The sequence below is a fragment of the Oceanobacter antarcticus genome, from assembly GCF_044962685.1.
In the GTDB taxonomy this organism is placed as follows: domain Bacteria; phylum Pseudomonadota; class Gammaproteobacteria; order Pseudomonadales; family Oceanobacteraceae; genus Oceanobacter; species Oceanobacter antarcticus.
In genome coordinates, this window is sequence record NZ_JBBKTX010000010.1 from 57672 (window position 1) to 115151 (window position 57480).

56 protein-coding genes (2 of these 56 running past the window's edge) are annotated in these 57480 nt (G+C 54.0%); 46 read left to right on the top strand and 10 right to left on the bottom strand.

The features are described 5' to 3' along the window. The 3 genes from WG929_RS09570 to WG929_RS09580 form a co-directional block, all read left to right on the top strand. On the top strand, positions 1 to 446 hold the end of the coding sequence (locus tag WG929_RS09570; protein ID WP_416205849.1) for a DUF1800 domain-containing protein. The gene continues 1426 nt to the left of window position 1, outside the view; the window shows 446 of its 1872 coding nt (coding positions 1427-1872); its start codon lies off the left edge, out of view; the stop codon is at positions 444 to 446. A gap of 24 nt (positions 447 to 470) precedes the next feature. Continuing rightward, a complete protein-coding gene (locus WG929_RS09575) occupies positions 471 to 2057 on the top strand; it encodes a DUF1501 domain-containing protein (protein WP_416205850.1) in 1587 nt (528 codons plus the stop codon). A 137-nt stretch (positions 2058 to 2194) separates the two neighbouring features. Continuing rightward, positions 2195 to 2719 (top strand): cytochrome b, encoded by a 525-nt coding sequence (locus tag WG929_RS09580; RefSeq protein ID WP_416205851.1) that lies wholly within the window; start codon positions 2195 to 2197, stop codon positions 2717 to 2719. A gap of 77 nt (positions 2720 to 2796) precedes the next feature. Here WG929_RS09580 and WG929_RS09585 read toward each other — a convergent pair whose 3' ends face one another. Continuing rightward, on the bottom strand, positions 2797 to 4272 hold the full coding sequence (locus WG929_RS09585) for a RimK family ATP-grasp domain-containing protein (protein WP_416205852.1): 1476 nt from the start codon (positions 4270 to 4272) through the stop codon (positions 2797 to 2799). Positions 4273 to 4570: 298 nt separating this feature from the next. On the opposite strand from WG929_RS09585, the gene WG929_RS09590 reads away from it, so the two are divergent. From WG929_RS09590 to WG929_RS09605, 4 genes are all read left to right on the top strand, one after another. Further along, a complete protein-coding gene (locus WG929_RS09590) occupies positions 4571 to 5677 on the top strand; it encodes a peptidase C39 family protein (RefSeq protein ID WP_416205853.1) in 1107 nt (368 codons plus the stop codon). A 133-nt stretch (positions 5678 to 5810) separates the two neighbouring features. After that, positions 5811 to 6476: a DsbA family oxidoreductase gene (locus WG929_RS09595; protein ID WP_416205854.1), complete on the top strand. Its 666-nt coding sequence runs from the start codon at positions 5811 to 5813 to the stop codon at positions 6474 to 6476. A 166-nt stretch (positions 6477 to 6642) separates the two neighbouring features. Continuing rightward, the gene (locus tag WG929_RS09600; RefSeq protein WP_416205855.1) at positions 6643 to 7977 is read left to right on the top strand and encodes a ferredoxin reductase family protein; all 1335 of its coding nucleotides are present in this window, start codon (positions 6643 to 6645) and stop codon (positions 7975 to 7977) included. A gap of 320 nt (positions 7978 to 8297) precedes the next feature. After that, complete coding sequence (locus WG929_RS09605; RefSeq protein ID WP_416205856.1) at positions 8298 to 8987, top strand: hypothetical protein; 690 nt, start codon at positions 8298 to 8300, stop codon at positions 8985 to 8987. Positions 8988 to 9156: 169 nt separating this feature from the next. On the opposite strand, the gene WG929_RS09610 is transcribed toward WG929_RS09605, so the two are convergent. Then, positions 9157 to 9966 (bottom strand): inositol monophosphatase family protein, encoded by an 810-nt coding sequence (locus WG929_RS09610; RefSeq protein ID WP_416205857.1) that lies wholly within the window; start codon positions 9964 to 9966, stop codon positions 9157 to 9159. A 70-nt stretch (positions 9967 to 10036) separates the two neighbouring features. After that, on the bottom strand, positions 10037 to 10693 hold the full coding sequence (locus WG929_RS09615) for an arylesterase (RefSeq protein ID WP_369855413.1): 657 nt from the start codon (positions 10691 to 10693) through the stop codon (positions 10037 to 10039). On the opposite strand from WG929_RS09615, the gene WG929_RS09620 reads away from it, so the two are divergent. From WG929_RS09620 to WG929_RS09650, 7 genes are all read left to right on the top strand, one after another. Beyond that, on the top strand, positions 10692 to 11453 hold the full coding sequence (locus WG929_RS09620; protein WP_416205858.1) for an ABC transporter ATP-binding protein: 762 nt from the start codon (positions 10692 to 10694) through the stop codon (positions 11451 to 11453). The two genes, WG929_RS09615 and WG929_RS09620, sit on opposite strands and share 2 nt — an antisense overlap. Continuing rightward, positions 11450 to 13960, top strand: a complete 2511-nt coding sequence (locus WG929_RS09625) for an ABC transporter permease (RefSeq protein WP_416205859.1) — start codon at positions 11450 to 11452, stop codon at positions 13958 to 13960. The genes WG929_RS09620 and WG929_RS09625 overlap by 4 nt, the downstream gene beginning before the upstream one ends. A gap of 154 nt (positions 13961 to 14114) precedes the next feature. Further along, complete coding sequence (locus WG929_RS09630; RefSeq protein WP_416205860.1) at positions 14115 to 15137, top strand: CobW family GTP-binding protein; 1023 nt, start codon at positions 14115 to 14117, stop codon at positions 15135 to 15137. 232 nt (positions 15138 to 15369) lie between these two features. After that, positions 15370 to 18225: an ExeM/NucH family extracellular endonuclease gene (locus WG929_RS09635; protein WP_416205861.1), complete on the top strand. Its 2856-nt coding sequence runs from the start codon at positions 15370 to 15372 to the stop codon at positions 18223 to 18225. Between the two features lie 462 nt (positions 18226 to 18687). Continuing rightward, complete coding sequence (locus WG929_RS09640; RefSeq protein WP_416205862.1) at positions 18688 to 20784, top strand: ATP-binding protein; 2097 nt, start codon at positions 18688 to 18690, stop codon at positions 20782 to 20784. Then, positions 20781 to 21143 (top strand): response regulator transcription factor, encoded by a 363-nt coding sequence (locus WG929_RS09645; RefSeq protein WP_416205863.1) that lies wholly within the window; start codon positions 20781 to 20783, stop codon positions 21141 to 21143. Before WG929_RS09640 ends, WG929_RS09645 begins: the two co-directional genes overlap by 4 nt. A 42-nt stretch (positions 21144 to 21185) precedes the next feature. Further along, positions 21186 to 21632: a chemotaxis protein CheX gene (locus WG929_RS09650; protein ID WP_416205864.1), complete on the top strand. Its 447-nt coding sequence runs from the start codon at positions 21186 to 21188 to the stop codon at positions 21630 to 21632. Here WG929_RS09650 and WG929_RS09655 read toward each other — a convergent pair. The 4 genes from WG929_RS09655 to WG929_RS09670 form a co-directional block, all read right to left on the bottom strand. Then, on the bottom strand, positions 21606 to 22184 hold the full coding sequence (locus tag WG929_RS09655; RefSeq protein ID WP_416205865.1) for a flavodoxin family protein: 579 nt from the start codon (positions 22182 to 22184) through the stop codon (positions 21606 to 21608). The two genes, WG929_RS09650 and WG929_RS09655, sit on opposite strands and share 27 nt — an antisense overlap. Positions 22185 to 22198: 14 nt before the next feature. Continuing rightward, entirely contained in the window at positions 22199 to 22639 is a 441-nt protein-coding gene (locus tag WG929_RS09660) for a hypothetical protein (RefSeq protein WP_369855404.1), read from the bottom strand. Positions 22640 to 22710: 71 nt separating this feature from the next. Continuing rightward, positions 22711 to 23079 carry a hypothetical protein gene (locus tag WG929_RS09665; RefSeq protein ID WP_416205866.1) on the bottom strand — a complete coding sequence of 123 codons (369 nt, stop codon included), beginning with the start codon at positions 23077 to 23079 and terminating at the stop codon, positions 22711 to 22713. After that, positions 23060 to 23356, bottom strand: a complete 297-nt coding sequence (locus WG929_RS09670; RefSeq protein WP_416205867.1) for a hypothetical protein — start codon at positions 23354 to 23356, stop codon at positions 23060 to 23062. Before WG929_RS09670 ends, WG929_RS09665 begins: the two co-directional genes overlap by 20 nt. A gap of 646 nt (positions 23357 to 24002) precedes the next feature. Between WG929_RS09670 and rpsF the strand changes: the two genes are divergently transcribed. The 13 genes from rpsF (at position 24003) to WG929_RS09735 (ending at position 33686) form a co-directional block, all read left to right on the top strand. Continuing rightward, on the top strand, positions 24003 to 24434 hold the full coding sequence (gene rpsF / locus WG929_RS09675; protein WP_416205868.1) for a 30S ribosomal protein S6: 432 nt from the start codon (positions 24003 to 24005) through the stop codon (positions 24432 to 24434). Positions 24435 to 24449: 15 nt separating this feature from the next. Continuing rightward, entirely contained in the window at positions 24450 to 24680 is a 231-nt protein-coding gene (rpsR, locus tag WG929_RS09680; RefSeq protein WP_369855400.1) for a 30S ribosomal protein S18, read from the top strand. A 66-nt stretch (positions 24681 to 24746) separates the two neighbouring features. Further along, entirely contained in the window at positions 24747 to 25610 is an 864-nt protein-coding gene (locus WG929_RS09685; protein ID WP_416205869.1) for a hypothetical protein, read from the top strand. A gap of 29 nt (positions 25611 to 25639) precedes the next feature. Beyond that, the gene (gene rplI / locus WG929_RS09690; protein WP_416205870.1) at positions 25640 to 26086 is read left to right on the top strand and encodes a 50S ribosomal protein L9; all 447 of its coding nucleotides are present in this window, start codon (positions 25640 to 25642) and stop codon (positions 26084 to 26086) included. 197 nt (positions 26087 to 26283) lie between these two features. Beyond that, the gene (gene dnaB, locus WG929_RS09695) at positions 26284 to 27669 is read left to right on the top strand and encodes a replicative DNA helicase (protein ID WP_369855397.1); all 1386 of its coding nucleotides are present in this window, start codon (positions 26284 to 26286) and stop codon (positions 27667 to 27669) included. A 72-nt stretch (positions 27670 to 27741) separates the two neighbouring features. Next, positions 27742 to 28314 (top strand): GNAT family N-acetyltransferase, encoded by a 573-nt coding sequence (locus tag WG929_RS09700; RefSeq protein ID WP_416205871.1) that lies wholly within the window; start codon positions 27742 to 27744, stop codon positions 28312 to 28314. Beyond that, positions 28311 to 28877, top strand: a complete 567-nt coding sequence (locus tag WG929_RS09705; RefSeq protein WP_416205872.1) for a GNAT family N-acetyltransferase — start codon at positions 28311 to 28313, stop codon at positions 28875 to 28877. The genes WG929_RS09700 and WG929_RS09705 overlap by 4 nt, the downstream gene beginning before the upstream one ends. Positions 28878 to 28986: 109 nt before the next feature. Beyond that, entirely contained in the window at positions 28987 to 29595 is a 609-nt protein-coding gene (locus WG929_RS09710) for an RNA polymerase factor sigma-70 (protein ID WP_416205873.1), read from the top strand. Then, positions 29592 to 29822, top strand: a complete 231-nt coding sequence (locus WG929_RS09715) for an anti-sigma factor family protein (protein WP_416205874.1) — start codon at positions 29592 to 29594, stop codon at positions 29820 to 29822. The genes WG929_RS09710 and WG929_RS09715 overlap by 4 nt, the downstream gene beginning before the upstream one ends. 99 nt (positions 29823 to 29921) lie before the next feature. Beyond that, complete coding sequence (locus WG929_RS09720) at positions 29922 to 30530, top strand: HvfX family Cu-binding RiPP maturation protein (RefSeq protein ID WP_416205875.1); 609 nt, start codon at positions 29922 to 29924, stop codon at positions 30528 to 30530. A 62-nt stretch (positions 30531 to 30592) separates the two neighbouring features. Further along, the gene (locus WG929_RS09725; protein WP_416205876.1) at positions 30593 to 31783 is read left to right on the top strand and encodes a DUF3095 domain-containing protein; all 1191 of its coding nucleotides are present in this window, start codon (positions 30593 to 30595) and stop codon (positions 31781 to 31783) included. 177 nt (positions 31784 to 31960) lie between these two features. Further along, positions 31961 to 32536, top strand: coding sequence for an RNA polymerase sigma factor (locus WG929_RS09730; RefSeq protein ID WP_416205877.1), 576 nt, complete (start codon positions 31961 to 31963; stop codon positions 32534 to 32536). Between the two features lie 91 nt (positions 32537 to 32627). Beyond that, positions 32628 to 33686 (top strand): FecR family protein, encoded by a 1059-nt coding sequence (locus WG929_RS09735; RefSeq protein WP_416205878.1) that lies wholly within the window; start codon positions 32628 to 32630, stop codon positions 33684 to 33686. A gap of 7 nt (positions 33687 to 33693) precedes the next feature. Here the strand turns inward: WG929_RS09735 and WG929_RS09740 are convergent, their stop codons facing one another. The 3 genes from WG929_RS09740 to WG929_RS09750 all read right to left on the bottom strand — a co-directional run bounded on the left by WG929_RS09740 (position 33694) and on the right by WG929_RS09750 (position 36935). Then, on the bottom strand, positions 33694 to 35427 hold the full coding sequence (locus tag WG929_RS09740) for a bifunctional protein-serine/threonine kinase/phosphatase (RefSeq protein ID WP_416205879.1): 1734 nt from the start codon (positions 35425 to 35427) through the stop codon (positions 33694 to 33696). A gap of 76 nt (positions 35428 to 35503) precedes the next feature. Then, positions 35504 to 36319 carry a formate/nitrite transporter family protein gene (locus tag WG929_RS09745; RefSeq protein WP_416205880.1) on the bottom strand — a complete coding sequence of 272 codons (816 nt, stop codon included), beginning with the start codon at positions 36317 to 36319 and terminating at the stop codon, positions 35504 to 35506. A 472-nt stretch (positions 36320 to 36791) separates the two neighbouring features. Next, a complete protein-coding gene (locus WG929_RS09750; RefSeq protein ID WP_416205881.1) occupies positions 36792 to 36935 on the bottom strand; it encodes a hypothetical protein in 144 nt (47 codons plus the stop codon). Positions 36936 to 37376: 441 nt separating this feature from the next. On the opposite strand from WG929_RS09750, the gene WG929_RS09755 reads away from it, so the two are divergent. From WG929_RS09755 to WG929_RS09845, 19 genes are all read left to right on the top strand, one after another. Beyond that, positions 37377 to 39086, top strand: a complete 1710-nt coding sequence (locus WG929_RS09755) for an AAA family ATPase (RefSeq protein ID WP_416205882.1) — start codon at positions 37377 to 37379, stop codon at positions 39084 to 39086. A 763-nt stretch (positions 39087 to 39849) separates the two neighbouring features. Then, positions 39850 to 40341 carry a flagellar hook-basal body complex protein FliE gene (fliE, locus tag WG929_RS09760; protein ID WP_416205883.1) on the top strand — a complete coding sequence of 164 codons (492 nt, stop codon included), beginning with the start codon at positions 39850 to 39852 and terminating at the stop codon, positions 40339 to 40341. A gap of 49 nt (positions 40342 to 40390) precedes the next feature. Next, entirely contained in the window at positions 40391 to 42082 is a 1692-nt protein-coding gene (gene fliF, locus WG929_RS09765) for a flagellar basal-body MS-ring/collar protein FliF (RefSeq protein ID WP_369857286.1), read from the top strand. Next, positions 42075 to 43091 carry a flagellar motor switch protein FliG gene (gene fliG, locus WG929_RS09770; RefSeq protein ID WP_369857288.1) on the top strand — a complete coding sequence of 339 codons (1017 nt, stop codon included), beginning with the start codon at positions 42075 to 42077 and terminating at the stop codon, positions 43089 to 43091. The genes fliF and fliG overlap by 8 nt, the downstream gene beginning before the upstream one ends. Position 43092: 1 nt before the next feature. Further along, positions 43093 to 44226: a FliH/SctL family protein gene (locus WG929_RS09775; RefSeq protein ID WP_416205884.1), complete on the top strand. Its 1134-nt coding sequence runs from the start codon at positions 43093 to 43095 to the stop codon at positions 44224 to 44226. Further along, positions 44213 to 45556: a flagellar protein export ATPase FliI gene (fliI, locus tag WG929_RS09780; protein WP_416205885.1), complete on the top strand. Its 1344-nt coding sequence runs from the start codon at positions 44213 to 44215 to the stop codon at positions 45554 to 45556. The genes WG929_RS09775 and fliI overlap by 14 nt, the downstream gene beginning before the upstream one ends. Positions 45557 to 45609: 53 nt before the next feature. Next, entirely contained in the window at positions 45610 to 46077 is a 468-nt protein-coding gene (locus WG929_RS09785) for a flagellar export protein FliJ (RefSeq protein ID WP_416205886.1), read from the top strand. Positions 46078 to 46251: 174 nt separating this feature from the next. After that, positions 46252 to 46548 carry an STAS domain-containing protein gene (locus WG929_RS09790; RefSeq protein ID WP_416205887.1) on the top strand — a complete coding sequence of 99 codons (297 nt, stop codon included), beginning with the start codon at positions 46252 to 46254 and terminating at the stop codon, positions 46546 to 46548. 85 nt (positions 46549 to 46633) lie between these two features. Continuing rightward, a complete protein-coding gene (locus WG929_RS09795; protein WP_416205888.1) occupies positions 46634 to 46996 on the top strand; it encodes a response regulator in 363 nt (120 codons plus the stop codon). 4 nt (positions 46997 to 47000) lie between these two features. Beyond that, complete coding sequence (locus WG929_RS09800) at positions 47001 to 49229, top strand: chemotaxis protein CheA (protein ID WP_416205889.1); 2229 nt, start codon at positions 47001 to 47003, stop codon at positions 49227 to 49229. Positions 49230 to 49238: 9 nt separating this feature from the next. After that, positions 49239 to 49733, top strand: coding sequence for a chemotaxis protein CheW (locus tag WG929_RS09805; RefSeq protein ID WP_416205890.1), 495 nt, complete (start codon positions 49239 to 49241; stop codon positions 49731 to 49733). 39 nt (positions 49734 to 49772) lie between these two features. Continuing rightward, positions 49773 to 51740, top strand: a complete 1968-nt coding sequence (locus WG929_RS09810; RefSeq protein WP_416205891.1) for a methyl-accepting chemotaxis protein — start codon at positions 49773 to 49775, stop codon at positions 51738 to 51740. A 3-nt stretch (positions 51741 to 51743) separates the two neighbouring features. Next, entirely contained in the window at positions 51744 to 52610 is an 867-nt protein-coding gene (locus tag WG929_RS09815) for a CheR family methyltransferase (protein ID WP_416205892.1), read from the top strand. Then, on the top strand, positions 52607 to 53260 hold the full coding sequence (gene cheD, locus WG929_RS09820; RefSeq protein WP_416205893.1) for a chemoreceptor glutamine deamidase CheD: 654 nt from the start codon (positions 52607 to 52609) through the stop codon (positions 53258 to 53260). The genes WG929_RS09815 and cheD overlap by 4 nt, the downstream gene beginning before the upstream one ends. 54 nt (positions 53261 to 53314) lie before the next feature. Then, positions 53315 to 54361: a protein-glutamate methylesterase/protein-glutamine glutaminase gene (locus WG929_RS09825; protein WP_416205894.1), complete on the top strand. Its 1047-nt coding sequence runs from the start codon at positions 53315 to 53317 to the stop codon at positions 54359 to 54361. A gap of 145 nt (positions 54362 to 54506) precedes the next feature. Further along, the gene (locus WG929_RS09830) at positions 54507 to 54812 is read left to right on the top strand and encodes an STAS domain-containing protein (protein ID WP_369857300.1); all 306 of its coding nucleotides are present in this window, start codon (positions 54507 to 54509) and stop codon (positions 54810 to 54812) included. 10 nt (positions 54813 to 54822) lie between these two features. Next, positions 54823 to 56547 carry an ATP-binding SpoIIE family protein phosphatase gene (locus tag WG929_RS09835; RefSeq protein WP_416205895.1) on the top strand — a complete coding sequence of 575 codons (1725 nt, stop codon included), beginning with the start codon at positions 54823 to 54825 and terminating at the stop codon, positions 56545 to 56547. Positions 56548 to 56550: 3 nt separating this feature from the next. Then, positions 56551 to 56910, top strand: a complete 360-nt coding sequence (locus tag WG929_RS09840) for an Hpt domain-containing protein (protein WP_369857302.1) — start codon at positions 56551 to 56553, stop codon at positions 56908 to 56910. A 280-nt stretch (positions 56911 to 57190) separates the two neighbouring features. Then, positions 57191 to 57480: the beginning of a flagellar hook-length control protein FliK gene (locus tag WG929_RS09845; RefSeq protein WP_416205896.1), read on the top strand. It continues 991 nt past the right edge of the window; only the first 290 of its 1281 coding nucleotides appear in the window; it begins with the start codon at positions 57191 to 57193; its stop codon lies beyond the right edge, outside the window.

The window sequence follows — 57480 nt, forward strand, 5'->3', positions numbered from 1 at the left end:
AAATTCTGGATGTCGAATCCTTGACCAGTTTCAGTAATATCGTGCGACAGGTATTGGTTCGTAATGATATTCAATCGCTGGATATTCGAGGTCAGGGCTTTACCAGAAAAATCAACAATGAACGCAGAAATCAGTCCATCAACCTGCTGGTGGATACTGGTCCCTGGTTACAACGGCTGGAGCTGGCGTTGGAGAACGACAGTAATGGAGATTTTTTGCGTCTGAATACCGATATGGTGGCCCGTCGTCGGGCTCTGGATGCGCTATTGGATGAACTAGAATTACAGATGCTGGGACAGCCAATGCCGGAACAAGCCCGAATTCGACTGACTGAGTATCTGATGGTGCCTCAATATGACAAGAAACCTCAGCAGGAAGCGCTGCAGATTCTCGAAGACAGTATTCGGTTGCTGGCGATGATGCCGGAATACTGGGTTCAGCATTAATCACCACAGGAAGGAGCCGCTGAAATGGCAGATAAACGACACCCCTGCTGGTCACGCCGTCATTTTCTGCAACGGGCGGGTGCTACCGGGTTATTGACAGCAGCAGGTGCTGGAGTCATGAGTCGCTCCTGGGGGAACTCCAGTCATGCCGATGTTGGACCACGCTTGCCGGCGGGTAAAGACTATAAGGCCTTGATATGCCTGTTTTTGTATGGTGGTAATGATTCCTGGAATTTGCTGATCCCATCAGCCAACGAAGGCAGCGAAGTTGAAGAGGGATTTGGCTATCAGACCTATGCATCCCGCCGTGCGGGGCTGGCGGTCAAACAGCAATCGCTTGAGATTTCTACGGGTCAGGTTGGCAGTGCCGCAGCCAATCCATATCATCAGAAAGATGCCGCCGCAAGTTATCTCAAGGGTCTTTACAAGGTAGACAAACAGTGGTCAGTGAATGGCTGTGCTCCTGAGTTGGCGCGATTGCAGCAACACAACAGACTGGCCTGGGTGGTCAATTCCGGGGTGCTGGTAGAGCCTGTGGATCGTCAACAATACGAATCAGGCATCTTGCCGTCCTTTCTGTTCGCCCACAATCATCAGCAGCGTTATCTGGCGACCGCCGATGGCACCGCTCATGAGTCGCTGGGTTGGGCTGGTCGATTAGCTGACCTGTGGCAGTCGGGGTCTGTCAATGGCATCGATCATGCTCATTTGTTCGGTATGAACATGGCGTTAGGAGGGCGAAAGCCGATGTTTGCCTCACAATCGGCTCCTGAACGCGTCTTGCCCGCTGGTAAGCCACTCAAAATGGACTCCATCAATCAGACCGGCCCAGCCAATGAGCAGCGTCGGGCTGACGTTCTGAATGCGTTAATTACCTTGCCGCGTCGAGATCTGTTTGAGCAACTGTTTGCCAGCCGCCAGCAAACGACCATGGAAATGCTGACGCGGTTGAATGCTGAATGGCAAAATACCCATGATTATTCCTCGTTGACCGGTAGTTATGGCGAACCCTTATTCAGTATGCCGGATCAGGGACTGATTGGCCTGGGTGACCGGTTGCCTGCTGGGTTGCTGCGTCAGTTGGAAACCGTTGCCCGCATGGTTGAAATTGGCAAACGGCAGGGTTTGCGGCGGCAGATTTTTTTTGTATCTATGGGTGGTTTTGATACCCATGCCCAGCAAGCGAACAAGCATCCCTTGTTGCTACGTAATCTGAGTTTGTCAGTCTGGCACTTTCAGCAGGCGATTCGGGCGTTGGGTATGGAAGACAAGGTCACATTGTACAGTCAGTCTGATTTTGCCAGAACCTTGCAGAACAATGGTGATGGTACGGATCACGCTTGGGGTGGGCAGCAGTTTGTTGTCGGCGGAGCCGTCAACGCCGGTATTTATGGTGCTATGCCGGATTTGCGGGTCGATAGCTTACAGTCTGTACCAGACAACCGCGGTCGGATGATTCCTGGCCTGGCGAATGAACAAACGCTGGCTGCACTGGCAAACTGGTTTGGTGTTGCGGCGTCAGACATGATCCATTTATTCCCCCATTTGACCAATTTTCAGGCTTCTGACTCTGTGGCATCGGCCTGGCTGCCTTTGATGAAAAATACATAGGAGCTGCTGGCAACGGAATCATATTGAAGCCCTGTTGCTACAAAACCTGCGCGGATACTGATCCTGTTCATCTTCGGTTAAGGTTGCGACCGTATAATGTCCTCTGATGATTGATGACATAACAATGGATAGCCTTTATGAATACTGAAATTCGCAGCTATAACCTGATTAGCAAGGTGATTCACTGGGGTTCGGCCCTGTTGATTTTGGGTCTGCTGGCGGTTGGGATGACGCTGGAGAATATGGAGAAGAGCCCGGAGAAGTTCGAGTTGCTGGGCTTGCACAAGTCGTTTGGTGTGCTGTTGTTGATTGTGCTGGTACTGCGCTTTATCTCTCGGTTTACCAACCCGGTGGATGCGTTGCCTGAGTTGAGCCGCAAGGATGTGATCAAGGCCAAGGCGCTGCAGGGGTTGCTGTATTTGTGCATGTTGATTATGCCGCTCAGCGGTATTTTGATGTCTCAGGCCGGTGGTCACGAGGTGGCGCTGTTTGGTCTGGGTTTACCAACGCTGATGGGAGAGAGTAAGGGCATACATGAAGTGCTGGGTGCGGTGCACGGTATCACTTCGAAGGTGTTGATTGTGCTGTTGCTGGCGCACATTGGCGCAGCGTTGTTCCATCACTTCAAACTCAAGGATGACACCTTGAAACGGATGTTGTGATACTTGGGTGACGGAGCGGGTGACGGGTGAATAACGGATCAGGCGATGTGATGTCGTCTGATCCGTTATCTTCGCGATTAGCCGCGATGCCGGTCTTCCATGCGGCGCAGAAACTCCGCCATAATCTCGTGGTAAAGCGCTGCTCCGAGTGACAGATCTTCCACTTCGCTGTCGATACTGGGGTTGTCGTTCACTTCAATAACCACCACCCGGCTGCCGCTTTGCTTGATGTCGACACCGTAGAGGCCATCACCAATCAGGCGAGTGGCGCGCAGGGCGATATCCAGTACATCACGCGGGACATCATAGGTCGGCATGGTTTCAAAACCGCCAGAATCCACTGAGCCAGTGTGGTGTTGGTAGATCTGCCAGTGATCCTTCACCATAAAGTAACGGCAGGCGAACAGTGGCTTGTTGTTCAGTACGCCAATACGCCAATCGTAGTCGGTGAACATGTACTCCTGAGCCAGTACCAGTGCGGATTTTTGCCGCAGCTGTTTCAGCCCGGTTTCCAGTTCCTTGCGATCACTGACCTTGATCACGCCACGTGAAAACGCCCCGTCGGGTGTTTTCAAAACCATCGGAAAGCCTAACGACTGTTCCAAATCCTGCAATACGGCTTCGGATTGCTGGCTGATGATTCGGGTCGCAGGGGTGCCAATACGATGTGTCTTGAGCAAGTCGGCGAGGTACACCTTGTTGGTACAACGTAATATCGATGTCGGGTCATCCATAACAACCAGGCCTTCAGCTTCGGCTTTTTTGGCGAAGCGGTAGGTATGGTGGTCGATGTTGGTGGTCTCGCGGATAAACAGGCCGTCGTATTCTGGCAGGCGCATGTAATCCTTTTTACCGATCAACGAGACGTTGATGCCCAGGCGCTTGCCAGCCCGTACAAAGCGGGCGATGGCGTTTCGATCGCTGGGCGGCATTGCTTCGTCCGGGTTCACCAGCATGGCCAGATCAAAGCGGTAACGCTTGCGAGTACGAGGCTTGCGCCACAGCAGGTTGGAGTACTGATCGACCGCATCGGCAAAATCGGTTTGATCCTGTTCGGTTTTAAGATCGCCCAACGCCAGTACTCGAATTCGGTCGACGGTCCAGCTGGTTTGCTTGCGTAAGCGCACTTCCAGAATTGGCGCGGCAAAACGCTCAAACAATTGTTTGCCTAACGATGCCAGGGCGCTGATCGGGGTTCTGCCAAAAAACAGCCGAAATACCAGCTCGGTGCCACTGTCGTCCAGTTGCCGGGCGAGTTTGTCGATGCTCTGCTCCAATCCTTCCAGCTGCAATGAGGTCAGGGCTTTACGGCGCACATCATTAAATACCGTAATGGACGGAATGATGTGATGGCCTCGGGCTTCTGCCAGCAAGGACGCATAGTAGCCACGGCCCAGTGCGTGGCTGTTGCGACAGCAGTTGATAACCCGCACCTTGTTGTCCGAGGTCTCGGTAGGCAACGCCAGGTATTGATCGAACGAAATAACGTCTTTACTCGGGAAGTAGGGTGCCCAGTCGTTCAGGTCATCAACAACGACGTAATACGCAGGCATGGCACATGGTCCTCAGGAATATGAATAATGGTGAAAAGTCGGTGGCGAACAGACGGAAATACCGTAACGGTGACGCATGGTGAGGCCTGCCGCCTGCGACGTATAACGAAATTTTCTTGTTTTGTAGAGCAAGAAATTCTGATGTTACCTGGAGGGCACCAGTGTCAGACTGTCGGGCAGATTTCAAACCTGAATTCAAAACCAGAGTGTTTGAATTAATGGCGCTACACCTCGGCGCTTAATGCTCACCTATCATCTGTACATGGCGCTTTGTTCTTGCTTCCTTCCGGATTTAATAATGACCGACTTTTTGATTCGTCCTGCCGTTGAGGCTGATCTGGCTCAGCTGGTATTGCTGGAAAACAGCGCCTTTACCACCGATCAATTATCGCGCCGCAGTTTTCGCCATTTTATTCGTCATGCCCATGCCAGTGTACTGGTTGCCGAGCAGGCCGGTGAAATGGCCGGGTATGTGCTGGTGTTATACCGTCGGGGAACCTGGCTGGCCCGTGTGTATTCGTTGGCGGTGGCGTTGCGGTTTCGGGGCCAGCGGCTGGGCCAACAGTTGATGGCGGTGGCCGAGCAGGCGGCCGAACAACACGATTGTGCGTTTGTACGCCTGGAAGTCAGCGTATGTAATACCGTCGCCTGCCAGCTTTACCAGGCAACTGGTTTTAAAACCATTGCCCGTTTACCGCAGTATTACGCCAATGGTGATGATGGTGTGCGGATGGAAAAAGCCTTGTATCGCAAGCGCAGCAATCCTGTGCGACCCACGACCTACTACGAGCAGACGACGGATTTTACCTGTGGCCCGGCCAGTTTGATGATGGGTTTACACAGTCTGAACCCGGAGTACCGCATGAGCCGCCGGGAGGAGCTGCAAATCTGGCGCGAGGCCACCACCATTTTTATGACTACGGGTCATGGAGGCTGCTCGCCCCATGGGCTGGCGCTCAGTGCCTACCAGCGCGGTGCCCAGGTACGTTTGTACGTCAGTCATAACGGTGTGCCTTTTATCGATGGTGTACGGGATGATCACAAAAAAGCGGTGATTGAACTGGTGCATCAGGATTTTGTTGAGCGGCTGGCCGATACCACCGTGACCCTGGTCGAACAGTCGCTGACACTGGAACAATTACGCCAGCATCTACAACAAGGTGAGGTACTGGTTTGCCTGATCAGTACTTGGCGCTTGAACCGCAATCGGGCGCCACACTGGGTGGTGGTGACCTTTGCCGATGAGGACTATGTGTACTTGACCGATCCGGATTTTGAGAAGGAAGAAGGCCAAAGCAGCACTGACTTTATCGATGTTCCAATCCGGCATGATGAATTTATTCATATGGCGTCGTTCGGGCGTCAGCGGCTGAAGTGCACACTGGTGCTGTCGCGTGCGCTGTAACACGATTCAGTTCCGGCAAGATTGGAATAATAGAGTGTTGCAGAGTGTTGCTGCTCGCAGGCTGGGCAAGTGATGTCACAACCGACATACTGAAGGTATGTGCAAGGTCGCCCGCCAGAATAAAGGAATCGTCATGTCCAAGCCGTTAACCATCGATTTTGTCTCTGATGTTGTCTGTCCCTGGTGCGCCATTGGCCTCGCCAGTCTGACTCGGGCGCTGCAACAGTTGGGCGATGAAGTCGATGCAACCATTCGTTTCCATCCCTTTGAACTGACACCCGACATGGGCAGTGACGGCGAATACGTAGTGCCGTATCTGTCGAGCAAATACGGCATCAGTCTGGAGCAGGTTGCCGCAAGCCAGGCGCAGATTACCGCACGGGGTCAGGATGTCGGGTTTGTTTTTGACTTTCGTGACGACAGTAAAAAATGGAATACCTTCAAGGCTCACCGGTTGTTGCACTGGGCCGGGTTGCAAGGTGAGGGTGACCAGCTGGCGTTAAAGCAAGCATTGCTGCTGGCCTACTTTACCCACAATCAAAACCCGGATGATATTGACCTGCTGTGTGACATTGCAACACAGGTCGGACTGGATAGTGCTGCCGCCCGAACTGTACTGGAAAGTAATCAGTACGCGGATGACGTACTGGATGCCGAGCAGCATTGGCAACAACAGGGCATCAGTTCTGTTCCGGCGATGATATTTAATGGCAGTTATCTGGTGTCCGGTGGGCAGCCGGAGGAAACGCTGAAAAAAGTGATTCGGGATGTGGTGAGGATGTCTGAAGCTATTAATTAACCGACATCGTTGTGTTCAGATCTGAGCTGACGCGTTAAATCCCGGTTTTTCTGGCGATATTAACCCATTGTTAACCTTCCCCCGTGCAGAATTCACAGATAGACGTTGAGTTGGCTGTAGCCCGGCCTCTCATTTCCTTGTGACTCATCTGAGCATGGAAAACAATATGAAATCCGCCACCCGCCTGTACCTCGGCTTGCTATTGGCTATCACCCTGTTGTGGTTGCTGGCCGACTCCCTGTTACCCGAACCCTTTAGCTATTTCTCATTCCGCGCTGTGTTTATTCAGTACAGCGGAGCGATTGCCATGGCAGTGATGAGCCTGGCCATGGTATTGGCGGTGCGATCTTCCTGGTTGGAAGCACGACTGAATGGCCTGGATAAAATGTACCAGTTACACAAATGGCTGGGTATTACGGCCCTGGTGACAGCGGTGCTGCACTGGTGGTTTGCCCAGGGCACCAAATGGATGGTGGGTTGGGGCTGGCTGGAACGACCACAACGAGGAACTCGGCCAGAGCAAACGCTAGGGCTGATTGAAGAGGCATTCAACAGTGTGCGCGAATTGGCCGAGCAAGTGGGTGAATGGGCTTTTTATGGTGCCGCCTTGTTGATGGTACTGGCGTTGATCAAGCGCTTTCCGTATCACTGGTTCAAAAAGACTCATACCCTGATCGCAGTGGCGTACCTCGCATTGGTGTTTCACGCGGTAGTGCTGATCAAATTTGAATATTGGTCACAGCCGATTGGCTGGTTGTTGGCACTGCTGATTCTGGCTGGGACGCTATCGGCTGTGTGGATTTTGGCAGGCCGGGTGGGCAAGCGTCGTACGGTTGCAGGTCATATTGACAGTGTGATTCGCTACCCGGATATGAAAACGATAGAAACCCGTATCTGCCCGGATCATGGGTGGCCGGGGCACCGCGCCGGGCAGTTTGCTTTTCTGAAAAGCCGTGCGGATGAAGCGCCTCACCCCTTTACCATTGCCTCGGCCTGGAATCCGGCTGATCCCTGTCTGGTGTTTATCAGTAAGGCGCTGGGTGATCACACCGTTCAGATGATGGATTACCTGGAACCCGGTTTGCCGGTCTCGGTAGAAGGCCCGTATGGGTGTTTCAACTTTGACGATGATCGTCCGCGTCAGATCTGGATTGGGGCAGGTATTGGTATTACGCCGTTTATTGCGCGGATGAAACAGCTGCAACAGCTGCCCGGCAGCCAATCGATCGACCTTTATCATACGACGGCTGACGTTGATGAGCAGGCACTCGACAAGTTGATAAGCGATGCCCGTGATGCCGGTGTGGAGCTGCATCTGGTGCTCTCCGGGCAAGACAAGCGCTTGACGGCACAACAGATTATGGCGGAAGTATCAGAATGGCAGCAAGCCAGTGTCTGGTTTTGTGGCCCGGCTGCCTTTGGTCAGCAGCTCAAACGCGAGCTGACCGTTGCGGGTATGCCGGCGGACCATTTCCATCAAGAAATGTTTGAGATGCGTTAGGGGTGTTCTCAATTATTCGACGCGGCCTGCCAGGAGATAAAATCCCGTCAGGCAAGGCGTTGAATGCAGAGAATGGCGAGTCCTTTTCAAGTTCAACACCACTACATGACGGTTAACCCTGACCCAAGGGGCTGAGGCCTGTTGCTTCCAGCCCGGCGTTATTCGTCACTTGTTTCGCTCGCTAAACCGCACTCCTCATACCGTGTTCTGAAACCAGCTGGCTTTCAGCAGGCTCGGTTTAATCATTGAGATGGCCCTGGCAGGCTGGTATTTTTTGGTAATTCGTTTTAGCGTAAATGTTCTGCATGGATGTGATGACAATGGCCAATACAGATTTTCCAACCCCTGACACCTCCGGTTCCAGCGATGGATTTGCTGCCCTCAAGCAGCGTCATCGTCATGAGCGTGATGGTTACCCTGAGTTTCTTGACTTGCGGGTTCACCGAGCTTTAAGCTGGTTGCACCGTGCTGAGCAGTGCCACGATGAGGATGGTGCCTTCATCTTCCTTTGGATTTCACTGAACGCCGCGTATGCCAACGACGCAGGTGAATACCGTGAAAGCGAAGCCAGTACTTTTCGTTATTTTGTTACCCGAATTGTTGCACTGGATCATCAACGAGTCATCGCTGACTTATTGTGGGATACCTATTCTGGCCCAATACGTTTGCTGCTCAGTAACGAGTATGTTTACCAGCGTTATTGGGATTATCACAACCAGAAGCCGGACATTGAAGAATGGCAAATCAGCTTTAACCGAGCACGAGATCAATCCAAGTCGGCATTGGCCAATCAAAAAACAGCGGACGTATTGAATATCGTGATGGAGAGACTTTATACACTCCGTAATCAACTGGTGCATGGTGGAGCAACCTGGAATGGCAAGGTGAACCGCAGTCAGGTTCGTGATGGGCGAAATATTCTTGCTTCTCTGGTTCCCGTTATTATCACCATCATGATGGATAATGCGACTGCGCATTGGGGCGAGCCTTTTTATCCGGTGCGTCGGTAAGTGGTGTGTTCTGGCTGAAGATCAGGACTCATTGATGATAGACAGCCACTTCCTTCATGCGCATACGGAGATGGCTCGGCAATGTGGCCCGGTAGTGCCTCCTAAAACCTGATGCAAATCAAGCCGGTACCTCGTTACATTTGGGCCAAATAGCCTGGGATTACGGCATTTAACCACGGCCGTATCGGACGTCAGATTGTTGCAGCAGCGCTTGTAACGGTTCAAACAGAGCCGGTGTGACGATCATGATATTGCGGCTGATCAGCTGTGGGTTGTCGTTGTCGGCCAGCGGGTGAATATGACCCAGACGAGCGCCTGCTTCTCGGGCAATCAGTTGTGCGGCGGCGCAGTCCCAGACTTTGACGTTTTCGTAGTAGCCATCCAGTCGGCCACAGGCAACCCAGCACATATCCAGTGCGGCAGCACCGACCCGGCGCAGGTCGGCACAGTGTTTGAGTACTTGTTCCAGACGGCCGAGCAGATAGTCGAGGTCGTCTTTCTGATAGGGAAAGCCGGTGGCTATCAGCGCACGATTCAGCTCGGTCTTGCTGGAGCAGTGGATCGGCTGGTCGTTCATATAGGCCCCATGGCCTTCCAGCGCATGAAAGGTCTCACCCTGGAAGGGGCTATGCACCACTGCTGCTTTGGCTTCGCCCTGGTGGTAGTAGGCGATGGATACGGCGACCTGATGCTGGCCATGGGCATAATTGACGGTGCCGTCGATCGGGTCAATGATCCACAGGTGTTCGCACTGGGTGCTGTTTTCTGGCCCCAGTTCTTCTGATAACAATTGATGATCTGGAAAGGCAGCCAGAATGCCGCTGCTGATCAGCTGGTCGGCGGCGACATCGGCCTGGGTGACCAGTTCGGCGCCGTCGTATTTGAAGTTGATCTGCAAGTCATTACGCATTTGTGTGATGGTGTCACCCGCCTGACGAGCCAGTGACAGTGCGAGGTCGAGCATGGGTTGGTAATTCATGTGTGTCTTTCCTGTCGGCAAAGGGAGGCTGATCCGGTCATTGTGCCCAGCGTTGGTTACATTTCGCTGGTTATATTTCATTGGTGACGAACTCAATCCAGATTGTCATGGCGTTGATGACCGCACTGGCCATGGCCGGTTGTGCCGCTGCGGTTGGGTGAATTCCATCGGCCTGCATTAGTTCTGGTTGGGTTGCTATGCCTTCCAGCAGAAAGGGGAGCAGCAGCGTTTCTTGCTGATTGGCCAGATCGCTGTAAATGCTGGCAAAACCGTCCGCATAGCGGGCACCGTAGTTGGGCGGTATTTGCATGCCCAGCAGCATCACCATAATGCCTTCGTGTTCTGCCATGGTGATCATGTGTTCGATATTGTTGCGGATAACCGTGAGCGGTGTACCGCGCAAGCCATCGTTACCGCCCAGTTCGATCAGCAGCAGGTCTGGTTGATGTGTCTTGAGCAGTGCCGGTAACCGGGCCACGCCACCCTGGGTGGTGTCGCCACTGATGCTGGCATTCACCACGGTTACCTGTGGAACACGTTGTTGCAGCTGTTGTTGGAACAGAGTGACCCATCCCTGTTGAATCGGTACACCGAATCCGGCACTAATACTGTCTCCCAGTACCAGGATAACCGGGGCGGTGCTGCGCCCGCTGTCCAGAGGTTCTGCCAGTGCCGGTAATCCGGTCAATATGACCAGTGCCAATAACAGGATTTTGATACTAGCCATGCGTAATAACAGCGACATCTCTTTTTGCTCCCTTGAAAAATCCACAACGTCCTCTGCGGCTGTCTGTGGCCACACGTCAGCCCTTGAGTTAACCCGTGTTGGCAAAACAGTGCAAGCCGGAGGGCAGCCGTTGACGTTACTGAATGCGGTTTCTCTGCGAGTGGAAGCTGGCACCAGTCTGGCCATTGTTGGCGCTTCGGGCAGCGGCAAATCGACGCTGCTGGGCATTATGGCGGGGCTGGATCTGCCTTCTTCCGGGGAATTGTCATTGCTGGGGTATCGGCTCGATCAGCTGGAGGAAGACCAACGTGCGGCTGTACGGGCAGAGGGCGTCAGTTTTGTGTTCCAGAATTTCCAGTTGTTACCGGGTCTGACGGCGTTGGAAAATGTAATGTTGCCACTGGAAATTCGTCAGCAACCCAAACCGCTGCCAGAGGCCCGGCGTCTGCTGGAAAGTGTCGGTCTGGGCCACCGCATGAGCCATTACCCCAGCCAGCTGTCGGGAGGAGAGCAGCAGCGCGTTGCTCTGGCGCGGGCCTTTGCTGGTCAACCGGGTATCTTGTTTGCCGATGAACCGACGGGCAACCTGGATCGGGCGACGGGCAAACAGGTTGAAGACCTGCTGTTTCAGCTGAATGCAGAGTATGGCACCACTCTGGTACTGGTGACCCATGACCCGCAACTGGCGCAACGTTGTCAGCGTCAGGTATGCATGAGCGATGGTCAGTTGCAGGAAGTGGCGACCGGGGCGTCGGTATGACGGAATTACACATAACACGCTTGCCGCTGCTGGCGCAGTGGCGACTGGCGCTCAGGCTGTTGTGGCGCGAAGCGCGTAGTGGGGAGTTGACGCTGATTTTATTGGCGCTACTGATTGCTGTCACCTCGACCACGGCGATTGCCTTGTTCAGCGCTCGTCTCGAACTGTCGTTGGATGACAAGTCCGGCGCCTGGCTGGGGGCCGATCTGCGTATTCGTTCGAGTGCGGCCTTTACTGCAGAGCAGTTGCAGCTGGCCACGCAGCTGGAGCTGGAGACCGCACAGGTGTTGTCCTTTCCCAGTGTGGTCTTGTATGGCGACAATATGACCCTGGCTGCGATCAAAGCGGTGGATAACGGTTATCCGATGCAGGCCCGGCTACAAGTTATAACGGCTGGGAATCAGCTGCCTGTGCTGCAGCAACATGGCCCGGCAGCTGGCGAAGCCTGGGTTGAACCCCGGTTACTGGCGCTGCTGGATGCGGCATTGGGGGATGAACTGGAGCTGGGTGACAAGCGTTACCGGGTGACCGGTGAGATTACCGAGGAGTCGGATCGGGGCGGTGGTTTTTACAGTTTGTCGCCACGGATGATGGTGCACTGGGATGATGTACAAGGCAGCGCCTTGCTGGGGCCAGGCAGCCGTTTGAACTATCGCCTGTTAATGCAGGGTGACTCGGCGGCATTAACGCAATTGCAAGTGGACTGGCCGCTCAGCGATAAGGAAAAATTCGAAACTCTGGCAGACGGCAATCAGCGGATGGCCAGTTCATTACAAAAAGCCCGGCAATATCTGGCGTTGGCGTCACTGCTGGCGGTGGTATTGGCCAGTATCGCAGTGGCAATTTCGGCTCAGCGTTACGCTCGTCGGCACTTCGATATCAGTGCCCTGATGCGGACGTTCGGTTTGCATCGTGGTGATGTGCTGCGGCTCTACCTCTGGCAGTTGGTGGCACTGGGTTTGGCCGCCGCGGCGATCGGTGCCGTACTGGCGGTGGGTCTGCAAGCGGGCATAATTCAATTATTGGCAGAAGTATTGCCGCCGCAGATGCCTGCTGCCCCGCCGCTGGCCTGGCTGCTCGGACTCAGCTCTGGACTGGTAACCTTGCTGGGATTCGGTCTGCCACATCTACTGCCGCTGGCAACCGTGTCGCCCTTGCGGGTATTGCGCCGGGATCTGACCCCCGTGCCACTGGCCGGTTGGCTTATGACCGGGCTGGCGTTGCTGTCGCTGACGCTGTTGCTGTGGGTCTTCACCCGTGACTTGCAGCTCACCCTGTTGGTGATGGGCGGTGGTTCGGTGCTGGTATTGATGTTACTCGGGGCACTGCAGTTGGTGATTGCCGGGTTGCGCCAGCGATTGGAGAATACCTCAATGGCATTACACTGGCGTTTTGCCTGGCAGCATCTGAGCCGCGACAGTCGCCAGACGGCCGGGCAGATTCTGGCGTTTGCCTTGACTCTGCAAGTGATGATTGTGATCGCCATGCTGCGTAACGACCTGCTGGCGGACTGGCAGGCCAACCTGCCTGATAACGCTCCAAACGTGTTCGCGATGAATATCCAGAACGCTGATAAGCAGGCGTTTCAACAGGCGTTGGCAGAACGTGGTTTTGCCTCCAAAGCCCTCTATCCCATGGTGCCGGGACGGTTGCTGACGATTAACGGCAACAGTATTCAACAATTGGGGTTGGCGGATATCGGCGCTATTGATCGTGATCTGGCGTTAACGTCCGATACTCAATTACCCGCTTCCAACCGCATCGTTGCCGGAGACTGGCAGGCAATGATCCACCCCGGACAGTTGTCGATAGAAGCCGGACTGGCTGAGCGGCTGGGGGTGAAACTGGATGACCTGCTGGCTTTTCGGGCGGCCGGCGTCGAGTTTGAAGCGACTGTCAGCAGCCTGCGCGAGGTGGACTGGACATCCCTCAGTCCCAACTTTTTTATGATGTTCTCGTCAGACATTATGGCGCAATTGCCACCCAGTTATATCACCAGTTTTAATGTGCCCGAACAATCACAGTCTCAGCTGACCAGCCTGATTCGGGAATTTCCGGCGGTCAATATCCTCGATATGCAGGCATTGCTGGGTCAGCTGCAAGGGCTGTTGTATCAGGTTAGCCTGGCGGTGGAACTGATTCTGGTGGTGGTGCTGATTGCGGCGACCCTGGTGATGGTCTCGGCGCTGGTGGCCAGCTTGCGGGAGCGGCTGCAAGAAGGTGCTCTGTTACGCACGCTGGGTGCCAGTAGTGCGATGATACGCAAGGCCCAGGTCAGCGAATACTCACTGTTGGGATTGATTGCCGCATTGCTGGCTTTGGTCGCGGCCGAAGCCTTGTGCTGGGCCTTGTACACCCTGGTGCTGGATATTCCCTATGCCGGCCTCGGCTGGATCTGGCTGTGGTTACCGCTGGTTGCGGCATGGCTATTGGCCGGGCTGGCCACGCTGTTGTTACGCAAAACGGTCAACGTGGCTCCCTTGCAAGTCCTGCGGGAGCTGGGTTGAGTATCAGTGCGCAGCAGGCAAAATGAATCACTTATGTTAGTGTATAACGTTTTGACCTGCTGCGGATTTTGATATGGCACTCTCTGACAGACCAGCTTCTAGCAAGCCACTTGCGCCTCTCTCAACACCTCTCCCGAAGCCGGTGTCAAAAACGGTGCGTGTTTACCTGATTACCGGTTTTCTCGGTACCGGTAAAACCACCACTATCTTGCATTTGCTCAAGCACCGGCCGGCTACCGAAAAGTGGGCGGTGCTGGTGAACGAGTTTGGCGAGGTAGGGGTGGACGGCACCCTGCTGAAGGCGCTGGGCGACGGGGTGGCGATACGGGAAGTGCCGGGTGGCTGCTTGTGTTGTGTATCCGGTCTGCCGTTCCAGATCGGGATGAACAGTCTGATTACCCGCGCAAAGCCCGATGTATTACTGATTGAACCCACCGGGCTGGGGCACCCGCGCCAGATTCTGGCGATTCTCAATCAGCCCGGTTACCAGGACGTACTGTCGGTTGGCAGTACGGTGACGCTGGTCGATCCGCGTCATCTGAGCCAATCAAAATATCGCCAGCATGAGATTTATGCCGACCAGCTTGCTGTCGCGGATGTGCTGGTGGCTAACAAGATGGATGTGTGTCAGCCAGAAGACCTGTTGCAGTTTGATGCACTGGTGGCCGAGCGCCAGATGGATAACCCCCATCTCAAGTCTGTCAGGGTGATTCAGGGGCAGCTGTCGGCCGATTTACTGGCAGCGGTTGAGAGCACCGCAACGACAGCATCGGCGGACATATCATCGGCGCGGACAGCAATGGATTCGCCGGGGTTACCGCTCATGCTGGATTTGGCCCAACCCCTGCAGCTGGCTCCTGGTGAATCCTTCCGGGCCTTGCCGCATCAAGGTGATGGCTATCAGGCGTTAGGCTGGTTGTTGGCGGATGATTGGGTGTTTTCGTTAGCGGCATTGCGGAGCTGGTTTTATCGCCTGGACGTTGAACGAGCCAAAGGCGTGCTGGCGACGGATGTCGGGGTTGTGGCGCTGAACTGGCGTGAAGGCACTTTGACCGAGCAGATACTGGGCGACGTTGAGGTGATTGCGTTTGAGAACCGGCTGGAGCTGATCGACCTGAAGCCGTTACCTCAAGCCTCAATGGAAGCGGGTTGGCAGGCATGTGTATTAAGCCGGTAAACCCCGATAACTAGATGTCCCCAGATAGTTCGTTACACTGGGGCCGTCAATACAGCACCGCGCTATTTTCAGATACATCTTGTCATTGGTTTGGTAAAACAAGAATTCTGTCACTAAAACAGCGCGGTGCTGCAATATTCCGCCGTCATACTGCCGGGCTTTTGGGATCTGGCGTGACAAACCGCTGTTTTCCGTCTTTTCTGAATCCTCTGATGATAAGCAGGTTGCGACCATGCGCACGTTTCTTTCAGCTCTGGGCATTTCCCTGCTGACTCACACCTGTCAGGCCGAGCTCCTGATCAATGAAGTGGATGCAGATACCAGCGGCACCGACAGCGCGGAATTTATCGAGTTGTACGATGGCGGCAGTGGCTTCAGCTCACTTAATGGTTATACGCTGGTGCTGTTTAATGGCAGTAGTGACACCTCCTATCTGACGCTGGATTTGTCTGGCTTCAGCACCGACGCCAAAGGCTATTTTGTGGTCTGTGGCTCCAGCGCCAATGTCACCCGGTGTGGTGTTGAGATCGGTGACAATATTCTGCAGAACGGTGCCGATGCCGTTGCCCTGTATGCGGCCCCGGCGGCAGACTTCCCGAACGGGACGGCGGTGACGGCCAATCAGCTACTGGATGCGCTGGTGTACGGCACCAGTGACGGAGACGATGCCGGTTTACTGGATGTCTTGTTGCTTGCCGACTCGGTTCAGGTCGATGAAGCCCAACATGGCGACAAGGATACCCAGTCGTCCCAGCGCTGTGACACGACGGTCCGCTCGGGTGATGCCTTCCAGATCGCAGTTGCCACGCCTGGGGCTGCCAATCGCTGTTCTGACGACAGTGAAACGCTGGTCTCTGGCCGCTGTGGCGATAGCGCCGGTGTGACAAGGATCAGCGCCGTACAAGGCGCAATTGACGACGCGAACAACGATGCCAGCCCGTTGAATAACACCCGTGTGGTGGTTGAGGCGGTCGTTACACTGGATGCCCGCAGCGGTTACGGTGGTTTCTGGATTCAGGAAGAAGACGCAGATGCCGACAGCGATGCCAGCAGTTCGGAAGGGGTGTTTGTCAAAAGCAGCGACTATGACCTAAGCGCAGGCGATACGGTACGGCTGGTGGCCAGTGTGACAGAGTCTGCGGGCGTTACCCAGCTGGACGAAGTCAGTGAGCTGATGGTCTGTAGCCAGGGTGCAACCTTGCCGTTGGCCATCAAGCTGGTATTACCAGTAGCGGATTTGTCCAGCCTGGAAGCGCTGGAGGGGATGCGTATCCAGAATCAACAGGGTCTGGTGGTTTCTGACCTGTACGGGGCGGGTTATGGCTTGGGTAACTACGGTCAGGTGGTGGTGTCGTCGGAGCTGCATTTTCAACCGACGGATGTTGCCTTACCCGGTTCGGCAGAAGCAGCCACTCTGGCACAGCGATATGCCCGGGATCGGCTGCTGGTCGATGACGGGGTGAAGGCCTATTACCCGACGTTTATTCCCTTCCCGGATGTGACCACTGGCTACAGTGCGGACAATCCGGTGCGTATCGGGGATACCTTCACCACCCTGAGTGGCGTGATACATCACTTTAATAACGACTTTATGCTGATTCCCGGCAAATACGCGATCGCCGCCAGTCATGCCCGCACCACCGCGCCAGCCGTGAGTGACGCAGCCAACCTGCGCATCGCGACGATGAATGTACTGAATTATTTTAACGGTGACGGTCAGGGCGGCGGCTTCCCGACCTCTCGTGGGGCCAGTACCTATAGCGCCTTCCAAATGCAGAGTAACAAGATCGTCGCGGCGCTTGACGCCATGGATGCGGATGTGGTCGGGCTGATGGAAATTGAAAACGATGGCTATGGCGAAAACAGTGCCATTCATCAGCTGGTGGATGCGGTAAATGCCTTGCAGGCCAGCGGTGATGAGTATGCCTTCGTTGATCCGGGGACGACCCTGACAGGCACCGACGCGATTGCCGTCGGCTTGTTGTATCGGCCGGAGCGTATCCGCCTGAGTGGTACAACCCGAGTTTTGTCGTCGGCCAACTCGCCGCGTGATGGGCAAGGAGTATTATTTGACGACAGTAAAAATCGCCCATCCATCATCCAGTCGTTTGAATTTAATGATTTTGTTTTTACGGTGTCGGTGAATCATCTCAAGTCCAAAGGCTCTTCGTGTGGAGAGATTAATGAAGGTGCAGAGGGTCAGGGTAACTGCAACCGTGTGCGTACCCGTGCGGCAACCGGCCTGTTGCAGTATTTACAGACCAGACCGACCGGGGTGGCATCCACTGCCGTTCTGGTGATGGGCGACCTGAATGCCTATAGCCAGGAAGACCCGCTGCAAGCCCTCCTGGCTGGCGGTTACAGCAACCTCCAACATTCAGATATTGCCACCGAGGAAGCACCGTATACCTATAGCTACAGTGGCTTGTTGGGCAGCCTGGATCATGCTTTGGCGACGGCGACGTTGGCCTCACATGTGGTCAGTGCCGGTGCCTGGCATATCAACTCGGTGGAAGATTCACTGATGGATTACGAAACCGAAGCTAATGGCCAAAGCTATTCTTCGGTAGATAACTACGCCAATGCGGATCCTTATCGCTCATCCGATCATGACCCCCTAGTGATTGGTTTGCGGCTAGACGCCAGTGTGCAACAGAACCAGCCGCCGGTGCTGGTGAGCGCGCTGGCGGATATCCGTATTGCCCGCGCAGGAGCTACTGTCAGCCTGGATCTGGCAACGCAATTCAGCGATCCCGAAGGGGATGTACTGGATTTTGTTGCCAGCGGTTTACCTGTTGGCTGGGCCTTGTCGGCCAGTGGCGTGCTGACCGGTTCGGCCACTGCCACCGTGCTGGCCGAACTGCCGGTAACCATCGTGGTTACGGCAAGAGATGGCGAAGGTTCGGTAGCGGCTCCATTGCGGGTTCTGAATGGAGTAGCAGGCTCGGTGGATGAACCGGACGAAGCCGATGCGGGTGACAGTGTGACTGCCGGTGATGGTACTTCTGGTAATGGTGCTTCTGGCGGCGCTATCAATGGCTTGCTACTGCTGGCGGGATTACTGCTGCTGTGGCGTCGGCGGATATAACTAATTGTCTCTCTGGACAGACATTTCCTATTCAAAATGACCGAGTGCCACGCAAGACAGCACCCGACAGCTCACTGTTCTGGTGGTCTCGCTGGTGCTTGTGCTCCGTTATTGGTCTCTGCTGCGATACATTGTGGCGCAACCTGCTGAGGGTGTTCAGACATGCCTTGCAGAATCTCCGGTAAATACCCTGAAGACGCCATGCGATGGAGCGGGCAGCTTATTTGTGCCTTGCTTTGGGGCGCTCGCTGCACAACATTGGATGTATCTTGCGGGCTTGACATCCAGCACATCCTGTAACTTTTTGTCAGACAATCTAAAATTTTGAATCACAGTGGCTGTTTCTGCGGACTTACCCCTTTTGAGGGATTGATGACCTGTTTTGATGTATGCATTGGCACAATAGTTGTACCTGCAAAGCGGCTGTTTGTTACTTTTCGCTACACGTCAGGGGATTAGCACATGTTTAATGGACTTTTGGGTAAATATCGAGCGGTGGTTTTATCTGTCGCCATGTTTATTTTTCTGGATGCGGGCGTACTGGTGCTGAACTTTTATATTTCATCCCAGTTGGCTGAAGATGCCAGTAACGTAAACCTGGCGGGACGACAACGGATGCTGTCGCAAAAGACAGCAAAAGCATTTTATGACTATGACAAGCGGCTGAGTGAGGGTGGGGAAAGCGAATCGGCCTACCAGGAATTACAGCAGGCGGTGGCGCTGTTCGACCGTACTCTGGTTGCGTTTGATCAGGGGGGGGCAACGCGGGGTGCCAGCCGTAATGAATTGGTGCTGGACGCGGTTTCATCCGACGCATCCCGTGTTGCGGTGGAAGCGGCCAAGACGATCTGGCGGCCGATTTCATCCGAATTCAAGGCGTTGTTTTCAACAGCGTCTGGCACTTTGGGGCATGAGCGCGCCTTGCGGCGGCTGGCGCCAATGGTTCGAGACAATAATAACCAGTTGCTGAAGCTGATGAATGATCTGACCAACGATCTGGAAACGATCGCACGCAACAAGTCAGAAACCCTGCGAATGATCCAGGCCGGTGCGATTACGCTGGCGATTCTTAACTTCCTGTTGATTCTTTTTCATTTTATTGGCCAGTTGCGGCGCAGTGATTCTGTCGCGGAAGAAGCCCGTAGCGAAACCACGGAAATTCTCAAAAATGTACGTGAAGGCCTATTGTTGCTGGATGGCAACTTGACCATTGGTACCCAATACTCCGGCTCCATTAGGGACATTTTTGGTCATCAGGAATATGCCGGTACCTCCTTTCGGGTGTTACTGAAGAGTCTTGTGACAGAAAGCGATATGCAAACGGTCGAGGAGTACATCAAGCTGTTGCTGAACAGCAGCGTCAAGGAAAACCTGATTGGCTCGCTTAATCCTCTTTCGGACATCGAAGTCAGCTTGCCGGATGACCGCGGTGGTTTTCAGGTGAAGAACCTGTCTTTCCGCTTTAACCGGGCGATTGAAAACGGCGAAATTCGCCATGTGCTGGTAACGGTGCTGGATATCTCCGAGCTGGTTGGACTGCGGCGTGAACTGGAGCAGGCGACGAAACATAATGGTCTGCAAATTAACGCCTTGAAAGAGCTGTTACACGTCGATAAGGATTCGATGATGCTGTTTATGACCGCTGCGGAGAGCAGCCTGGTGGCGGTCAATGATATTTTGCGGCAACGGGTTAATAGCAGTGCCGACTTCCGCGACAAGGTGGTCAGCAGCCAGCGGATTATGCATCGGGTAAAAGGCGATGCCAGTGCCCTGAATTTGCCCGAGGTTGTGCGGGCGGTGCACGAATTTGAGCAACAGCTGGAAGAAATGGCGGACATGGCGTCGTTGCAGGGGGGAGATTTCCTGCCGTTGACGTTGGCGCTAAATGATCTGTTCCGCTTGCTGGGGGACATGAAAGATGTGGTTGAGGTGCTTGGTGTCACACCGGTCAGACAGCAAGAGGCCGCGCCGGTGAGTGGTCTGGATGGTGACAGGTTGGGGCATCTGGTGACGCGTATTGCTGCGGAACAAGGCAAGCAGGTGGCTTTTGAGCTTGCGCAACCAGAGTGTATCAAGCTGCCTGCTGAGCAGCTTAAAGTGGTTCAGGACTGTGCTGTCCAGTTGCTGCGCAATGCTGTGGTTCATGGTGTGGAACCGGTTGCCATACGCCAGCAACGTGGTAAGGATGACGCTGGCAGGGTGGTGCTGAAAGTAACGCGGGAGGAGGACGGCTATCGAGTATCTGTGCGTGATGATGGCCGTGGTATCCAGTTGGAAACCATACGCCAGCGGGCCATCGAAAAAGGTCTGTACAGCGCCGAGCAGCTGGACTCCATGCAAGCCACCAGAATCATGAGCCTGGTCTTTGAACCTGGCTTTTCAACACTGGAAGAGGCTGACGAACACGGTGGTCGTGGTATCGGTATGGATGTGGTGAAGGCCAATATCCAACAGTTGCACGGTCGTATCCGGGTGGCGAACCGTCCTGGCCAGTACTGCGAAATATCCTTTTTGATTCCTGCTCAGGTTGAGCAATATGAAGTAGCGGTGGCGGTATGAAAAGACTGATGATTGTTGATGACTCGCTGATCATTCGTCGGCGTATCAAACGCGCGCATGGATTGGAGGATTTCAGTGTGGTCGGCACGGCAGCTGACGGCGAGCAGGCGGTCAGCCTGGCGCGTCAGACCAACCCGGATCTGATCACGATTGACCTGACCATGCCTAATATGGATGGTATCGAGGCGATTCCTATTTTGGCGTCAATCTGTCCGAACGCCCGTATCCTGGTGGTATCGGCATTGGCAGACAAGGCCACTGCCATCAAGGCACTGAGTCGCGGGGCGCACGGTTTTTTGTGCAAGCCATTTACAGATCAGGAATTACACAGCGCGCTGACGGAACTGGCGAGCGATTAGACGCCGTACAGGCGATCTCATTTATCCGGTTGGAGAACACGAATGGATAAAGAATCCATTGAGGTATTTATTAATAGTCTGACGCATTTCTATCGTCAGGTTGGTGTTGGAGAGGTCAGTGTTGGGGTGCCTTATCTGTTGGAGAGCAAGTCCCCGGTGGTGTTTGATTTTACCGGTATTATTGGTATTTCCGGCAAGCGCAGGGGCTGCGTTTACTACACTTGTCCCAAGGCGATGCTGACTCATATTCTGACCTCCATGGGGGAGCGTGATGTCAGTTCAGCCCATCTGTGTGATGTCGTGGGCGAAATTGCCAACACCATTGCCGGTAATGCCAGAAAAGCATTCGGCGCTGATTTTCTGATCTCGGTGCCGGTGGTTGTGCAGGGGGAACCCGAACGTATTCATATGCCCGATAATACCCGCAGTGTGGTGATTCCGACCCGCTGGAAGAACTACCAGTCAATCATTGTCGTAGCGCTGGAGTAGTGGCGCTAAAGTTGTGGTGCTGGATGTCTGCTGCAGCCGGATACGCTCACTCAGTGCTTCCAGTTCCCTATCGTACAGCGGTTGCTGGCGTGTGGACTGGCCATCCGAGTAGATCAGCCGGGTTTGCGTTTGCCAGCGGCATGGATGCTGTTGTGTCAGCCACTGGTTCAACAGCGTCATCGGCATGTCGGTCAGCCCTTCGAGCAACTCAGCCCCGAGCTGTTGTAACTGGGTGCTGAGCTGCGCCAATGCCTGTAAGCGGTCATCGTCGTAACAGAACTCGTTGCCGGTGCCGCATAACACCACTTGTTTACCGTGATAACTCAATTCTTCCAGAATGGGCCAGGCGTCCGCCCAGGGCGTTTCTGGCGTACCGAAGGCATGGATCGGCAATGCCAGCACCAGTGTCTGGTAGGGCTGGATATCTTCCGGTACGCAACTGAGCAAGTTGCAAAGCGCAACGGGGGCCCAGTGAATATGGTGTTCCAGTGCGCAGGCCGTCGCAGTAGAGCAACGGCAACTGCTGTCGTAGAGGATGGCTATGTCTGGCATGACACTCGCTCCGGTTAAATCAGGTAGCGGGTGGATGCCGACAGATCCTGACTCAGGCGGCGGATACAGAGGCGGCCCTGGGGCTGTTGCCGATACAGGTGACGCAAGGCAAAAAAAGGCTGGTACAGACTTTCAAGGCAAAGTTGGCGACAGTGCGGATTGCAGTCATCGGCGAAGGCTGTGTTACGCAAGTGGCTATAAAGACGACGTAGCCAACTTTCCTGCAGCGCCGGGAGATGGCGACTGCCTGCTTCTGCGGCCAGATCAAGTCCGATGTCCAGGTATTCATTAACCCAGAGGGTCAGCAGAACCGCGTTGTTTTGCAGCGGGATCAGCTGTTCCAGTTGTTCCAGGCGACGGCTATTACTGGAACCGGACGTCAGGAGTGGCCATGGGTTTGTGCCGGAATGGGTGCGGGCGGGTTGCATCGGAAAGGCAAGTAACGTGGCGGACATGAGTGTGGTCTCTTTCTGATCGAGTCAAGACCACTCTAATGATAATTATTCGTATTTGCAATAAGAAATAATTATTTCCAGTCGAAGGTTTTTTCTTGCCCGTGTGTCAGCTTGATCCAGCCCGGTTGATCACCGCTTTCTGACTCATTCCATTCTCGTGCCGCACAACGGATTTCAGTTTCCAGCACATGGTGGGCTGACCGGGCACATTCAAGGTCGTCAGCCCATGGGGACTGGTTTTGCTTGATCCATAAACTGTCGAAATTCCCTTCCGCCCGGACGGTAAATATCATTTTCATGGATTCACATTGCCAGAAGTGGCTGTTGCCCTTGATGGCGGTTTCGGTCACCGGGCCGATGCTGGATTCGAGCCAGGCACGCACCTGTTCCGGTTGTGCCTTTAACAGGTAAATTTCAATATCAGAAAGAGTTGGAGTCATCTTTGCGGCTGTGCCTCATGAGTCGGAATACGCTTAGCGCAATATACCCCAAGGTGGCACTGATTGCGCCGCCTGCTGCAATCAGCAATCCGAACAACGTGATCAGTTCCTGGCCAACAGAGTCGGCCAGACGCAGATTGGCCGCATAGATAATACTGCCACCGAGAAAAAAGAAGGTCGCACCGGCCACAAACAGACCCAGATTGGCGCGTTCCATCTTCGCCCGGCGTAACATCCAGTGGTAAGCACGTTGCCAGATGTTTGCCTGAAGCTGCATGGATGGCTCCCTTTTTAAAGCGATGACAGTTGCCGTTACTCTGTATCAAGAGTCTGTATCAAGAGCGGGCATGGGTAAGAGCGGCACGGTTATTTGTCTCATGGCGTGCGGGGTCTGCGACACGGAGAACACGTCAAGTATAGAAGAGATCGTGCCGGTTGTGGGTTGAAAAAGAAAATCGCCCTGCAGCTGCCAGTATTCATGAGTAAGTACTGACCGCGACGGGGCGTTGCTTAACGCAAATTGCTGGTGGTTGCTGATGGAATCCGGTCAGCACTCCAGCGGAAGGGAGATGAGCTACCCTCATAGCTCACCAGTAGAATAACTCTCTGGTTATGTAGCGGCTATGTGACCGGATGTCGCAGTGGCGGGTGGGGCTTGCAAGTATGCCGGTGCCGATGCGAGTGGGTATTGTTTTTGGGTGTTATCGGTGGAGGCAACGAAGGGAATGGAACGCCTACCGGCACCCCGGTACATTGGTTATGTGGTTGTCTTATCGCCGCTGTTCTGCTAAATTCCGCGCTCCTTTTTATCCGTACACTGTTTGATTGAGGACTGTTCGCAGCGCCGCCGATCATAAGAACAAAAACGGACTCCTTGTCTTACCGGATTGGCCGGAAGGCTTTTTACCCATAAGGAGCTGACAATGCGTCACTACGAAATCGTTTTTCTGGTTCACCCAGATCAAAGCGAACAGGTTCCAGCGATGGTTGAGCGTTACACCGCGACGATCGAAGGTTCTGCAGGTTCTATCCACCGTTTCGAAGACTGGGGCCGCCGTCACCTGGCATACCCGATCAACGAAGTTCATAAAGCACACTACATTCTGATGAATGTTGAGTGTACCCAGGAAGCCCTGGACGAACTGACCACCAACTTCCGTTACAACGATGCTATTCTGCGTAACCTGGTGATCCGTCGTGATGAAGCGGTCACTGAAATTTCTCCGATCAAGGCCGCAGAAAGCCGCGAAGATCGTCGTCGTTCCGAACCGCGTGAAGACAGCCGTGAAAAAGCGGTTGAAACCGATGAGTCTGATGCTGAAGACTCTGCCGATTCCGCTGAAGACGAAGAATAAGAGAGGAGTTAACTCATGGCACGTTTTTTCCGTCGTCGCAAGTTCTGCCGTTTCACTGCTGAAGGTGTAACCGAGATCGATTATAAAGATCTGGAAACCCTGAAAGGCTATGTTACTGAAACTGGCAAAATCGTACCAAGTCGTATCACTGGTACTCGCGCCAAGTATCAGCGTCAGTTGTCTACAGCCATTAAGCGCGCGCGCTATATTGCGCTGCTGCCGTATTCTGACGCACACGATAATTGATTGGTCTTGTTGGTTGGGTAGACTGAGCCGCAAGCCCGTTTACCTTAACCAATGTGAGATCCAGGCATGAAATATCTGGCTCAATGGGCCATGCAAAACCGACTGCAGGCAACATTGGCAGCGGCGATTGCTTTTGCCATTCCCATGCTGTTCTGGCTGGGGGCGGCGCTACAGGCGCTGGTGTTATTACGCCAGCCCTCCAGGGATAGTGTGCCGGTGATTTTGTGGTCTTCCTTGCCCGCACTGGCATGGTTGGCGGCAGGCGATCCGACCCCTGTCCTGGTGTCAGCAGGAGCGATCCTGACTGCGCAAGTATTGCGCTACTCGGTGCGTCTTGATTGGGCGATTCTGACAGCGGTAATACTGGGAGAATTGATTTATTGGTGTTTGCCCTTGTTGCTTGCCGATGTACTGCCTTTGGTAGTGTCTCGCAGCGAGGTTGCTGTCATGGAAGCGTTGCAGTCCAGCCCGGATTTGCAGGCGCGTCTACAACCCTTGGTTGGCCCCATGATCCATGGGGTACTGGCGGCATTGCATACACTGGTTATTATCTTGTGTCTGTTGTTGGGACGCTATTGGCAGAGCGCCTTGTATAACCCGGAAGGGTTTGGTGCTGAATTCCGACAGTTGCGATTGCCTTTGGCTTTCACACTGCCTGCCGTACTGGTCGTGTTTGCGGCGGGCCAGTTGTCGCCGGAGTTGTCTGGCATGGTGCCGGTGTTAACCGTTGCCATGATGTTGGCAGGCCTGGCAGTGTTCCATGGCGTGGTGCATGGCACCAATGCCAGCCCGAACTGGATATTGCCGATTTATATCGGTTTGATCGTGTTCGGGCCATACATGTACACATTACTAATTTTCGTAGCGATGCTGGATAGCGTATTCGATATCCGCATGCGACTAAAAGACACGGCGTCTGGTGACGAATAGCACCGACTCCCTGTAATGAGGAATTCAAGATGCAAATTATTCTGTTGGAAAAAGTGGCAAACCTGGGTGAACTGGGTGACTTGGTTAACGTCAAGCCTGGCTACGCACGTAACTTCCTGGTTCCTAAGAGCAAGGCTGTTCCTGCTACCAAGGCTAACGTTGAGCACTTCCAGGCACGTCGTGCCGAACTGGAAGCCACAGCGGCTGCCAAATTGGCTGAAGCACAGTCTCGTAAAGAGAAGATTGAAGAAATCGAATTGTCTGTCGCGGTCAAAGCCGGTGACGAGGGCAAGTTGTTCGGTTCTCTGGGTAATCGCGATATTGCGGATCTGGCTTCCCAGGCAGGTGTTGAACTGGCCAAGGCCGAAGTTCGTCTGCCAACCGGTCCAATCCGTGCTGTTGGTGAATTTGATGTGGCGATTCACTTGCACCCGGAAGTAGAAGCGGTACTGAAGCTGCATGTTGTTGCAGAATAAGTAACCGTCAGTTCGGTGGATGTTTGTTCACCGGCTGCAAAAAAGGCACTATTGGGCGTTGCTCTCTAGTGCTTTTTTTATGTCTGGCGATTACGCCTGTGGCAGGATGCTTTGCTCCAGGTTATTGGCTGGACGTTTCGCACAGCAGGTAGACAGGGCAGCTCTGACAAGACCGGGCGATATTCAGGAAAGGCACTATGACTGACGACTATCACAACGATGACACCGCTGAAACCAGCCAGCGTACACCGCCGCATTCGGTGGAGGCAGAACAGTCAGTGCTGGGTGCCTTGATGCTGGATGAACGGGCCTGGGAATCGGTCAGTGAAACACTGCGCGACAATGATTTTTATCGTCATGACCATCGGCTGATTTTTCGTGCCATCAGTCATTTGTCGTCGGTTGAACAAGCCATTGATGTGGTGACGGTGGCGGAAGAACTGGAAGAACGCGGCCAGCTTGAAAGTATCAATGGCGGTTCTTATCTGGCTCGCCTGGTGGATATGACGCCATCGATTGAAAACTGCGATGCCTACGCCGAAATTGTGCGCGAACGTTCACAGCAGCGACGCCTGATTGAAGCTGCCAGCGATATCATGCAGAAGGCGTATGAGCCGGGTGGGGATGAAACCCTGACGCTGATCTCGGATGCGGAAAAAGCCATTGCGGAAATTGCCGAGGGTAACCGTAAGGATGGTGGCCCCGAGAAAGTCGCCCCGATCCTGAAAAAGACACTGGATCAGCTCGACCAGATGTTTAACCAACCGGATGGTCTGACCGGATTAACCACCGGATTTAACCACATCGATCAGCGTACATCCGGCTTCCAAAAGGCTGACCTGGTGATTGTGGCAGCGCGTCCATCGATGGGGAAAACCACCTTTGCGATGAATCTGGTCGAGAACGCCTTGCTGGCCAGCAAGCGCCCCTGCCTGGTGTTCTCCATGGAAATGCCATCAGAATCCATCGTGATGCGGATGTTGTCGTCGATCGGCAAAATTGACCAGAGTCGGATTCGTAGTGGCAAGCTGATTGAAGAAGACTGGCCGAAACTGTCGGCAGCCGTCACCATGCTGAAAGATCTGCCACTTTATATCGACGATACCGCCGCGCTGACCCCGCAAGAGATGCGCGCCCGTGCCCGCAAGGTCTACCGTGAAAACGGCGATCTGGCACTGATCATGGTGGATTATCTGCAGTTGATGCAGGTGTCAGGCAAGTCCGAAGGCCGTACCCAGGAAATTTCCGAAATATCGCGCTCGCTGAAAGCCATCGCCAAGGAATTTGAATGCCCGATGATTGCGTTGTCGCAGCTCAACCGCTCGCTGGAGCAACGCCCCAATAAACGTCCGGTGATGTCCGATTTGAGGGAATCCGGCGCGATCGAGCAAGACGCGGATATTATCCAGTTTATTTATCGTGACGAAGTGTATAACGAAGACACCCCCGAGAAGGGCGTCGCCGAAATCATCACCGGCAAACACCGTAACGGCCCGATTGGTACCGATCGTCTGGCATTTATCGGCAAATACACCCGCTTTGAAAACCTCGCTCATGGCTACGATGACTACGACGACGAATAAAACTGGCTGGTATCAGGCGTGAAGCCTGTGACGTGTCAATCGTGGTGATGAAATGTTATTCAGGAATAATTAATGAAATTTACCCCAACACTGACATTTGAGGGTGGCCGTATCCGTCCGCTGGAAGCCACCGACCGTGATGCGCTGCTGGTTGTGTACCAGCAGCCAGAATTGCCGGGACAGCGACCGTTGGAACAGCCGGAACAGCTGGATCGCATGATTGAACTCAGCGTGCAGATGGCGGCCACCCAGCGCGGCATGATGTGGGCGATTGAGTTGGGTGACGACGCTTCAGGTTATCAGCTGTTGGGGATGGCCAGTGCCTACGACTGGCAACCATCGCTGCTGAAAGTGGCACTGAGAATTGATGGGCTATCAGCCCTTACGATGGCGAATCGTGCTGCCGTACTGTGCAGTTGTATCCACTTTATGGCGGCAAAATATCACCTGCGTAACTTTGCCTATGCCTGGGTTCAGGGGCAGAGCGATGCCATTCCGGCGATGCTGGAGAGTATCGGCTTTCGAGCTTCTGTCATCATGCGTGATGGCTGGCGTCTCGGGCAGCATGACTACTGTGAGCAGACGCTGTATCACCGCATTTTGGCAACGACCGATACGGACACTACGACTGAGGCAAACGTATGAACTGGAATCTGGAAGTCGGCCCCTTTGTTATTCGTTTGCCGGTAATGGATCAGGATGGTGATGCCTTGTATGGTTTACTCAAGGAGCCAGAGGTCAGCGCTCATATTCCCAAACCTCCGATGTACGCATCGGTACAGTCACTGGATGAACTGCGCCGTGCCTCGATGAAGTTTCAGGGCCGGGAGGGCGCTTGCTGGCTGGTGGAGTGCCACAGCGGTGATGTCGATGCCCTGGCCGAGTTGCTGGCTCGGGTCACGCTGTACAACATCAACTGGATGCTCAACAGCGCCCGCTTGCAGTGGGAAATCAGCCCAGCGGTAGACGTGGCGGAATTCGAGACCATCATTGGTGCGATCGAGGCCTTTTGCTTTAATGAACTGGGATTGCATCGTCTTGAAGTGACACTGGTGCCAGGCTCCGCTCGGCATGAACATTTTCTGGCCCAGCTTGGCTACCGGCATGAAGGGCGCTTGCCTGCACAACTGGAATTTGATGGGCAGTGGGTGGATCTGGATCTATATGCCCGTTTGGCAACCGATGCGACGGTTGCGGCCCACGTCTGACAAACTCTCATCAATGGCACTGCGGAACGCGGATGGTATTCCTGTATCTCATTGTTTTTATTATGTTCAGTGGTTCTATTGTCTGGTTATCAATGAATGGATCAATAATGTGACCCAAACACCTCTCAATACACTGGCTGATCGTCGGTTCCTGGAACAGTTACGCAGTCAGATGTTGTCGTTTGCCCGCCTGCAATTAAACGATGACCATCTGGCAGAGGATGCTGTGCAGGAGGCGCTTGCCGGAGCGTTGAAAAATGCCGAGGTGTTTAAACGTCAGGCGGCGTTAAAAACCTGGGTGTTTGCTATCCTCAAAAACAAGATCACCGATGCGCTAAGGCAAAAGTACCGTCTGCAAGAGCACGTGCTGCCTGAAGACGACATTTGTAAGAATGGCGAGGATCTGGACGACCAATTGTTTGACCGTCGTGGTCATTGGCATGCGGATGAGCGGCCGCAACATTGGGGATCGCCCCAGCGTTTGGTGCACGAGCGGCAATTCTGGTCGGTGTTTGATGCTTGTCTGAATCACTTGCCTGCGCAGCAAGCCCGCGTGTTTATGATGCGGGAATTTCTGGAACTGAGCAGCGACGAGATCTGTTCCGCCCAGTCGGTCACGGTCAGCAACTTGCACGTCTTGCTGTATCGGGCGCGATTGCAGTTGCGGGAATGCCTGGAAAATAACTGGTTCTCTGGAATCCGGGAGACATCGATATGATGAATTGTCGTGAAGCGACGCGACTGATGTCGGAAGCGCAGGAGCGTAAATTGACACTGGCCGAATCCGCTGAATTAAAAATTCATACGCTGATCTGTTCAGGCTGTAAAAACTTTGGCCTGCAAATGCAGACACTGCGAGGGCTAATGCATTCCTTCGCTCAGGATGACGAGCCGAAGAACAAAAAATCTGATAGCAAGGGATCTTCTGACGATACTTCCTTGTGACCGATGATTTTGTAAGAAACCGGATCGACTAGCGACTGATTGGAAAGTACAGCGGAGTTGTTCTCCGCTCCGTTATCTACTCACCAGACAGGAATATTCATGAGCCTTCTTGCCTCTCTCTACCGTCCGGCTGACCAAGTACTGCGATCTGTCCAGCCCCTGGATGGCCTGGCGCCCTTATTGATGCGCCTCTATCTCGCTCCGGTACTGATGCAGGCCGGATGGAACAAGCTGATGGCGTTTGACGATACCGTGGCCTGGTTTGGCAACCCCGCTTGGGGCCTCGGCTTGCCAATGCCAGAATTGATGGCGGCGCTGGCAGCAGGAACCGAGTTTTTCGGGGCCTGGTTGCTGATTTTCGGATTTGCGATACGTTGGGTGTCCATTCCCTTGATGTTTATCATGATGATTGCTGCCTTGTCGGTGCACTGGGAAAATGGCTGGTTGGCGATTGCCGATGTTTCCAGCTGGCTGGCGAACGATCGTGTTGCCGACTCGGCAGAACGGCTGGAAGCTGCCCGCAGTATTCTGCAAGAACATGGCCACTATGACTGGCTGACGGGGCGCGGTTCCTTTGTGATATTGAACAACGGTATTGAATTTGCCGCGACCTATTTCCTGATGCTGTTGAGCCTGTTTTTCACTGGTGGTGGTCGATATCTGAGTCTGGATTACTGGCTGGCTCGTCATCATGGGCTGCTGCGCTAGGCGCGGGTTCGAGCAGAAAACAAAAACCTCCGGACATTTTATGCAACGGAGCTGACAGCCTTATGTCGAAACACGGTTTGGGAACCGCTGCTTGCGGTAATCCACACTGGTATGAACGAATACTTCCATTTCGGGAGTTTTCGTCGTTTTCGTACACCGACAATTATTCATCGCTACCGCAAGACTGGTGGGTGGTGGTCGCCGATATTCGAGGTTCTACCAGAGCGATTGAGAATGGGCGTTACCGTGACGTCAACAGCGTCAGTGCCGCCTGTATTGTTGCCATGATCAATGCCGTAGCGCCGTTGCAGGTGCCGTTTGTCTTTGGCGGTGATGGCGCGACGTTGTGTATTCCACCGGATTGTCGCGATGCGGTTGCCAGGGCAATGGTGGCCAGCCAGCAGTTGGCTAGCCGTGAGTTTGATCTGCAATTGCGTATTGGTATGGTGACGTCCCTGGCGTTGATCGAGGCCGGTGCGCCGGTGCAGGTCGCTCGTTACCAGCCTCACCGTTATTTTCAGCAAGCCATGTTTACTGGCGGCGGTCTGGGGCTGGCAGAACAGTGGATCAAACAGGAAGACAGCCCCTGGCTGCTGGATAGCCAGACAATTCCGGCCGCCGCGAACTTTGGTGGTTTTGAGTGTCGTTGGCAGGAAGTGCCCAGCCCGGCGGAAGAAACGGTGGCCATTATGGTCGAGGCCAGTGCATCAGATACCGAAGGTTGCGCTGAGGCCCTGGCCCAGGCCGCTCGCTGTATTTTTTCTATCTATGGTAATGACAGCCTGCATCACCCTCTGCGTTCAGACTCACTGCGACTGCTGACCTCTCCGGCATCGCTGATGACTGAAACCCGTATTCGCTGTCACGAGGATGGCTTCTGGAAACGACTGTGTTATGTCGTCCGTACCTTTGGACGGGTATGTGCCGGTCGATATCTGATGCGGCTGTCTGGCTCCAGTCATTGGACTGGCTATCGCAAGCGCCTGCTGGCGAATACCGACTACCGCAAATGCGATGATGGTTTACGGCTGGTACTGGCAGGTACTACAGATCAGCGTGTGCAGCTGGAGCAGCAATTAGAGGCGCTCGAACAGCAACGGCTGTTGGTTTTTGGCATTCACGCGTCGCGAGCGGCGTTGCTGACTTGTCTGGTGTTCGACTATTCCCAGCACCATGTGCATTTTCTGGATGCTGCCGATGGCGGTTATGCCATGGCATCCAAAGATCTGAAACGACGGCGTAAAAAACAATAATAAAGAATGATTGTCCCCTTTTTGGATGACTCAACGTCTTCTTGATACGAGAGGCTGAATTCGGCCTGCTCAGTGCCAGCGTTCAGTTTGACAACGATGGTGCGACGTTCGGATTAATAAAAATGACATGAATGCGTGGTCTGATGGCGAAACCTTCGTCTTTTTTCGGGATAGGCCATGAAACTGACCAGCCAGGCATTTACAGCCCGCCTAGCTTGCGACAAAAATCCAGCTTCTTCGTTACCCGGCGATGACGACAAGGGTGCGCCGTACGAACAACAGTTGACCCAGGATATTCCCCGTTTGCGACGTTACATCGCCAGCCAGGTGAACAACCCTCAGGAAGTGGATGATTTACTGCAAGATACCTTGCTGCGTTCACTTCGGCCCACCAATCATGAGCGTATCAGCAGCCCTGTGGCTTACGCCCTGCGGGTCGCACGTTCGGTGGTGGTGGACTATTGGCGAGCTGGCAAGCGGCAGCCCGAGCTGCTTGAATCCTTGCCGGAAGCTGTCGGTATCTGTATGGAAGATGAACATATTGATCGGCAAAAGCTGGAGTTATTAAGCAAGGTTGTTGCTGCCATGCCAGAACTACGTCGCCAGGTGTTTATCCTGCGGCGGGTTGAGGGTTTGTCTCGTGACCAGATTGCTTGTCAGCTGGGTCTTGCCGATGAAGCCGTTAAAAAACACATCACCCGCGCAATGATGGATATTGCCAAAGCGATGGCGGGTGCAGGGTATACACATTGAACACTGTGTTGGATCGTATCGGAATCACGACAATCAGCGGGAGGTGGCCAATGGATATCTGGCATGACCTGACCGCATTCGCAGGCGATTTATGAATAAACTGATGTTTTCTGATGATGTGCTGGAGGCGGCTACCGATTGGTATGATCGCATGGAAGAGCTGACACCAGAGCAGCTGCAGAGCTATCAGAGCTGGCTTGAACAACGCCATGAACATAGAGCGGCGGCGGAATACATTGCCCGTTATTTTGGTGATAACGAGGCGCTTGCTATTGCGGTGCTACAACGCTCTGCTGCAGCGCATTTTGCAACATCTGCTGCCACAGAAGGGTCTCCTGCCAGTCATCCTTCAGTGCCCCCCGTTGCTGGTGAGACTGACCGGATTGAACCGTCGGCATCAACAAGCCTGCTGGATCAGATTCGGGCATGGTTCAGCCATGAGTCCTTGCAGCCGCTGCTGGCGCCCTTGATGCTGGTGATACTGCTGTTACCACCAGCTATCGGCTATGTTGTCTTGTCTCAACCAGCGACCAGCAACACGCTCAGTTACGCGACTGAACGGGCAGAGCGGCAGGACATGCTGCTGGAAGATGGCTCTCGAGTGGTGCTGAATGCAGATAGCCGCGTGCAGGTGACTCTGGGTGAGTCGCAGCGTTATGTTGCTCTGAATAAAGGGGAAGCCTACTTCTCGGTCAGCAAAGACAAACAGCGCCCTTTTATTGTGGATACAGACCTGGGGCAAATCCGAGTGGTGGGTACAGCCTTTAATGTTGATCGTAGCGGTGACCATCTGGTGGTGGTGGTCGAGCATGGCATTGTCGAAGTAACCGCCGCCGGTACAACCTTGCAGTTATTGGCCGGAGATGGGTTGCGACTGGCGGAAGGAACACTTTCCATGTTTCGTGCTGCGGACGCTGCGGAATGGCGTAGTGGCTGGCGCGAAGTCAGTGAAGAGCCATTGTCTGAGCTGATTGCCCATCTGCAGCAGTACACTGCGCGTGAGATTGTGCTCGATCAGGTGGATACCCGCCAGGTTTTTTCCGGGCGCTACAGTCAAGCCGATGTGCAGACAACGCTGGCGTTGATTGCCAATCTGTTTGATCTGAAACTGCAAGTGACGGATGACCGCCTGCTTCTGAGCGGTCGCTAGCGTCCTGTTAGCCAACAACCAGCTGATAGGCCAGCATCAACAGTACGACCAGCTCGATGATGGCGGCGCCTTGCCAGAAAGCCACCGGATTACGTTCCATCAGTGGCGGGCGGGCCTTGCGTAAAAAATCCTGATTCGGTGTGCGCAGGTCGTGCACAAACTCGAACATATCGTCGTAGCGCTTGTACGGATCAATGCGGGTTGCTTTCTGGATCGCGTCATCGACCCAGGCAGGCACTTCAGACTCCTCATTCACCAGAATGCTGCGGTATTGCAGTCGCCGCTGGGCAGACACTGATTTGCAGCGTGCCACTTCCACGCCATAAGGGAATTTTCCGCTTAGCAAATGGTAGGCCAGCACCCCCAGCGAAAACTGGTCAGACTGTGGCTGGCCTCCCTGACCAAGAAAATATTCCGGTGCCATATACAGAGCCGTACCGGGCAATTCGTTGCTATTGTCGAGTCCGATTTCTGCCAGTCCACGCACGCTGGTGGAACCAAAATCGATGATTTTTAATCGTCCTTCATCGTCAATCATCAAGTTATCTGGCTTGAGATCCTGATGCAGCATTTCCAGTCGATGAAAAGCACGCAGACCACGGGCAACCTGATCGATGATGACGCGTACCTGCTCCAGTGTCGGTTTGGGATTGTCCCTTAACCATTGCGCCAGGGTGCGGCCTTCAAAGTATTCGCTGACGGTATAAAGATATTGGCGAGGTCTGTCCGGTATCCATGGCTGGATAACGTGGGCATTCTGGATGCGCCGACCAATCCACTCTTCCATCATCAGACGTTCGAGATAGTCCTCATCGTGTTGCTGCTCGACAGACGGCAGCTTGAGTACGACTTTTTCGTTACTGGGCAGATCACGGGCCAGAAATACATGGCTGCGGCTGGTGGTATGCAGGTTACGAATGATCTCGTAGCCATCAAACGTCATGCCTGGCTCCAGCGCCGGAGGCAGTGGCAATTGGGTTATGTCGGGCTGTAGCGATGTCTGGCTGCTGGCGGGGACGGCAGTAATGCGGATCAGCTGGATACTCAGGTTGTCGTCACTGCCGTTATCCAGTGCATGCCGGGCGATCTGCTCGGCAGCGTTATCCAGATCATCAGGGTGCTGGCGAATGGTTTCCCGTAGATATTCCGGTGTTACGTATTCATAGATACCGTCGGTGGTGAGGATAAATACATCCTCGGCTTGCAGGCTGGTATGGCGATAATCAACCTCGACACAGTCAGCCATACCCATGGCGCGGGCCAGATAACTCTTTTGGGCAGATTCCCAGAGTCGGTGATCGCTGGTGAGCTGTTCCAGCGCCTGATCTCGCAGTCGGTATATACGGCTGTCACCAACATGAAAAATATGGGCGTTATGGCCGCGTAAAATCAGCGCACTGAGAGTACAAACGTAACCCCTGTTGATATCAAAGCGGAAGTCACTGCGCCGGGTTTGCGAATAGAGCCAGCTGTTAATCGCCCGCATGACCTGCTCACCGGAGTGTTGCACGGTCCAGGTTTCTGAAGTGCAGTAATAATCTTCCAGCAGGCTGTTAATGGCGGTTTCACTGGCAATATGGCTGACGTCGCTGCTACTGATACCATCCGCAATCGCCGCTGTGATGCCCTTGAGAATCAGCCGGGGCGGTGTGGGGCTGACCAGACCCAGGTAGTCCTGGTTTTTGGCTTTAATACCCTTGTCAGAATATTGGCCTGCGGCAATACAGAGGCAGTGGGTCATGCATGATTTCCTGACATCTGTTAGTCAAAAAAGAGGGCCAACGGCCCTCTCTTCTAGCTTGCATCATGGGAAGGGATCAAGAACCCAGTTGGCGCTTGGAACCGGTGCGTACGTGGGTGAAGTACAGTGGCAGACCGACCAGCAGGAAGCCACCAAACAAGTTACCCAGTGCCGTAGGCAGTTCGTTCCAGATCAAGTACTGCATAAAGGTGAAGTCACCCCCCATGATCATAGAGAATGGGAACAGAAACATGTTCACAATGGAGTGCTCAAAACCCATAAAGAAGAACAGCATAACCGGCATCCACATAGCCGCCATTTTGCCGGTAGCCGATGTTGAGATCATGGCGCCAACCACGCCCATGGATACCATCCAGTTACACAACATGCCGCGAATAAAAATGGTCAGCCAACCATCAAGACCGTGGGCAGCATAACCCATGGTGCGGGACTCACCGATGTGGCTCACTTTCTCGGCGATGGCACCACCATCGGTGTTGTAGCCATAAGTCAGGATGAAAGACACCATAAAGGCTGTCATCAGAGCACCTGCGAAGTTACCAATAAACACCAAACCCCAGTTGCGCAGCAGTTGCGGCATGTTACAGCCTGGCCGCTTGTCGATCAGTGCCAGCGGCACCAGTGTGAACACACCAGTCAACAGGTCAAATTTCATCAGGTACAACATGATAAAGCCAACCGGGAACAGACAGGCACCGAGAATTGGAGAGCCGCTCTTCACTGCAACGGTAATGGCAAATACGGCAGCCAGACCCAAGATTGCACCGGCCATAAAGGCACGGATCAGGGTGTCTTTGGTAGACATGAAGATTTTTTCTTCACCGGCATCGACCATCTTGGTCACAAACTCGGAAGGCGCGAGATAGGACATATCAAATTCCTCTGGTTCGGTAGGTATCGGGTCAAGGTCGATACCGAATAGTTGGTTCATGCAGCCAAAGGGCTAACACGAATGCTCAGGTCACTGAATTGAGTGATCGCTGGCGTTTTGAACCTGTCCGAACGAGGTGTTTCGACATGCTGCAGAGCACGACGTGGCACCATCCGTAGGCAAAAGCCAGGGAAGCACTCAACGTCGTTGTTTGCTAGACCGGGAATCACCATTGATTCACCGACTGAAAATTATAATGCATTTAATATGCCAATATTTTCAACTAATTGATTTTTAACTATTTGTTATGATTTTAATATAGCAAATGATCCATCAGGCTATTACTCATGGAATTATTGGTGAGTTATTTTAGGGCCATGATTTTTCAAGTGCTCTAAATAAGTGCGCGTTCTGGCAGGGATAAACATCTGGCAGAATCAGTGCGTACCGAGGAGGCTCCGAGCAGCCGCTGTTACTGTTTCATGCCACAGCGATCTAACAGGTGTTCGCGAATATTCTCGTAGCTGTTGCTGAACGCGAACAGCGGCAGCACCTTGCGCTCCATCTCATCGGTCAGACGAGTCTGAGACTTCTTCACGGTCTGGGGCGAGATCACGTGAGTATCCCGCTCAAATTGCCCTGACAAGGTTTTGATGGTTCCATGAGTGAAGCCAGTCTTGCGATTTCACCTGCCAGTGCAGCTGCCGTGACCTGTTTGATCAGAGGCCATCTTTGCCGTTAATGGGCTGGCCGGACTGCAGGGCCTTGGCAAAAGCCTGTACATCAATTTCAAATGTGTTATCGAACATGGTGTGTCATTTCCTGTTTTGGTCGGGTTAGCCAAATGACACAGAAAACTGAACACTCCCTCAAACCTACGTGTCGGTTCATTCCCACAGTTTATTTCCACGGCCTGTATGATTTACGACAGACGGCGTTTCTTGATTGCGACAATCGCGCGGTAAATTTTTCTATTTTTCAATAAAATCAACACGTTAGTGTGTGGTCTGGAGCTTGCAACAGCCGCTGTCAACTGACGTTCTTTTAAGTGTTGATTATGAAACTGAACATTCATCGTATTTATGTAGAAGCGCTGGTCGAGCGTTTTCCGACGTTGTCGTTTTTGGCCGAGCAGCTGCGTTTTGGCCATCGGGCAGAGGTGCCGTTTGTCCAGCTTACGGTCGATCAGCTCGGCTTTTTGAGTGAGTTGTATGCCGAGGCTGGCCCGGCAATGGCAGGCCAGGCGGCGCAGCTTGCGACGTTAAAGCAGGCGATGGCGACGGAAGGGGAACGGTTTGAATCGGGTAATCTGGAGCTGCTGGTCGCGGCTATCACAGAATATTTGTTGCAGAATGTGATTAATGGCTGGTTATTTCGGGTGGTGACTTCCGGCAAACCTATTGCCTATCTGGTTACCCGCATCGATTTTACGCCGCCCGGTGAGGAAGAAACGGGCCGGATCATGCTGGAGTTAAAAGCCAATGCCATGGCTAAAATCTCGACCGAGAATCTGATTATTCGTGAGCGTGATATCGAGGGTCATACACTGGCGGAAATTTTCGCCAGTAAGGGGTTTCTGAAAGAAACGCCCGAGTTAATTGCCGCTTACGATGCATCAGCCAGTCGATTTTTTGACTGGCGTTCCGACTACGGGATGCAGTTTTCCGGCGCGGGTACGGGCATTTTTGCTGAGGATCCGGGTTCCAGTCATCGTACAACCGACTGGTCGCGTAAAAATCTGGTGGTTTTGTCGTCGGGTGGTGGCAAGGCGCGGTTGGTGAACGATGAGGAAGTGCTCAAGGAACGTGAGTTGACGCTGGATGCGCCGGGTCAGATTCTGGGTAAATACCTGCGCAAGGCCGGGCGCAGTATGAATTTTGACGAGAAGGTGGAACGACGGGTTGAAGCCCTGATGGCGAATGTTCCAGAGGGTGTGTTTACCCAGTTGCCGGTTCACGGCTATATGCTGATGTTCCATCTGGAACTGCACCATCATGTCTGGGTGCATGTTGATGATATGGAACCCTATATTTATCAACCAGAGCTGAAAGACAAACTGATTTTGCCGCCGGAGCAAACCGATCTGATTGATATTCTGACGGCAGAAATGGACGTGCTGATGGACGATATTGTCGAAGGCAAATCCGGTGGTACGACGGTGTTGTGTGCCGGGCCGCCTGGGGTGGGTAAAACCCTGACGGCGGAGGTGTACTCGGAAATTATCAAACGGCCGTTATATCGGGTGCATTCCGGGCAGTTGGGTCTGAATGTTAAGGAAATGGAGTTGGCGCTGAAGGATACCCTGACCAGAGCGCAGCGCTGGGGTGCGGTGATGTTGATTGATGAGGCGGATGTGTATATCAAGCGCCGGGATGACAATATTGCCGCCAATGCCGTGGTCGGAGTGTTCCTGCGGGTGCTGGAATACTTTAATGGCTTGCTGTTTCTGACCACTAACCGGGTGGAAGATATTGATGAAGCTATCGTCTCCCGTTGTATCGCATTGATCAAATACCATCCACCGGAACGGGCCGATCGGCAAAAAATCTGGGATGTGATGACGCGTCAGTTCGGGTTGGAGATCAGTACCGAATTACTGGGAACCCTGACCGATGTCTTTCCGGCGGCGACCGGGCGAGACATTAAAGGGTTGTCACGACTGGTGTCCAAATATTGCCTGTACAAGTCGACGGAGCCGACACTGGAGGCGTTCGAGCGCTGCAGTGTTTTTCGGGGTATGGATATCGACCACAGCAAACGCAGATAGCATTGGCGTTGATACACACGATGGCTGGCGAGCATGGCAGCTCGCCCTCCCAGCGGTTGTGAATCGCTGGCTTGGGGGTTGTCTTGGGCGTTGAATCCTGGGAGCGCAGGCCGCCGTGCCTGCCAACCCTGCTAATCGTATTGACGTTGATACGCACGATGGCTGGCGAGCATGGCAGCTCGCCCTCCCAGCGGTTGTGAATCGCTGGCCTGGGGGTTGTCTTGAGTGTTGAATCCTGGGAGCGCAGGCCGCCGTGCCTGCTAACCCTGCTAATCGTATTGACGTTGATACACACGATGGCTGGCGAGCATGGCAGCTCGCCCTCCCAGCGGCTGTGAATCGCTGGCCAGGGGGTTGCCTGAGTGTTGAATCCTGGGAGCGCAGGCCGCCGTGCCTGCCAACCCTGCTAATCGTATTGACGTTGATACACACGATGGCTGGCGAGCATGGCAGCTCGTCCTCCCAGCGGCTGTGAATCTTCTGGGAGCGCAGGCCGCCGTGCCTGCTAACTCTGCTAATCGTATTGACGTTGATACACACGATGGCTGGCGAGCATGGCAGCTCGCCCTCCCAGCTTTCTCTTTCCAGCTTTTCTCTCCGTTCTTTCTTTTCACAACTTGGCAAGCTAGTTGCTCTATCCCCTGTAGTGCTCAATTTTGTGTATTTCCGTCAGAAAGACGTCACTTTTTTGCTGCGACGTCAGACGGTAAATCGTCAGTGTCAATGCACTGGCGAGCGGATAAACCAGTCATGGGGAAGGATTATGGTTAATCGTGTTGATGTGAATTCGGTTTTGATGCAGATGCGTCAGGTCAAAACCCAGCTTCGTAGCCAGCAAGAACAGATGTCTGCGCCGCAGCTGCAACAGCCAATCAACCCTAGCTTGTCGGCCAGAACCACGACGCAAGTGACCTCCGGCAGCTCGGTTGGCGGTATTAATCCTGCTTCGTTTCAGTCGCAGCTAAGCCAACAGCTGGATGCGGCAACTGGTACGGCGGCGTCGGGTCAGCCTCAACGGGGCGATAACAACGTCCCCGATTTCCAGGCCATGCTGGGAAATGCCGTTAATGGCGTTAACGCAACCCAACAACATTCAGCCAGCCTGGCCAGCCGTTTTGAACAGGGTGATCCGACCATAGATCTGCCGGAAGTGATGATCGCGATGCAGAAGTCTTCCGTCTCGTTTCAGGCCATGACCCAGGTACGTAACAAACTGGTCGAAGCCTATAAAGACGTCATGAACATGCCGCTGTAAGTGGCCGTCGTGATGACGTTATCTAATCCATCATTCAGGAAGTACGGTCATGGCTGATTTACCTGCCAAAGCAGAAGATGTCGCCGCTGCGGGAGTTGATCCCCACAAGGCAGATGAGTTGGCATCCGGTTCCGGCCATCCGGTACTGTTGGGTTTTAACAAGCTGCCGATGGCTCGCCAGATTGCCACGATTGGTGGGATTGCTCTGGTCATTGCGCTGTCGATTGCAATTTTGCTCTGGTCGCAGGAGCCAAGCTGGAAGCCGTTGATTCATCGTCTGCAAGACCATAACGCCCAAGATATTATTGAAGTACTGCAGCGCGAAGGCATTGCCTTTGAAATTGATCCTGGCAGCCAGATTCTGTTGGTCGAAGCGGCGGATCTGCACGAAGCTCGTATGAAGCTGGCCGCTGCCAGCCTGATCGATGACAAGACCGTCGGCCTGGAAGTGCTGGATAAAGACAGCTCGCTGGGCACCAGTCAGTTTATCGAAAATGCCCGCTACCGCCGGGGCCTGGAGGGAGAGCTGGCACGTACTATTGCCAGTGTCAAATCGGTGCGTAATGCCAGGGTGCATTTGGCGTTACCCAAACAATCGGTGTTTGTGCGGGATCAGCGCAAGCCAAGAGCCTCGGTCTTTCTGGAGCTGTTTCCGGGGCGGGATCTGTCCAAAGATCAGGTCGAAGCCATTATCAATCTGGTGGCGTCCAGCGTCAGCGAGATGGATCGCAGTGACGTCTCGGTGGTCGACCAGCATGGTAATTTGCTTTCCAAGGTGGAAGAGGCCAGTGAAGAAATGCTGGCGGCCAAACAGCTGGACTACAGCCAGAGAGTGGAAGACAACATCATTCAGGCGGTGAACAACATTCTGAAACCGGTACTGGGTGAGAACAACTACAAGGCGGAAGTCTCCGCCGACGTCGACTTTACCCGGCTGGAACAGGCCGAGGAACTCTACAACCCTGATCTGATCGCCCTGCGCAGTGAGCAGCTGGTCGATGAAGCCAACGGCGACAACGCGGCGGGCGGTATTCCCGGTGCCTTGTCCAACCAGCCGCCAGCGGCGGCTACCGCGCCAGAGCAGGCCATCGGGACTGGTGCTGCCGCTGGGACGGGCAAGCGTCGCTCGGAAGCTACCCGGAATTACGAAATCGATCGGACACTGAGCTTTAAACAGCATCAAGTGGGACGCCTGAAGCGATTGACCGTTGCCGTGGTGGTGAATGACCGCGAAACGACCAACGCGGAAGGTGAGGTGGTCTATATTCCATGGACAGATAACGATTTGCAGCGCCTGGAAATACTGGTCAGGGATACCGTTGGGTTTAACGCGTCTCGTGGGGACAGCGTCAACGTCATCAACTCGCCCTTTATGGGCAAGCGGGATCTGGCGCTGGGAGAACCCGAATTCTGGACCCAACCCTGGTTCTGGGAAATTCTCAAACAGGTGTTAGCGGGTCTGTTTATTCTGATTCTGATCTTTGGTGTGATCCGGCCGACATTCCGCAGCCTCTCCCACAAGGGCGAAGATGACGATGGCATCCTGCTGGATGAACTCGAAGATGCCGACTCCGGTATGGATGAAGACAAGGTCTCCATCGCCGGAATGGAACAACTGCTGTTGCCTGGTGCGTCCGAAAGTTATGAACGTCAGCTGGATGCAATCAAGGGATTGATTGCTGAAGACCCGGCTCGGGTAGCACAAGCTGTCATCAAATGGGTGAATGAAGAAAATGCCTGATACCGGAAATGATCCAAGCAAACTCAGTCGTGTTGAGCGAGCTGCTATTCTGCTGATGAGTCTGGGTGAAAAGGACGCAGCAGAAATTCTCAAACAAATGGGGCCAAAAGAAGTACAGAAAGTGGGTACTGCCATGGCAACACTGACCAATATTCATCAGACCCAGGTCGAAAACGTGGTGGCTGAATTTCTCGAAGCCGTGTCTGGCCAGACCGGTATGGGTCTCGGCTCGGATGACTATATCCGCAATATGCTGACGCAGGCGCTGGGCTCCGACAAGGCTGGTGCCTTGATCGATCGGATTCTGCTGGGGGGTAATACCTCGGGTCTGGATTCACTCAAATGGATGGAACCCCGCCAGGTCGCGGATCTGATCCGTCAGGAGCATCCGCAGATCCAGGCGATTGTGGTGTCGTATCTGGATTCCGACCAATCGGCAGAAATTCTTTCCAACTTTGATGAAAAGGTTCGTCTCGACATCATCATGCGTGTTGCCTCGCTGGAAGCGGTGCAACCAGCGGCGTTAAAAGAGCTGAATGATATTCTTGAGCGTCAATTCTCTGGCAAGGCCGGTGCACAAACGACCACCATGGGCGGCGTCAAGGTGGCCGCCAATATCGTCAACATGGTCGACAGCACCATGGCAGCCGAGCTGTTGGAGCGGATTATCGAGGTCGACGAGGATCTGGGTACCCAGATCCAGGATTTGATGTTTGTGTTCGACAACCTCGGCGACGTCGACGATCGGGGGATTCAGGCGCTGCTGCGCGAAGTTTCCACCGATCTGCTGGTTGTTTCCCTTAAAGGTGCCGATCCCATGGTGCAGGAAAAAATCTTCAAGAACATGTCCAAACGCGCTGCTGAATTGCTGCGTGACGATCTTGAGGCCAAAGGGCCGGTCAAGGTCAGCGAAGTGGAAGGTGCGCAAAAGGAAATCCTGACCATTGCCCGTCGTCTGGCGGATGCTGGCGAGATTGTGCTGGGCGGTGGCGGCGAGGCCATGATGTAACATGGCTAACAAAGATGCAGAACATCTGTTAGATAAGCAGGGAAAGCAGGCAAAACCGTGGAAGCTGCCCTTCTGGACGGAAGACGTCGACTTTCAGGTGAGGAAACCGGAGTCCTCTGTTCAATCCGGTGCGTTGGCGTTGGCGGCGAAAAAAAGTCCGCCACCTGCTGCGAAGCCCTCCAGAGACACCACCACGTCAACGCACGCAACCGACGCGGTTCAGACCACAATCGATGCAGCGGAATTGAGCTTTCCGACTGCCGAAGAACTTGAAAATATTCGTCGGCAGGCCTACAACGAGGGCCTCGAACAAGGTCTGGTTGAAGGCCGTCAGCAGGGTGAAAAAAAAGGCTACGACGACGGTTTGGCACGTGGTCAGCAAGAGGGTCTGCAACAAGGCCAAGCCGAGGGCAAACCCATCGGCTTTAACGAAGGCAAGGCCGAAGCGCTGGCGGCCGGGCAGCAGCAGATAACCGATCTGAACAAGCGCCTGACGACCCTGAACGAGCTGGCCTGTGCGCGTATTCTGGAGCGGGATAGCGAACTGCCGGAGGTGATTACCGGGCTGGTGGTGATGGCTTGCGAACAGGTATTGCGCTGCGAGCTGACTCATGGTGCCCGTGCCATTTACCAATATGTCCAGTCTGCCTTGGCGCAGTTACCCGACGGCGAAGAGACCAGTGCGCGGATTTATATCGCCGCCGAGGATGCCGCGCACCTGGAAGGTGAATTGGCCGAGTTTGGCGAGCAGCTGAATGTCAGTATCGATCGTCAGTTGTCAGCCGGAGAATGTGTGATTAAAACCACCGATAGTCGCGCAGACTATCGGGTGTACGACCATCTGCAGCAGTTACTGGAAGAACTGGCACCGTTGCTTTATCAGCAGATGCCGGATGACGAACAGCGTGCGGTTGATCTGGAGCAGACGCTTGATACCTGGCAGCCAGCGGTAAATCCTGTTGAACCAGAGCCAGAGCCAGAGCCAGAGCCAGAGCCAGAGCCAGAGCCAGAGCCAGAGCCAGAGCCAGAGCCAGAGCCAGAGCCAGAGCCAGAGCCAGAGCCAGAGCCAGAGCCAGAGCCAGAGCCAGAATCCATTTCTGCAATACCAGCGGAAGACGCCGATGAAACTCTCTGACGCCTGGGCGCAACTACCGGCGGTTAAAACCACCTATCACCCCAGAGTGACCGGAAGATTGGTACGCATGGTCGGGCTAACTCTGGAAGCCGTAGGCCTGAATGTACGTATTGGTGATCGCTGCGCGGTAGAACGCACCAGTCACGCGGATCGGACGGATCAAATAGAAGCCGAAGTGGTCGGTTTTGACGATCAGCGCGTCTTCCTGATGCCAATCGAACAGGTGGATGGGCTCAAGCCCGGTGCCAGGGTCTGGGCATTGAATGGCAGCGCGGATGTACCGGTTGGCTACGGCCTGCTGAGTCGGGTTCTGGATGGAACCGGACGACCATTAGATGGTAAAGGGCCGTTGCTGCAACCGCAGCAAGGGCATTTGCAGGGCCAGCCAATTAACCCGCTACAGCGTGATCCGATCCGAACCCCCATCGATGTGGGTATCCGGGCCATTAACAGCATGCTGACAGTAGGGCGTGGTCAACGTATCGGTTTGTTTGCTGGCAGTGGTGTGGGTAAAAGCATGCTATTGGGCATGATGACCCGCTTTACCACCGCCGATATTGTGGTGGTGGGGCTGATTGGCGAACGCGGCCGCGAAGTGAAGGAATTTATTGACGACATTCTGGGCGAAGAAGGTATGGAACGAGCGGTGGTGATTGCTTCCCCGGCTGACGATTCTCCGCTGATGCGACTGCGAGCAGCCCAGTATTGTACGGCGGTGGCGGAATTCTACCGCGACCAGGGTGAGCAGGTATTACTGCTGATGGACTCGCTCACCCGTTATGCCCAGGCCCAGCGTGAAATTGCACTGGCGGTGGGGGAGCCGCCAGCGACCAAGGGCTATCCACCGTCGGTGTTTAACAAGCTGCCGAAGCTGGTCGAACGTACCGGTAACGGCATTGCGGGTGGCGGCTCGATTACGGCGTTTTATACCGTGTTGAGTGAAGGCGACGATATGCAGGATCCGATTGCGGATGCCAGCCGGGCCATTCTCGATGGCCATATCGTCTTGTCCCGACGCTTGGCCGAAGAAGGTCATTACCCGGCTATCGATGTTGAGGCGTCCGTCAGCCGGGTGATGCCCCATATTGTCCCACCACACTGGCTACAGCGCGCTCAGCTGGTCAAGCAGCTGGTGTCTCACTACCGCCAGAATCAGGATCTTATCAGTGTGGGTGCTTATCAGAAGGGCAGCGACCCGATGCTGGATATGGCGATAGAGCGCTTGCCCGCGATCAAGAATATGTTGCGTCAGCGACTGGATGCAGGTGCCAGTCTGGCTGACAGCGAAGCGCAACTGACAGCTCTGATTCCGGCGTTAGCTGCCGGGTAGCACCCCGTATAGCCTCGACGTAACTATGACGGCCCTCAAACAGGAAGGTAACCATGCCCGATGCTCGCCGTTTTCATCCCCGTGCTCGCCGTTTGCTACCGATATGGCAACAGGCTCAGCGTGCAGAACAGCAGGCGCTGGCAGCCTGGGGACGGTTGCAGCAACAGCAGTTACAGGAGTTGCAGCAACAGCAACAGCTCGAAGGCTACGCGGGTGATTACCGGCAGCAGCTTGCGGCTCCCGGTGCAGCCGCACTCTCCGGTGCCAATGTGCAGAATCTGCTTGGCTTCCTGAGTCAGGTGGAGCAGGCGGCCAATCGGCAGGCCGAACAGCTGGCGCAGCTGGATGACAGAATCCGTCGCGCGCGCGATTTTTATCTGGGCTTAAAAGCGAAGTCAGATAGCTTGGCCCGGTTGATGGATAAGCTGGATCAGGAGTTCCACAGTCAGGCAGCCCAGGCAGAACAGCGTCAGGCCGATGAATGGAGTACGCGCCAGGCATGTCAGCCAGTACGCCGTTAGGGCTTGCTTGCAATAGCCGGGAGTACTGATCGTCATCTGTCACTTCCCGACCTCCGCCAGACTCTGGCAAAACAGCAGCCTACGCCGGGTCATCAAAAAAAAACCTCCAGTTTCTAGCGGCTCGCTGTGAGCCGTCTAATCTTAGCATCAGGTTATCTACTTTAAGGATGCAGCATGAGCCAGTCAGTCACCATTGATTGTGGTGCCAGACTCAGCATTGAGCGAGTCGAGGCGTTGCACCAGGAAATGGAAATTGCGGTGCGTGATGCCTGCGATATCGAGCTTCATGCCGCTGATGTGCAGTATTGCGACAGCGCTGGGCTGCAGTTACTGGTGGCGTTGATGGATGTCGTCTCCGGCTCTGGTCATCACGTTTGTTGGGCCAGTGTTTCCCCGGCCGTCATCGATACCTGCGCAATTTTGGGCTTGAGCCAAGCCTTGCAGCTGGAAAACGAGATGTCCGGGGCCTGAACAGAATTTTTAATCCTTTACCCGGTTCGGGTAAATCGACCGGTCTATGCAACCGGTCAATCAAGAAGCACATGGGAGTCCAGTTATGGCGAGTATTTTAGCGGTCGACGATTCTGCATCGATGCGCCAGATGGTGTCTTTTACATTGAAAGGCGCGGGGTATCAGGTCAAGGAAGCCAGTGATGGGGTGGAGGCGTTGGCGGAAGCCCGGCGTGGCAAATACGACCTTGTCCTGTCTGACGTCAATATGCCAAACATGAATGGCATCGAGTTGGTTAAAGAATTACGCCAACTGTCCGATTACAGGTTTACACCGGTGCTGATGCTGACGACGGAATCCGCTGGTGACATCAAAATACAGGGTAAACAAGCAGGGGCAACCGGCTGGATCGTCAAGCCGTTTAATCCGGAGCAACTGTTAAGCACCATCAAACGCGTATTGGGGTAAAGCCATGAGCATCGATCTGTCCCAGTTTCATCAAGTGTTCTTCGAAGAGAGTTTCGAAGGTCTTGATATCATGGAGAGCGAACTACTGGATCTGTCGCCCGACAGCGTCGATGCGGAAACGGTCAACACTATTTTTCGGGCGGCTCACAGCATCAAGGGAGGAGCCGGTACGTTTGGCTTTATGTCGGTATCGGAATTTACCCATGTAGTGGAAACCCTGCTGGACGAAATTCGCTCTGGCAAGCGAGCGTTGATACAGACTCATGTCGATCTGTTTTTACAATCGGTGGATTGTTTGCGGGCAATCTTGACCAGCCTGAAAGACAAGGAGGCACCGGAGCCTGGTCGGTCTGCAGAGTTAAAAACCGAATTTGAAGCGATCCTGGCTGCTCAGCCGGATCAGGTCGTTGAGACTGAGGTTAAGGATGATGACGTCGTCACTCCAGACGGACACGGCGTTGCCGGGGTCTCGGGTTGGCGTGTTCATTTTGTGCCTGCCAGAGATATGCTGCAAACCGGCAATGAGCCGTTCCGGATGTTCCGCGAACTTGCCGCTCTGGTGCCTGAGGGTCAGTTCACGGTGGTGGCGGATAGCCAAGCGATTCCTGAATTTACCGCTATGAATCCTGAGCTGTGTTATCTCCGTTGGACTCTGACGCTGGCTGGTGCCGTGGCCAGGGAGGATATCGAAACGGTCTTTGAGTGGGTCGCGGATGACTGTCAGATTGACTATCAGCCATTGGCTGAATGCGCTTTGACTGATGATACTGTTGAGGTTGAGCATTCTGATGGTGTTCAGGACTCTCCTCCGAATTTGTCCCCGAACGGTATCCAGGCCGATACCCATCACAACAGTCGTCATAACGAAGCCACAGGGACGGCAACGGCTGTTACCGTAACGGATATGGCGACCACTGCCGATCTAACGGTGGTTAGTAACGCTGTTGCAGCAGCTGTTACGCTACCGACCGGGGCAGCAGACAAGCCTGCTCCAGTGAAAGCGACCAAAACCTCAAAAACCGCCAAAAGCACCGACCAGTCATCGATTAGGGTGTCGATCGACAAGGTCGACAGCCTGATCAATATGGTCGGGGAACTGGTCATTACCCAATCGATGCTGGGCCAGTTGGGGCAGGACTTTGATATGAACCGACTGGCGCGCTTGCAGGAAGGGTTGTCGCAGCTGGAACAGAACACCCGTGAGTTGCAGGAAAGTGTGATGAAAATCCGCATGATGCCGATCAGCTTTGTCTTCAGTCGTTTTCCGCGACTGGTACGTGATCTGGGTAACCAGTTAGGCAAAAAGGTCAATCTGGTGATGCTGGGAGAAAACACCGAGCTAGATAAAACCGTGATGGAAAAAATTGGTGATCCACTGGTACATCTGGTGCGCAATTCCCTCGATCATGGTCTCGAAGTGACGGCCAAGCGCCTCGAAGCGGGTAAAAACGAAGGTGGCACCATCACCCTTAATGCCTTTCATCAGGGTGGCAATATCGTCATTGAAGTACGTGATGACGGTGCAGGCCTCGATGAAGACCGAATTCTGCAGAAAGCCAAAGAACGTGGTCTGGTGGCTGCCAATGCGGAACTGACCGCAGAAGAGATTCACCAACTTATTTTCCTGCCCGGCTTTTCTACTGCCGATATCGTCAGTGATATCTCCGGTCGTGGTGTGGGTATGGACGTGGTGCGCCGCAATATCAACGAACTCAATGGCACCATCGACGTGAAGTCGCAGCAAGGCAAAGGCTCTACTTTTGTGATTCGGCTACCGCTGACACTGGCGATTCTGGACGGTCAGCTGGTGGAAGTCTGCAAACAGACTTACATCTTCCCGCTGGTGTCGATTGTGGAATCCATTCAGCTGCAAAAGCAGACACTCAACAATATTACCGGCAGTCAGCCAGTGATGAAGCTGCGTGACGAATACATACCGATTATCTGTCTCGATCAGGTGTTCAACTTGCGCCCTCCGGGCGAGTACCCCGACGAGGCCATGCTGGTGGTGGTGGAAGGCGACAACGAGAAAATCGGCATTGTCGTTGACGATTTGCTCGGCCAGCAGCAAGTGGTGATCAAGAGTCTGGAACAGAACTATCAGAAAGTCGGCGGCGTCTCCGGTGCCACGATTCTGGGTGATGGCACAGTGGCGCTGATTATCGATATATCCGGTGTCGGCAAAAAAATGGATGGCCGGACAAGTACGTCCGGTGCAGAAGCAGCAGCGTAGGTAAAGACGATGACAGCAACCGAAACGGTCGTGACGGAAAGCGCCTCGCAGGGTGAACAGCAGTACCTGACGTTCATTATGGCAGGGGAAGAATATGGTGTAGATATCCTTGCCGTACAGGAAATTCGCGGCTGGGAAGAATCCACCGTCATTCCGAATTCGCCCGGTTACATCAAGGGCGTGATCAATTTGCGCGGCACTATTGTGCCGATTATGGATTTGCGCGTGCGTTTCGGATTGCCAACGGTGGAATACAGCCCAGTCACCGTGGTGATCATCCTGAAAGTGGATAACCCGAGTGAGCGCGTGATGGGCATTGTGGTCGACGCGGTCTCCGATGTGTACACCATTGCCCAATGCGATACCCGCAAAGCGCCTGAGTTGAGCGAAGACGGCAACTCGGTCTTTCTGCAAGGTCTGGTCAATGTCAATGACAAAATGGTGATTTTGCTGGACGTGGAGTCCTTGCTTTGTGTGCCTGGACCATTGGTCACTCACCTCTAACCACAACCTGTTTCACGTACTGCTGGAAGGACAGAAATTATGAGCTTTCTGAAGAAGATGTTTGCACCGGAAGTCGACACGGCTCAACTCGAAAAAATCCGCGAGCTGGAAGCCAAGGTTGAGGCACTCGACAAGAGTCAGGCGGTGATCGAATTTAATATGGATGGCACCATCATTACCGCCAACGATAACTTCCTTGGTGCCATGGGCTATCGGCTGGATGAAATCCAGGGCAGTCATCATCGCTTGTTTGTTGAGCCTGCATTGGCTGAAAGTGCGGAGTACCGCCACTTTTGGGATGCCCTGAATCGCGGCCAATTCCAGCAGGCCGAATATTTGCGGATTGGTAAAAACGGCAGGGAAGTCTGGATTCAGGCGTCCTATAACCCGATCGTGGATAAAGAGGGCAAGCCCTATAAAGTGGTCAAGTACGCAACGGACATCACTGCCCAGAAGATGCAAGCCAAAGAAAACGAATACAACTCCAACATCGCCAATGCCCTGAAGGTGTGTCAGGCGGGGGTGATGCTGGCGGACAATGATCTCAACATTGTGTATCTCAATGACGAAGTAACCACTATGTTACGTTACCGGGAAGAAGCGCTGAAGAAAGGGTTGCCCAACTTCAGAATTGACACCTTGCTCGGCAGTAATGTGGATGTTTTCCATAAAAATCCGGCCCATCAGCGTGGCATGCTGGGGAATCTGAACGAACCGCTGCGCACCAGTTTTGAGGTAAACGGGCTGACCATGGCCTTGATTGCATCGCCGTGGGTTGATGCCTCCGGGCAGCGGCTGGGTACCATTGTCGAATGGCAAGACCGTACGGAAGAAGTGCGAGCCGAAAAGGAAATCGATGCCATTGTCGATGCCGCCTCCAATGGCGACCTGTCGCGTCGTATTCAAACCGCTGGCAAACAGGGGTTTCAGCTGAAACTGGCAGAAGGGCTGAACCGTTTGCTGACCATCTCTGACAGTGTGGTGAGCGATACTATACGGGTGTTTGATGCCCTGGCGCACGGCAATCTGACCCGGCGTATCGATGATGATTATCAAGGCTCGTTTGACAAGCTCAAGCAGGATGCCAACGCCACGGTTGAACGCCTGACCGACATTATTACCGGCATTCGTGAATCGGCGTCGACGGTATCGACCGGTGCCAGCGAAATCGCCCAGGGCAACGCCGATCTCAGTCGCCGCACGGAATCCCAAGCTTCCAGCCTGGAGGAAACCGCATCCAGCATGGAAGAAATGACCAGTGCGGTGAAACAAACCAGTGAAAACTCGGTACACGCCAACGAACTGGCTTCGACCGCCAAGCAAAAGGCCATGGCTGGGGGCCAGGTGGTCAGCAAGGCCGTCACTGCAATGGATGAGATTAACAGCGCCAGCAAGAAGATTGCTGACATCATCGGGGTGATCGACGAGATTGCCTTCCAGACCAACCTGTTGGCCTTGAATGCCGCTGTTGAAGCTGCACGGGCTGGCGAGCAAGGGCGTGGTTTTGCCGTGGTGGCGGGAGAGGTTCGTAATCTGGCGCAACGGTCGGCTGGTGCCGCCAAAGAAATCAAGGATCTGATTCGTGACAGTGTCGACAAGGTGGATGCCGGTACGTCTCTGGTGAACGAATCCGGTCGCACGCTGAATGACATTATTGAAGCGGTGGATCGGGTGTCAGAAATGATCCGCGAAATCAGCACTGCGGCACGGGAGCAGTCATCCGGTATCGAACAGGTCAACAGTGCGGTGTCCCAAATGGACGAAATGACCCAGCAAAACGCCGCCCTGGTGGAAGAAGCTTCCGCTGCTGGCGAAGCCATGGCGGAGCAGGCCCGTTCGATGATGGAGATGATGGAGTTTTTTACCCTCAGTACCGCCACACCAATGAACCATGCCGCACTCCGGGCACCCGCTGTGACACCGGCACGGGCCAGACCGGCGGCCCCGGTAAAAGCAATGGCAGCGAAGGCGTTGCCAGTGAGTGACGACGATTGGGCGGAGTTCTGACCCATGGTGAATGCGGCAATAGCAGGCGTTTCTCGTTCGGCCAATGGTAACGAACCCGAATTTGATATGACCGACCGGGATTTTAATACCATTGCTGAACTGGCGGGTCGCCATACCGGGATCGTACTGGGGCCGCACAAACGCACTATGGTCTATGGCCGTATTGCCCGGCGTATCCGGGCGACGGGGTTGGTCAGCTTTCAGCGTTACCTTGCTTATCTGGAGCAGCACCCAGATCAGGAGCTGTCCCATTTTATCAATGCAATCACGACCAATCTGACCTCGTTTTTTCGTGAGCCACACCATTTTCATTTTCTCGATCAGCAGCTGTTGCCTCGGCTGAAGCTACAGAACAGCGCCAGCAAGCGGCTGAGAATCTGGTCAGCAGGTTGCTCGATAGGCCAGGAAGCCTACACCATCGCGATCAGTGTTTTACGCGCCGGGTTTCCAAAAGACTGGGACATCCGCATTCTGGCGACGGATCTGGATTCCAATGTGTTGGCAACCGGCGAGCAGGGAATCTATCCGCTTGATCATATCGAGTCGCTCGACGTGGAGGTAAAACGCAACCATTTTCGTCCGACCCCGGATGGCCGTTCGGTACAGATCAATGCCGACTTGCGCAACATGGTGCACTTCAAGCGTTTGAACCTGCTGGAACCATGGCCGATGAATGGGCCGTTTGATCTGATTTTTTGCCGCAACGTGGTGATTTATTTTAACAAGGACTCACAACGGATGCTGTTTGACCATTTCGCGGATTACCTGGCCGCTGACGGCCATTTATGTATCGGCCATTCCGAAAACCTGGCGGGTGTCAGCGAGCGTTTTCAGCCACTGGGTCAAACCGTCTACCGGAAAATCAGATGAGAGTTTTTGCTGAACAGCCAGTCCAGCCTCCTGTCAGTCAGGGTTTTGAACACGTCAACCGTTACTGGGACGATGTGCACAAAGTCTGGACGGCAAAAATACTGCCCGGTGAATTTTATGTATCGACCACGGGTGAAATGGTGGTCACCGTACTGGGTTCCTGTATTTCTGCCTGTGTGCGGGACAAGGTCAGAGGCATCGGTGGCATGAACCATTTTATGTTGCCGGAACAAACGGAATATTCCTCGGACGTCTGGGGTGGAAATCCGGGAACCTCGGCATCGCGGTATGGCAATTGGGCGATGGAGTTTCTGATTAACGAGATTCTCAAACGTGGCGGCCGCAAGGAAAATATGGAAATCAAGTTGTTTGGCGGTGGCCAGATAATTGCGTCAATGACTGATATTGGCCAGCGTAATATCCTTTTTGCCTATAACTATCTTGCCAATGAAGGGTTTACCGTATCGGCAGCAGATGTGGGCGACGTGTTTGCCCGCAAGGTGCTGTATTTTCCGGACACGGGGGCGGTCAAGGTGCGCCGCATCCGCGATATGAAGAACAACACCTTGCTGGATCGGGAAACCCGATACCGCAAGGAAGTGGAGCAGACGGCCAGCTCACCAATCGGCGGTGGGATTGACCTGTTCTGAGCGCACGATTCACGTGCCCTGTTGCATTTTTCACCTTTTCTCTGGAGCTGAGGCATGGCTGATGTTCGTGTGCTGGTTGTTGATGATTCAGCACTGATACGCAAAATGCTGACCCAGATCCTGTCGGAAGCAAAGGGCATAGAGGTCGTAGGGACGGCACACGATCCGCTGATTGCCCGTGACAAGATCAAGCAACTCAACCCGGATGTGCTGACTCTGGATGTGGAAATGCCACGCATGAACGGCCTGCAGTTTCTCCGTAATCTGATGCGATTACGGCCCATGCCGGTCATTATGGTGTCGACATTAACGGCGGTCGGTGCCCCAGTCACGCTGGAGGCACTGGAGATTGGCGCGCTCGATTACTTGGCCAAACCGCAACTCGGCAACGAGCAGCATTTTCAGCTGTTTGCCCGCCAGCTGGTGGAAAAGGTACGCATGGCCGCGACAGCACGGGTACAGCCGCTGCAGAAGTTTCATGCGTTACGTTTTGCTCCGAAGGTCAAACCGGCAGCGGCAGCGGCAGCGGCTTATCGGCGCTGGATTGTGCTGGGTGCTTCCACCGGCGGTACTGAGGCGATCAAGACGTTGCTCAGCCAGGTGTCGGCGCAATGTCCGCCGATGCTGATCACCCAACATATTCCCGAAGTGTTCAGTGCTTCATTTGCCCAGCGACTGAATACCATACTGGAGCCTGAAGTGCTGGAAGCCAGCAATGGTCTGGAGGTTTGTGCTGGTCGGGTTATTATTGCCCATGGTTCACATCATTTGACGTTTCGTCGCGATGGAACCGCCATTCGTTGCATACTGTCTGACAGCGCCCCCGTCAATCGTCATCGGCCTTCAGTGGATGTAATGTTTGATGCAATCACGGCGGTTAAACCCGCGCAGGAACTGGTGGCGGTGATGTTGACCGGCATGGGGTGCGATGGGGCCAGTGCGATAAAGCGGCTGCACCAGTCTGGTACTCGCACCGTGGTGCAGGATGAAACCTCATCGGTGGTGTGGGGGATGCCAGGAGCCGTCGTTGACATTGGTGCAGCAGATCATGTCTTGCCACTGGACAAAATTGCTACTTGTATGCTGGATCTGGCTAAATAAAAAGTAGCGAGGAGCCGTGCAAATCCGTTAGCGTATGCTAAATATTGAGTATGTATACCCGCCCTGCAGTCCGTGCAATCACGGTCAGGGTGAGACAAACCGTTTGGGAGCGACAGCTCTCATCATTGAATAAGGTGATAGATAAATGTCTGTAGAAACCGCAGTGTCTGATGATGCCAAGCAACTGACGATCAAGGTATCTGGCCGTTTTGACTTCAGTGCGCATCAAGCGTTCCGGGATGCCTATGAAGCCCAGCAGCCAGCGGCGCTTCGTTACGTGATTGATCTGGCAGAAACCTCCTATCTCGATAGCTCTGCTTTAGGGATGTTATTGCTGTTACGGGATCACGCCGGTGGTGATGGTGCCGATATCAGCATCACGAATTGCAATCAGGATGTGAAAAAAATCCTGACCATTTCCAATTTTGAGCAATTGTTCAGTATCCAATGAGGCGACCGAAATGCCGCCAATCCGGATATTGATTGCGGACGACAATCAGGTCGATCGCAAGATTCTGATGCGTATTCTCCAGAATCAGGGGCATGAAATTCTGGACGCAGAAAACGGCCAGGAGGCCGTCGCTCTCTATAAAGCGGAGTCTCCCGATATCGTGTTGCTGGATGTCATCATGCCAGTGATGGACGGCAAGGAAGCAGCACGACTGATCAAGGATCATGCCGGTGAAGATCTGGTTCCGGTCATTTTTCTGACTTCCATGACGGACGCTTATGGCTTGGCGGAGTGCCTGGAAAGCGGCGGTGACGATTTTCTTAATAAACCCTATAACCCGGTTGTATTGCAGGCCAAGGTGCGATCGTTTTACCGTATGCGGGAGATGCATCAGACCCTGCAGCAACAGCGCGATACCATTGTCAGCCATAACGAACACCTGATGCATGAGCAAGAAGCTGCCAAAGCGGTGTTTGATAACGTGGCGCATCTGGGGTGTTTGTCGGCCAATAATATTCGTTATCTGATATCACCACTGGCTGTCTTTAACGGTGATGTACTGCTGGCAGCACGACAACCCAGTGGGGCTATGAATCTGTTGTTGGGAGACTTTACCGGTCATGGATTACCCGCTGCCATTGGTGCGTTGCCACTGGCCGAGATTTTCTACGGCATGACCGCCAAAGGCTTTGGAGTGCGCGATATCATTCGCGAAATCAACCGCAAGATGAACTCGATTTTACCCATTGGTTTTTTCTGCTGCGCGGCGATGGTCGAACTGAACTTTGAGCGTCTGTCGGCGAGTGTCTGGATGGGCGGTATCCCGGATTGTTATTTGTACCGGATGGCCGATGCCTCGCTGCAAACCTTGCGTTCCGAGCACTTGCCGCTGGGAGTATTAAGTGATTCCCGGTTTGTCGATTCGTTGCAAGAATTCACGCTGGAGCTGGGCGATCGCTTGTTGTTATGGTCCGACGGTATTCTTGAAGCACGCAATCCGGCAGGTGATATGTTTGGCCAGCACCGGCTGCAGGCGGCCATTGAATCAGCGGCCGATGCGAATACGATTTTCCCGACGATCAAGTCCGCGTTGGCCGGGTTTCAGAAAAACAGCGAGCGTGATGACGATATTACCTTGCTGGAAGTGCGGATGACGTTGCCGGAAACACTCGAAGATGATCCGAAATCCTTCGCGCTGGCGTCGGCTGCAGGGCCGATGGACTGGTCCTTCAGCTATGAGCTGGGCCCGTCCAGCCTGAGTCACTTTAATCCTCTGCCGCTGGTGATGCATATTATGATGGAGGTACCGGGCCTGCGGATGATGAGCGGCCAGTTATACACTGTCATGGCAGAACTGTTTGGTAATGCGCTGGAGCATGGGGTGCTGGGGCTGGATTCAGCCCTGAAACGCTCCCCGGAGGGTTTTATGGCCTATTATCAGCAGCGTCAGGAACGTATCGAACGCTTGCAAGAGGGTTGGATTCGGGTCGTGATGCACCACGAAGGTAATGGCGCATGCGGACAGCTACGGGTTCGATTTGTTGATAGTGGTGATGGCTTTGACTATCTGGCGTTGCAGCAACGCGCTGCAGTGAATACCCACGTGATTGAAAAACATCAATATTCTGGCCGGGGTATTCCTCTGGTTCACCAGATATGCGAGTCTGTTACCTACTTTGGTAAAGGAAATGAGGTGGAGGCCGTTATTCACTGGCCCCAGCTGAGTGAGGGATAACCGATGAAATTGCAGGACCATTTTGATAGCGAGTCATTAGACATACTGCGCGACGTGATGGACGACGAGTTCGACGATCTGATCACCTTGTTTGTTAATGATTCCGAAAGTCGACTACCGAAAATGAATGCGGCCTGGGTGCAGCAGGATGTCGCCGGGTTGGGTAATTTGTCTCACAGCTTCAAGGGAGCCAGCGGCAATGTCTGCGCCGCTGCCTTGTCGCACTGCAACAAGGAACTGGAAGATTTTCTGCGAGACAAGGAAGCGGACGATGTGGACTGGACGGAGGCGCGTCAGTTACTGGCTGCCATCAATCAGGAATTTGCTGCTGTCAAGGAGTGTATCCAGCGTCATTTTCACTAGCAGACTGTCGGGCTTCTTCACAGCCCAGTCCGGCGTTATTCGTCGCTTATTTAGCCCGCTAAACCGTGCTCCTCATCCCTTGTTCTGAAACCAACTGGCCTTCAGCAGACCCGGTTTAATCATTGAGAACGCCTGCTGGCCGGTCATGGCCTGGGGCAAGGATACTGGTGTCGGATCAGGGTGTTGTCCGCCGAGGTAAAATCCCCTTATTTTTTAGTTGGCGTGTTAATTGCTGAATCGATAGCAGACGTTCCGTTGTGAACTATCTTCGGAGAGATGCATGAGCCTGACACCCACTGGGTCCGAATTTTTATTACCAAAACCTGCAGCCAAGACGGCTGTTGGCCTATCTACCAGCCTGCCAACGGTTGATGGTGGTCGGTTTGCCGGATTAATCAACCGATCGTCAGCGACCACTGATCATGGTTTGAGCGAACAATCGAGCCTACAGACGTTGCCGTTAACCGGTGAGATTTTGCCGTCTGAGGCATTAAACAGCGCTGAGGTATTGAGGCAAATTCGTGCGGCAGGTGAGCTGTCTGGATTCGCGCTGGCGCAGCCTGGGTTGGC

Coding starts and splice junctions, on each gene's coding strand:
- WG929_RS09575 (WP_416205850.1), top strand. CDS start 471: ATGGCAGATAAACGACACCCCTGCTGGTCACGCCGTCATTTTCTGCAA.
- WG929_RS09580 (WP_416205851.1), top strand. CDS start 2,195: ATGAATACTGAAATTCGCAGCTATAACCTGATTAGCAAGGTGATTCAC.
- WG929_RS09585 (WP_416205852.1), bottom strand. CDS start 4,272: ATGCCTGCGTATTACGTCGTTGTTGATGACCTGAACGACTGGGCACCC.
- WG929_RS09590 (WP_416205853.1), top strand. CDS start 4,571: ATGACCGACTTTTTGATTCGTCCTGCCGTTGAGGCTGATCTGGCTCAG.
- WG929_RS09595 (WP_416205854.1), top strand. CDS start 5,811: ATGTCCAAGCCGTTAACCATCGATTTTGTCTCTGATGTTGTCTGTCCC.
- WG929_RS09600 (WP_416205855.1), top strand. CDS start 6,643: ATGAAATCCGCCACCCGCCTGTACCTCGGCTTGCTATTGGCTATCACC.
- WG929_RS09605 (WP_416205856.1), top strand. CDS start 8,298: ATGGCCAATACAGATTTTCCAACCCCTGACACCTCCGGTTCCAGCGAT.
- WG929_RS09610 (WP_416205857.1), bottom strand. CDS start 9,966: ATGAATTACCAACCCATGCTCGACCTCGCACTGTCACTGGCTCGTCAG.
- WG929_RS09620 (WP_416205858.1), top strand. CDS start 10,692: ATGCGTAATAACAGCGACATCTCTTTTTGCTCCCTTGAAAAATCCACA.
- WG929_RS09615 (WP_369855413.1), bottom strand. CDS start 10,693: ATGGCTAGTATCAAAATCCTGTTATTGGCACTGGTCATATTGACCGGA.
- WG929_RS09625 (WP_416205859.1), top strand. CDS start 11,450: ATGACGGAATTACACATAACACGCTTGCCGCTGCTGGCGCAGTGGCGA.
- WG929_RS09635 (WP_416205861.1), top strand. CDS start 15,370: ATGCGCACGTTTCTTTCAGCTCTGGGCATTTCCCTGCTGACTCACACC.
- WG929_RS09640 (WP_416205862.1), top strand. CDS start 18,688: ATGTTTAATGGACTTTTGGGTAAATATCGAGCGGTGGTTTTATCTGTC.
- WG929_RS09645 (WP_416205863.1), top strand. CDS start 20,781: ATGAAAAGACTGATGATTGTTGATGACTCGCTGATCATTCGTCGGCGT.
- WG929_RS09650 (WP_416205864.1), top strand. CDS start 21,186: ATGGATAAAGAATCCATTGAGGTATTTATTAATAGTCTGACGCATTTC.
- WG929_RS09655 (WP_416205865.1), bottom strand. CDS start 22,184: ATGCCAGACATAGCCATCCTCTACGACAGCAGTTGCCGTTGCTCTACT.
- WG929_RS09660 (WP_369855404.1), bottom strand. CDS start 22,639: ATGTCCGCCACGTTACTTGCCTTTCCGATGCAACCCGCCCGCACCCAT.
- WG929_RS09665 (WP_416205866.1), bottom strand. CDS start 23,079: ATGACTCCAACTCTTTCTGATATTGAAATTTACCTGTTAAAGGCACAA.
- WG929_RS09670 (WP_416205867.1), bottom strand. CDS start 23,356: ATGCAGCTTCAGGCAAACATCTGGCAACGTGCTTACCACTGGATGTTA.
- rpsF (WP_416205868.1), top strand. CDS start 24,003: ATGCGTCACTACGAAATCGTTTTTCTGGTTCACCCAGATCAAAGCGAA.
- rpsR (WP_369855400.1), top strand. CDS start 24,450: ATGGCACGTTTTTTCCGTCGTCGCAAGTTCTGCCGTTTCACTGCTGAA.
- WG929_RS09685 (WP_416205869.1), top strand. CDS start 24,747: ATGAAATATCTGGCTCAATGGGCCATGCAAAACCGACTGCAGGCAACA.
- rplI (WP_416205870.1), top strand. CDS start 25,640: ATGCAAATTATTCTGTTGGAAAAAGTGGCAAACCTGGGTGAACTGGGT.
- dnaB (WP_369855397.1), top strand. CDS start 26,284: ATGACTGACGACTATCACAACGATGACACCGCTGAAACCAGCCAGCGT.
- WG929_RS09700 (WP_416205871.1), top strand. CDS start 27,742: ATGAAATTTACCCCAACACTGACATTTGAGGGTGGCCGTATCCGTCCG.
- WG929_RS09705 (WP_416205872.1), top strand. CDS start 28,311: ATGAACTGGAATCTGGAAGTCGGCCCCTTTGTTATTCGTTTGCCGGTA.
- WG929_RS09715 (WP_416205874.1), top strand. CDS start 29,592: ATGATGAATTGTCGTGAAGCGACGCGACTGATGTCGGAAGCGCAGGAG.
- WG929_RS09720 (WP_416205875.1), top strand. CDS start 29,922: ATGAGCCTTCTTGCCTCTCTCTACCGTCCGGCTGACCAAGTACTGCGA.
- WG929_RS09725 (WP_416205876.1), top strand. CDS start 30,593: ATGTCGAAACACGGTTTGGGAACCGCTGCTTGCGGTAATCCACACTGG.
- WG929_RS09730 (WP_416205877.1), top strand. CDS start 31,961: ATGAAACTGACCAGCCAGGCATTTACAGCCCGCCTAGCTTGCGACAAA.
- WG929_RS09735 (WP_416205878.1), top strand. CDS start 32,628: ATGAATAAACTGATGTTTTCTGATGATGTGCTGGAGGCGGCTACCGAT.
- WG929_RS09740 (WP_416205879.1), bottom strand. CDS start 35,427: ATGACCCACTGCCTCTGTATTGCCGCAGGCCAATATTCTGACAAGGGT.
- WG929_RS09745 (WP_416205880.1), bottom strand. CDS start 36,319: ATGTCCTATCTCGCGCCTTCCGAGTTTGTGACCAAGATGGTCGATGCC.
- WG929_RS09755 (WP_416205882.1), top strand. CDS start 37,377: ATGAAACTGAACATTCATCGTATTTATGTAGAAGCGCTGGTCGAGCGT.
- fliE (WP_416205883.1), top strand. CDS start 39,850: ATGGTTAATCGTGTTGATGTGAATTCGGTTTTGATGCAGATGCGTCAG.
- fliF (WP_369857286.1), top strand. CDS start 40,391: ATGGCTGATTTACCTGCCAAAGCAGAAGATGTCGCCGCTGCGGGAGTT.
- fliG (WP_369857288.1), top strand. CDS start 42,075: ATGCCTGATACCGGAAATGATCCAAGCAAACTCAGTCGTGTTGAGCGA.
- WG929_RS09775 (WP_416205884.1), top strand. CDS start 43,093: ATGGCTAACAAAGATGCAGAACATCTGTTAGATAAGCAGGGAAAGCAG.
- fliI (WP_416205885.1), top strand. CDS start 44,213: ATGAAACTCTCTGACGCCTGGGCGCAACTACCGGCGGTTAAAACCACC.
- WG929_RS09785 (WP_416205886.1), top strand. CDS start 45,610: ATGCCCGATGCTCGCCGTTTTCATCCCCGTGCTCGCCGTTTGCTACCG.
- WG929_RS09790 (WP_416205887.1), top strand. CDS start 46,252: ATGAGCCAGTCAGTCACCATTGATTGTGGTGCCAGACTCAGCATTGAG.
- WG929_RS09795 (WP_416205888.1), top strand. CDS start 46,634: ATGGCGAGTATTTTAGCGGTCGACGATTCTGCATCGATGCGCCAGATG.
- WG929_RS09800 (WP_416205889.1), top strand. CDS start 47,001: ATGAGCATCGATCTGTCCCAGTTTCATCAAGTGTTCTTCGAAGAGAGT.
- WG929_RS09805 (WP_416205890.1), top strand. CDS start 49,239: ATGACAGCAACCGAAACGGTCGTGACGGAAAGCGCCTCGCAGGGTGAA.
- WG929_RS09810 (WP_416205891.1), top strand. CDS start 49,773: ATGAGCTTTCTGAAGAAGATGTTTGCACCGGAAGTCGACACGGCTCAA.
- WG929_RS09815 (WP_416205892.1), top strand. CDS start 51,744: ATGGTGAATGCGGCAATAGCAGGCGTTTCTCGTTCGGCCAATGGTAAC.
- cheD (WP_416205893.1), top strand. CDS start 52,607: ATGAGAGTTTTTGCTGAACAGCCAGTCCAGCCTCCTGTCAGTCAGGGT.
- WG929_RS09825 (WP_416205894.1), top strand. CDS start 53,315: ATGGCTGATGTTCGTGTGCTGGTTGTTGATGATTCAGCACTGATACGC.
- WG929_RS09830 (WP_369857300.1), top strand. CDS start 54,507: ATGTCTGTAGAAACCGCAGTGTCTGATGATGCCAAGCAACTGACGATC.
- WG929_RS09835 (WP_416205895.1), top strand. CDS start 54,823: ATGCCGCCAATCCGGATATTGATTGCGGACGACAATCAGGTCGATCGC.
- WG929_RS09840 (WP_369857302.1), top strand. CDS start 56,551: ATGAAATTGCAGGACCATTTTGATAGCGAGTCATTAGACATACTGCGC.